This is a genomic window from [Eubacterium] eligens ATCC 27750 (genome assembly GCF_000146185.1).
In the GTDB taxonomy this organism is placed as follows: domain Bacteria; phylum Bacillota; class Clostridia; order Lachnospirales; family Lachnospiraceae; genus Lachnospira; species Lachnospira eligens.
Map to the genome: position 1 here is coordinate 1624726 of NC_012778.1, position 57671 is coordinate 1682396.

Below are 57671 nucleotides of genomic sequence, written 5' to 3' on the forward strand. Positions count from 1 at the left end.
GTGATAACCTGATACTGAATCATCTGGACGCCACGCTTAATCTCATCTCTTACACGAAGTTCAGCGACCTCTTTAATCTTCTCTTCTGATGCTTCTATTCCTGTTCTCTCAAATTCATCCCTTACCTGACCAATAAATTTCTCACGGCTCACCTGAACAAACGGAGCAAGATGTGCAAGTGATATACTCTGTCCGCCATACTGTGAACTTGCAATCTGTGCAATTGCCTGAGTTGCAATATTACATGCTGTAGAAAAGCTGTGTGGCTTCTCAATCATAGTCTCGCTTATTACAGTTCCATTCTGTAACATATCCTCAAGATTGACAAGACAGCAGTTATGCATATGCTGTGCAAAATAATCTGCATCATGGAAATGTATAAGTCCCTGCTCATGTGCATCAACAATATCTGCTGGGAGAAGAAGTCTTTTAGTAATGTCCTTACTTACCTCTCCTGCCATATAATCTCTCTGCACACTGTTAACAGTAGGATTCTTATTAGAATTTTCCTGCTTTACTTCCTCATTATTACACTCAAGAAGGCTTAATATCTGCTCATCTGTTGAATTAGACTTACGCACAAGCGCTCTCTTATAACGATATGTAATATACTTTCTTGCAACTGCAAATGCTCTTAAATTCATAATCTGGTTTTCTACAAGATCCTGAATTTCCTCAACACTTAATGAACGGTTCATTTCTTTACAGATGCTCTCAACATTATTAGATATTGTTTCAATCTGTTCTTCTGACAGTCTTTCGCTATGGACAACTTCCATATTAGCTTTTGATACGGCGGCCATGATTTTACTTATATCAAATGTAACCTCCGACCCACTTCTTTTAATAATTTTCATACTTCAAACCCTCACATAAACACTTTCATGTCCCCATGAATAATCATTAATAACACCATGTGAAATCATACACATGAAAAAAATCTGCTGGGAACCCAGTATCCATGCGGTTTCCCAAGCAGATTTGATTATACAACATATAGGCTTGCAAGTCAATCAAAAACACAATATCTTGTAATAAAATATATTAATTAATTATTTTCAGACTCAGCAATAATATTAATAAGAGAAGCTGCTACCACAGCCATTTCTATTTCATACTCAGCCCACTGTGACGATTCCTTACAACGGTCTATTGTAAATATTCCCTTAACATTGTTCTGTGTTCCGACTATGCAATGTATAGTAGAAAAAACTCTCTTTTCTCTCATTGCCATACCAAATTCCGGTGCAATATCTGTCTGTCTTCCAACAAATCCAATAGCAACATGATTCTTCCCGCCAAGGAGCTTCCTGAATTCTTCTGTATTAACATAGTCTGCACTCATTGGACCACCCAGTTCTACCCCGATATAATATGTCCTGTTAAGGTTAGGCCCCCAATACAGATTAATACTGTCAAGCTTAAAAGAATCATACATATGATGAAGCAGTTCATCAACAGCTTTTCTTCCATCCTGTGCAAATTCTTCCATTATTCCTGACAGAAAACGAAGTTCTTTCATCTCTCTGCCATCATTAACATTCTTATCCTTTGTATTAAGCGAATTCTCATACGATTCCTTATGAAGATCATCTCTGAAAAATACATATCTGTCTCTTCCCTTTTCCTTAGCAACATACAGACAATAATCAGCTTTTTTGAAAAGCTCTTCGTATTCTGTGCCATTATTTGGACTATATGATGCTCCGATAGAACATGTTATCATCAGGTCTTCAAAATCATCAACAAATTCCCATTTAATCTGCGTTCTTATTGCTCTTAACATTCCTCGCAACGCATGCTCATCATTAATTCCATTAAACACAATGATAAATTCATCGCCACCTATTCTTCCGACGACTCCATCCTCACCGACTACTTCCTTAAGCTTTCGTCCTACTCTTGCAAGAATCTTATCTCCATACATATGGCCATACACATCATTGACCTTCTTAAAATGATCCACATCAAGAACAGCTATTGTGACCCTGTTATTCTTTTCTTCTTTAAGGCACTTTACAGCATAAGCAGTTATTGTTTTCTTATTATATACATGCGTAAGAGAATCAAACTGTAATTCTTCTATCATATCTGAAATCTGGTTATAACTACGGTTATCTGCCTCTGGAATAACCCTGCCAACAACAATCTTTCTTCCATCGCTCTTGGTCATAACAGTTCCGATGAATCTCAATGTTTCCATAACCTTGTTATATGTACGCATGCTGGTCTTAAACTTTGTTGAGAATGTCTGTGTATATGAACGCACCTCAGATATAAAATTAGTGAACATTTCCTTATCACTTTTCTCTATATATCCTTCTGTAAGCATCTGTCTCTTCCAGTCATCAATATCAGCCTTGTATATAATATCTCGTGAATCAACATCATATCTGTACATACTGAAAATATTATTATCCCTATTATATGTAAATGTGTATTCACGGTCTAATCCAAGAAGCATCTTATGCTTTGATACATCATCCCTGAGACTCTTATTAGCTTCTTCTATTGATTCAACATCGACAATCTCAATATCTCTCATATGTCCATTGCCAGCACCGCGCTGCTGATACACAAAAAGATGATTATACCTTTCCTCTCCCTGTGCATTAATAAACTTAAACATTCCACTCTTGGCGGTACCATCATAATTTTCTATGAAATCTATCAGCCTTTCTTTATCCTGTGGTGCTACCACTTCAAGAAGTGTATCTACAATGCGTCCGAAATATTCTTCAAATGCTTTATTAGAAACACTTACTACACAATATTTGTCAACAGATGCAATTCTCCTGCTCATCTTGTGTACAATTTCAAATTTTTCTTTTTCTGTCGCTTTATTATCCATGTTGGTACCTCATGCTATTTACTATTAATTCTTAATAACTAATTCCGAATTTTGATAATAAAATTATATTATATACATGACGATTTTACAAGTGTTCTAAAGTACATCCCTTAATTTTTTTGGTACTTTAGTACCAATACAAAATATTGTATTTTCTTTTGCATAACAACATGTTATAATACAATATATTGTTGGTTTTAGCTTGAAAGCATTATTATTAAATATGAGGAGGGTTTCTAATGGAACGAGTAAAGTACAACAAAGTTGAGGTCAGCCACGGAAATATTGCAAAAAAATTCCCTGTCTATGAAATTTATCTTGATGGCGTTATTGTGACTAAGGTATCATCTGAGAACGAAGCTTTAGAGATGGTATCCCGCTGGCAGGAAATTTACAAATAATTCTTAAAAGCAAAAGGCATGTACACCCTGCAATGTACATGCCTTTTTTATAACATTTTCTTCTTCTTTAATACCCACAAAACTATTATACATATCAGAAGTATTATTCCACTTATTATCTCAAATCCAAAAGGTGTCTTTGCAAATGGCATCCATTCTCCGCCAACATTCATTCCATATATGCCGGATATTATTGTTGGAATAGCCATCACAATTGTAATTGAAGTAAGATATTTCATTACATTGTTCAGTTTACTGTCAATTACTGATGACATCAGCTCCCTTGTACCATCAATGACATCCCTGTATATTGTTGTCATCTCTATGGCCTGCTGGTACTCAACCATTACATCCTCAAGAAGCTCCATATCTTCAGGATACTGTTCAAGCCTTTTATATCTTCTGAGTCTTTCTAACACAATACTGTTAGCTCGAAGAGATGTTGCAAAATAGACAAGCGTAGATTCCAACTCGTGAAGTTCGATAAGGTCTGTATCTGATGTGTCTCCATCAACTCTCTCCTCTATCTCAATTCTTTTCTTATCAATCAGACGAAGATTTGCCTGATACACAAATGCTGAACGGAAAAGCATCTGGTATATAAAACGCATTTTTTTCTTAGTGCTGAATTCTCTGACTTTATTCCTTATGAAATAATTAATAATAGGTGTATCTACTTTGCATACAGTTATTATTGCATCACTTTTAAGAATTATGCCAAGTGGAATTGTTGTATACATTTTCTTTTCATGTCTTACCTCTGGGGTTGGAATATCCACAAGTATTAATGTATATCCATCCTCAAGACTTATTCGCGAACTTTCTTCTTCATCAAGCGCAGATGCAATATCCTCCGGTTCTATTTCAAAACGCTCCGCTATCTGCTCAAGTTCTTTACTTGTAGGATCTACCATATTAATCCAGCATCCATCCTGAATATCATCCAGCGTGCTTAACACCTGCTGGTCCGTTCTATATATCTCTACCATAAGTCCGGCCTTTCATAATTATTATTTCATCAAAATCGTCCCTGATGCGTCTCATAATAAAATCTCTTAAAGGCTCATCGAAACTTCTATATATATTGCTTACGGCTTCACATTCTAATGGATTGCGCGTAAGAAAATATCGTGTATTAAAACTATACATCGTATACATTATATGAAGCACTCTAACATCTGGCTTTGACAAGCCATTCTCCAATGCACAGTAGCTTCTATGAGACATTCCCAATATATGTGCCATATTGGTTTTATCCATATCCTGTATCCGTCTTATTTCTGTAAGAGTATATCCGGTCCGCACATTATCAGGCACATCAAGTTCCATTCCATTGACAATTTCAAGTATCATTCTGTGATAATATATCACTTCCCTTTCTTCTTTATACCCGAATTGCAGCATGCTGTCAAATAGACAAAGCAAATTTCTTATAAAAACTTTTTTCCTGAATTCAGGGCATTCCTTATACATCTGCATAAACGGGTTATCATTTCGTATTCCATGCAATATGTAGTCAGAATTCCAATCCGTATATTTCTCCATTCTTTCTATCATTCTGTATGTAACAGGCTGCGTTCCAGTTTCTATACGTGCCAGATAATCAGGCGTGATATGAAGTATTTCTGCCACTTCTATTCTTGACAGTTCCTTACATATCCGATATTCTTTCAGTCTGTCCCCTATTTTGTACATTCATTCCTCCAAGCATCACATTTTTGACAATGCGACTATAATATACGATTAATGATGCACAATTAGTACGACAGCCTGTAATATTTATAATATTAATCTATAAAGCATTATTTCTTGTCAGTTTTACAGCTTCTTAATCCACATGAGCCGCAATTACCATCACAGCCCTTCCCAAGACCGCTTTTTTCATGCTTATATGAAACTGCAATATATATGGCAACAACCACAACTAACAATATTCCTGCTGATATAACCTGTCCCATTCTTTATCTCCTTATTAATTGCTCTTATAAGCTTTTCCAATCTCACCTGTAAGTAAAGCAAATATCTTAAGTATCATTGCACGCTCTGATTTGTCAAGTTCCCTGAAAGACTTAAGAACGGCATTAATATTCTTAAACCTGGCTGTACTTATCTCTGAAAGGTTCTTTGCACCACTTGCAGTTACCAGTGAGAATAATGTATCTACGAATTCTGCCCTCTGTTCTCTTGTAAGCCCGTCTATCCATGCGCTCAGTGCTGCATTTAACCTTTTACTCTTAGGACTTAACTCCTGCTCAGTCTCAAAATCTGGTCCTATAACCTGCCATGACATAGAATCATGCTGCATAAGACCTGACTGGCTGCTCTTTACAACCTCATAATCCCCATCATGATTAAGAAGCATTCCAACAACTGAGCCATAAGGAACAATACTCTTAATCCTAGGCAGAATTGCCAGATAATCCGGATGCTTTACAAAATCACTGTCAAATCCCGGACCATCATTATTATAAACAGTAATAATTCTTTTCTTCACTGATGGTCTTGCAAATACTGATGCATATACTGCCAGATTACCACCTTTGGAATGTCCGCCAAGAATCAGCTTTCCTTCTGAACGCTGCACGGTTGTGTCAATATATCTTACCGCATCCTTCTGCGATGGAACAGGGGATAAGAAGCTCATGTTAAAATCCTCTTTCCAACCCACAAGTGTATCATCAGTTCCCCTGAAAGCAATATACGTAAGTCTGTTATCAATTCTTACATGAAATGCCGCAAACTGTTCTTCTTTGCCGCCATCGACATAATCAACATAATTAGTAAGTATAAGTGAGCCAAATCTTTTTGTTGCTGCTGCCTCCCTTAAAAGATACGGGGCTTTTCCTATGAAAGATTTGCATTTCTTAATCTCCTTCTCATCATGGGTATCAAAAAATGTGTCTGCCGCTTCCGCAATTGTAATAGTCTCGATACTTCCAGGTGCCGGTACAATATCAGTAAAATCAACATATGCAATCTGCGCAAGTATTAAATTGTCCACGTCATTAAATGGTGCCTGGCTAAAATCAAGGTCACCTCTCCATTTCAAATAATCAGATACATTACTCATATTTAACCCCTTCTTATTCTACGCATTTTCCTTTCAGAAACCTTCTTAGTTACAAGATCCTTCCATACTGAAGGTGTGAACAGAATTATCAGTGGAAATAACTCCAGTCGTCCGGCAAGCATGTCAAACATCAGGACATATTTGCTGAAATCAGAATAACTTCCAAAATTCTGTGTTGGTCCGACAGCCGAAAGCCCAGGACCTATATTATTAATAGTCGCTGCTACTGCAGTGAAATTCGTCACAATATCCTTTCCTTCAATAGATATTAGCAGTAAAGACGCTGTGAATATCATCATAAATGTTATGAAATATATACTCACCGACCTGCATGTTTCACTATCAACAGGCTTTCCTTCTGTCTTAATCACCTTAACACTCTTAGGATGAATATATGACTGAATCTCTCTGAATATTGTCTTTATCACTATTATAAACCTGGAAACCTTAATTCCGCCACCTGTACTTCCGGCACATGCTCCCACAAACATCAGCACAACAAGCACCGACTTTGACAATGACGGCCACATATCGAAATCCACTGATGAAAATCCGGTTGTCGTTATAATAGATGCAACCTGAAACATTGACTGTCTCAGTGTAAGTTCAACAGTACCTACACTTCTGTATATATTAACAAATATAATTGCTGTTGCTGCAAGGATAATTCCAAAATAACATCTTACCTCTTCTACTTTAACAGCCTTCTTAAACTGTCTTAGAACAATAAGATAATATGCGTTGAAATTAACTCCAAACAATATCATAAATATGGTTACAACCCACTGGATATAAGGTGAAAAGCTTGTAAAGCTGTCATTTCTGATACCAAATCCACCTGTTCCGGCTGTTCCCATTGCTGTATTAAGTGCATCAAGGAATGTCATTCCTCCAAAAAGAAGAAGAATTGTCTGAAGTACAGTCATCCCAAAATATATAATATACAGTATTCTTGCTGTATATCTGATCTTAGGAACAAGTTTACCCACTGATGGTCCCGGACTCTCTGCTTTCATAAGATTGATATTGGAGCCACCTGTAAGAGGTATTACTGCAAGCAGAAATACCAGAACTCCCATACCACCAATCCAGTGAGTAAAGCATCTCCAGAACATAATGCTCTGTGACAGTCCTTCAACTTCACTTAATATACTTGCTCCTGTCGTTGTAAATCCTGATATTGTCTCAAAAAGCGCATCTGTGAATGAAGGTATTTCCCTGCTTATAAAAAAAGGCAGACAGCCAAATATACTCATAAGAATCCAGCTGAGTGCAGTTGTAATGCAACCCTCCTTCAGATAAAAAACTGTATTGGCAGGCTTTTTAATTGTCATAAGAATCCCACATACAGCACATAGTGCAATTGTTATCAAGAATGCAGATATTGCCTTCTCCCTGTATATAACGCCAACAATCACAGGAATGACCATAAGAGCCGCTTCTATCTTTAAAACATGTCCAAGAATATATCTTACTATAGAACTGTTCATATCAATGTTCCCAGCCTTTCCTATCTAAGAATATCAGTTATAGCATCAAACCCTGTATGAGTTGTTACAATAACCACAGTATCTCCAACCATAAGGCTGTCAGTACCACTTGGAATAATAATCTTACCATTACGGTTAATAAGTGCTATAAGCAGATTATCCTTCAGCTTAAGTTCCATAAACTGCTTGCCTGTAACTCCTGATTCTTTATCAACATTAAACTCTATAGCTTCTGCCTTCTGGTCAAACAAATGATACAAGGTCTGTATGTTATTGCTTCCCATAGACTCCTTCTTAGCTCTTACATAAGCAATGATAGCTTCTGATGTTATATATCTTGGATAAATCACACTGCCAAGATCAAGGCTGTTAATAACACTGCTGAATCCCATTCTTGTTATTTTCGTAATACATTTGGCTTCAGATACTTTTCTTGCATACAGAGTAAGCATTACATTCTCTTCATCAATCCCTGTAAGAGGAACAAAGCTCTCAACATACTCAATCCCCTCTTCTCTTAAAAGGCTCTCGTCAGTACCATCACCATTGATAATAACAGCTCCCGGCAGCTCCTCGCTTAACTTTAACGCGCGTTCCTTGTCATTCTCAATAATCTTTACATCAATTCCCATATTAAGGAGCTGTTTTGCAAGATAATATGCAACTCTTCCACCTCCGACAATCATGGTACTCTTGACCTGATGTGTCTGAAAACCTACACTTGCAAGAAATGTCCTTGCATTCTTTCTTGATGCAATGAAAGATAACTTATCATCTGCCCTTATAATAAAATGTCCCGATGGAATGAACACCTCACCATCCCTCTCAACTGCACATATAAGAACCTTAGATGATGAAGCCTTAGATATCTCCGCAAGGGTATGGTCACACATCTGGTTACCCTCAGGGACTTTTATCTTAATCATCTCTGCCTGTCCATGTGCAAATGTTCCAATCTCAAGTGCTGTAGGCATATAAAGCACACGTGCTATCTCACTTGCAGCCTCGAATTCCGGATTAATAATCATTGCCAGACCTAATCTGTCTCTTAAAAATGCAGCTTCCTGACTGTATTCAGGTGTTCTTACTCTTGCAATTGCCTCACATCTGCCAGCTCTCTTTGCAAGTGTACAGCATAAAAGATTCAACTCATCAGAATCTGTTACTGAAATAAGAAGGTCAGCTGAGTCAATACCTGCCTCCTTCTGAACTGCAAAACTGGCTCCATTGCCCTCAACTCCCATAACATCATATGCACTTGTTATGGCATCAAGCTTAACCCTGTTCTTATCAATAAGAGTAATGTCATGGTTCTCCCTGCTGAGTCTCTCAACAAGAGTGGCACCAACCTTACCGCCACCTACAACTATAATATTAAGTCCGTTCTTTCTGGACTTGACATTCCCAAACATTCCAATCCCCCTTTTGCCACATTGTTTTGCGAAGCAAACTATCTACCCATTTCTTTTAATTCTTCAAGCAGTTCCAAATCAGACTGCTGTACCTTTATATTAGATGTTATAGGTGCCTCTCCAGGATTGGTAACTGTAATTTCAATTATGGTTCCTTCCTTAAGTCCACCTGCAAAACATCTGTTAAGAAATGCCACGAACTTCGGATGATTCTTCTGAAACTTATTCTTGGCACTCATAAGCTTCATAATTGATGCTGGATTCATAATAATCTCCATTCTTTCTAATTCTGCTACTCAGCATGCAAAGTATACCATATTATCAAAAAAATAGAAATCCCTGACATCTCTTGCATATATTAATTTTTCAAAAATTTACTTTAAAATAAATTTAAAATAATTTTTCTAAAAAAGTATTGACAAATTATCATTTTCCCATTATTATCTTAATTGTCTTTGCGCGAGTGGCTCAGTGGTGGAGCACCTCCTTGCCAAGGAGGGGGTCGCGGGTTCGATCCCCGTCTCGCGCTCTTTTATTTTGTAAGGAAGTCAGTATTTATCTGACTTCCTTTATTTATGCAAAAAGACATGGCGCCACCTGGTACCATGTCTTTCTCTAAGTTTAATAAGTGATGCGCTATCACCTGTCACTTCACATAAACAGCCGCTTTATCTGATACTTTTCCTGAATTGTCGCCACCACCGACTTCCTTAAATCCCACATCAACAATCTCTGTTGTTCCGTCTCCATATGTCACAGTTATACTTAATGTAAGTCCTTCATACATATTTTTAACCATCTCATTGTATACCTGACGTTCCTGATACAAAGATTCTTTTTCTAACTGCTTTGAAAACTTTACAATCTGTATGCCCCCGCTCTGACTGTTGCCGCTCTCCTCATACTCTTTCCCGATATCTTCAATAATGTAATAAGCATAGCCGTTCTCCGTCTGTTTTCTGAATTTTTCAGAAGATGTCTGATATTCAGGACTGTCCTTGTCAACCTCTTTCATTCTCGCCAGATTATATGTCACATCTGAATCATTTCCCGTTATAGAATACTTAATCTTTGAGATATCTTCACCCATTACATTTATACCAGCCATAACCTGTCCCATCACAGATGAATCTCCAGCCTGGCTTGAAATTCCAGCCACAACTCCTGATACACCAGCATTTTTCTCATCATTAGAAAAAATACATTCCGATGTATCATCAAGCCCGGCTGCATACACATTCATTACATGAGCAATTTTAAATCCTGTCTGCTCTGATGCTGGCTGATTACTGCTCTGGTTTCCGTTTCCTGTCACAGAAGTCTTCAATCCTCTGACTCCCAATACAGCAGTAACAGCCGCTGCTGCCACAAGACCTGCTGCAATTATCTTCTTTACATTATTGCTCTTTTTATACCTGATATTCACACTGGCAGTTTTCTTGTAATTTCCCGCTTCTTCAATCATTTGCGGACTAATTTCATTAAGTCCTTCATATAAATCCATTGCCTCTGATTTTTTCATAGATATAAACCCTCGCTTTCCAGATATTTTCTTAATTCTTTTCTCGTTCTGTGAAGAGTAACTTTCACTGCTGATTCGCTCATCTGCATCCTTTCTGAAATATCTTTAATTGAGTCCGAGTACCAGTACCGCCTGAGAAATATAATTCTTTTATTTTTATCAACTGTTTCAAGAAAATGCGATAACATCTCTCCAATATCTTCCTTGTCCAGATGTGTCTGCAATCCGCCATCACCTATGCATTCTTCCAGCTCTTTTGTCAGCTCAACCACTTTTGCCTGCCTCTTACCAGCATTGTTTTTCCTTATCATATCAATCGCAATATTTCTTGCAGATGTTGCAAGAAATGCGAATAAATACTCTGGTCTTGCAGGCGGTATGCTGTTCCATGCCTTCATATACATGTCATTGACACATTCCAGCCCATCCTCTCTTGATTGCAATATATTGGCTGCCAGTGCATTTAACTTAGAACCATATTTTTCATCAACTGCATTAATTGCATCTTCATTCCTTTGAAAAAATAAATTAATTATCTGATTATCATCCATTACTGTCTGTACTCCCTGTTTTTTAAAAGCGTTAACCCTTTCATAATTAGAGACGGATTATTCCTGCAACGGTTACATTTATCCCATAAAAAAATTCTGGAAGACGCATTATCTCCCAGAATCATATTTATATTCACAACACATTAAGCATTACCACTGTTTTAGTAATTTCCCAAACACATCCAGTGCTTCCTGCACAACATCCGGTCTTGTCATATCTATTCCGCACAGCTTAAGAAGCTCAATAGGGTGCATTGAAGAGCCGCCTGACAAGAACTTTCTGTAGCCTGCTATAACCTGCTCATCACCTGCAAGTATCTTGGTTGATATTGCAATTGCAGCGGAATAGCCTGTTGCATACTGGTATACATAGAATGGTGTGTAAAAATGTGGTATTCTTGCCCACTCAAGTGCTATCTCATCATCAATAACCATATCCGGGCCGAAATACTTCTCATTCAGTTTCTTGTACATGGCACAAAGGCTCTCTGCTGATAAAACCTCACCCTGTTCAGCCTTTGCATGCGCTTCCATCTCAAACTCTGCAAACATCGTCTGTCTGTAAAGAGTTCCCTTAAACTGCTCAAAGAAATGATTGAGCAGATATCTTTTCTTCTTCTCATCATCAGTATTCTTTAACATATACTGCATAAGAATCGCTTCATTACAGGTTGACGCAACCTCCGCAACAAAGATCTTATATCCTGCATAAATATAAGGCTGGTTTGCATTAGAATAATAAGTGTGCATTGCATGTCCCATCTCATGAATAACCGTAAAAACATCATTGAGTGTATCTGAGTAATTAAGAAATACATATGGGTGTGTGCCATAAGCGCCCCATGAAAATGCTCCCGAACGCTTTCCGGTATTCTCATACACATCTACCCAGCCATTATTAAAGCCTTCTTTAATGTGTGAAACATACTCCTCACCCATTGGTGCAAGTGCCTTCACAACAATGTCCTTAGCCTCATCATAGCTTATCTTCCAGTCAATATCCTCTACCATCGGTGCATATATATCATAAAAATGCAGCTCGTCAACACCAAGTGCCTTCTTTCTTATATCAACATAGCAGTACATTTTGTCAAGATTGTCATTGACAGTCTTAATAAGATTCTTATATACATTTTCCGGAATAAATGAACCATCAAGATACATGTTCAGTGTTGACTTGTAACCCCTTGCGTCTGCATAGAACATTGCCTGCTTGACATTGCCATAAAACGCTGCCGCAATTGTGTTGATATACGCCCCATACTGCTTATACAACGCCTCAAATGCCGCCTTTCTTACAGCTCTGTCATGACTTTCCATAAATGTGGCAAAATTGCCGTTAGTCAGCTCATCTTCCTGTCCATTCTCTCTTTTCACCTTGCCAAACTTAACATCAGCATTGTTAAACTTAGAGAATACCTCATCAGGCACAGTTGACATCTGTGATGCCTTTGCAAGCAGTGCTTCCTCCTTTTCAGAAAGCGTATGCTCTTTCCCTGCGAGGCAGTCATCAATAAAATGCTTATACATTCCCAGCCTTTCATCCTCGCTGATATATTTATCAAGCACATCAGCATCTATTGATATAAGCTCAGGCTCTAAAAATGCATACTTCTCTGACACCTTCATCGCAGCCATCTGGGCTTTCCCAGATATTTCCTGATACTTTGAATTGCCTGTATCCTCATAATATTTCATAAATGCATACACATACACTCTTTCAGTAATGTATTCTACCTGTTCATACTCCTTAAGCGCCTTGTAAAGCATGCCGGCAGACTCGCCCATCCTGCCCTTAAGCTCACTTGGCTGGTCAGTCAGTTCAAGTATACTGTTATAATCCTTCTCCCATGCTTCATCAGAGCTGTATAAATCACTCACAGCCCATTTAAACTTATCATCAATCTCACTTCTTGCTGGCATAACAATCCTCCATTCATATTAACCTGCGGTAATATCCGCATTTATAAACAAAAGCCTGCAACAACTCATGCGCTGTCACAGGCTTATCATTCGTATTAATCAAGTTCTGGCAGATAAGCAGATGTCGCTATCGCAAGTGCACCATGTCCTATGTGGCAGGCAACTGAAAGTGAAAGCGGATCCATGTGGAAATCAAACTGTGGGAAAGTCTCTTTAACTAACGCAGCCCATTCCTCTACCTCCTCAGGATTACCTGAATAAGCAACCTCCATATGCATCTTTCCATCCTTTGCAAATTCTGCAAATCTTGTATCTAAATCATCCTGCATTGCCTTAAGCATAATCTTCTTCGCAGAAGCCTTACCTCTTGCCTTGGCAAATGCATCTAACTTCTCACCCTGAATCTGAAGCACAGGATTAAGCTTTAACATAGTTCCAATAGCAGCTGCCGCAGGAGTTATTCTTCCGCCCTTCTTTAAGTACTTAAGAGTATCAAGTGTAATATATATGCTTGATTCCATCTTATGCTTCTCAAGAATCTCCTTAATCTCTGCCGCAGACTTACCTCTCTTAGCAAGCTCCTTCGCATCAAGAACAGACTGTCTCATGGTTACAGAAATTCTCTGGTTATTGACAACCTGAACCTTTCCATCATAATCATCAGCAACCATAGCCGCTGTCTGACATGTTCCGCTGAGCCCGCTTGACATAGGAATATATACAAGCTCATCATATTCCTTAAGAAGCTCATCAAATGCGTCCTGCATCTCACCAATAGAAGGCTGTGAAGTAGATATATCAGCATCCTGCTTTAACTTCTCGTAAAACTCTTCCTGTGTAAGATTAATATCTTCAAAATACTGTTCTCCATCTATAAAGAACGGCATTGGTATAACTTTAACTCCAAGCTCCTTAGACTGAGCCTGTGTAATTCCACTGTTACTGTCTGTAAGTATGGCAACTTTACCCATGTAAATCCTCCCAATAACCTATTGCTGGTAAATCATATTTTTTGTTATACTTCCGTATATACCCTTATATAGTAAGGCATTTTGACACTTTTGTAAACAAATGTTTCTTATTTCAAAGTAATATTTTTATAAACTTTTATTGGAGAACCACTATGAAATATATTGAGATTGACTATCTGGACAGCATTTTAATGAATGCTCTTGAAGAACTTATTAACAAATGTGACGGCTACGAGCCTTATTACTGTGATTCCCATAACGACAGCTTTATCCAGTGTGCGCTTGTTGATGAAGATGCAGATTCACCTGTAATGTATGGCTTTATTGGACTGCTTATCAATGATGAATGCAGGTATGTTGAAGTTTCAGGTCTTATAGCTCCTGATTTTCGCCATAGAGGACATTTTCATAATATGCTATCCATCTGTTACAGGAAGCTTAAAAGCAGCTCTGCTGGCAATTTAGAGCTTATTGCGCCTATAAGCGGAGAACTTCTTAATTGTTCTTTATGTGGTGATGTATGTTTCTACGAATATCTGTACCAGCTTGATAAAGCACATTTTAACTTAGAATCAATACAGGCTGCAGAGCCTGACAATGCCGAATATTATCTTGAGGGTGAGGATTATCTTATGTATCTGCCGGAATATGAAGAACCTGTGGCGCTTCTTTATCTTGATACACAGAACACATTTGTCAATGTATACGGAGTATTCGTTGATGAGAAGCTTCGTGGGAAAGGCATTGGTACATGCCTTATGAAGCATTTTCTTAAAGACTACTTTAACATTGCTTCACTTCCACTCGTACTTAATGTAACAAGCAATAACAGGGCAGCTGTGGCATTATATAAAAAATGCGGCTTCGCCGAAGCAAGCCGCATTGAATATCATTATATTAACTGTTCTGACAACTAGTTCTTAGCTGCAATAACATCTCTCATATCGTACATTCCAGCCGGCTTTCCTGCAAGGAACTTGGCAGCCTCAACTGCACCCTTTGCAAATACAGCCTTAGAATGTGCGGTATGCTTGAATTCTATAACCTCGTCTTCTCCAGCAAAGATTACTTCATGCTCTCCAACAATAGTTCCGCCTCTTACGGCACTGATTCCGATTTCCTTAGGATCACGCTTCTGTCTTAACTGGCTTCTGTCATATCTGTAGAAATAATCATCATCAAGCACTTCCTTCATTGAATCTGCAAGTGCAAGAGCTGTTCCACTTGGCGCATCAAGCTTCTGGTTGTGGTGCTTTTCAACTATCTCAATATCAAAGCCTGCTGACGCAAACACTTTGGCAGCATCCTGTAAAAGCTTGAATAATGTATTGATTCCAAGTGACATATTAGCTGAACGTAATATTGCAACACTCTTTGATGCTTCATTGATTGATGCAATCTGCCCATCGCTTAATCCTGTTGTACATATTACAGCAGGAATCTTAGTTTTCTTAATATAGTCAACAAGTGTATCCTCTGCCTTAGCTGATGCGAAATCAATAATAACATCTGCTTCAACATTACATTCTTCTAATGAAGCAAATACCGGATATGAGTTATGTCCGTCATCGCGAAGGTCAATTCCTGCTACTATCTGTGCATTAGCATCATTAGCAACTATTCCTGTAATAACCTGTCCCATATGGCCGTTACAGCCATGCATAATTATTCTTGTCATGTTCATTCTCCTGTCAATTAAAGTATTCCGTAGTTAACCATTGCTTTCTTTAATCTCTCAAGGTTAGCCTCTTCCATCTCGCATAATGGGCTTCTGAGTGGTCCCATATCCCATCCCATAAGGTTAAGTGCATGCTTAACAGGAATTGGATTAACCTCGCAGAATAATGCATCTACAAGTTCTAATGCCTTAAACTGTAACTGTGCAGCCTTAGCAACATCTCCTGCTGCAAATGTAGCGCAGATATCATGTGTCTGCTTAGGAGCAACATTAGATAATACTGAAATTACACCCTTTGCTCCAATTGACATAAGAGGAACAATAAGTCCGTCTTCACCTGAGTACATATCAAGTCTTCCCTCAGCTAATGCCATTGTCTTGCTCTCCTGTGCAAGATTACCTGTTGCAGCTTTGATAGCAACGATATTGTCAACATCCTTAGCAAGCTTGGCTGCTGTCTCTGGCTGGATATTGCAGCCTGTTCTTCCAGGAACATTATACATAATGATAGGAAGGTCTACTGACTTCGCAACCGCTGTATAGTGCTGGATAAGGCCCTTCTGTGTTGCTTTATTATAATATGGTGTAACTACAAGACATCCATCAACTCCTGCCTTCTGTGCTTCCTGTGAAAGCCATACAGCTGTTTCTGTGCAGTTAGAACCTGTTCCTGCAATAACAGGAACTCTTTTCTTTACATAATCAGCAGCAAATCTAATTGTTTCTACATGCTCCTCATGTGTAAGTGTTGATGCCTCTCCTGTTGTTCCACAGATAATAATTGCATCTGTTGAGTTATTAATCTGGTAATCAAGGAATTCTCCAAGCTTATCATAATTAACTTCTCCATTAGCTTTCATTGGTGTAATAATCGCTACACCGGCTCCGGTAAATACTGACATACCATCCTTCTTTCCGCTGTTAACAGCTATTATTATGTACATGATTCCTGTCTATTCTCATCGCTACCTATGTGGGTAGCTCAACAACATAGAAGAGCCAATCTGCTCAAACAGACTGGCTCTTAAAGAAATCATAGTAATAGTCCTTTAAGTAGCTCTCCATCTATTCGATGACAGTCGTAAAACTATTAATCCTACGCCCAGTAAGACTGCTCCGGAAACAATCCTCTTCGGCACTTTCCCCTTTTACTATCCTTCATATGTCTTCCGGGACATCAGGATAATTACTCTTGAATCGTGCGACCTCTACCTGCTGTAGGGGAAACCCTTACAGTTAATGTGACTATATCACTCTGATAATGTTATGTCAATATATATCCTTAAACTAAAGAACATAAATGTTGTCTTAATTATTCCTCATCTTCAACAAGGTCAATCTTGCTTACTGATACCTCATAAGCAACTCTTCTCTCAACCTCTTCTTCTCCTATTTTCTTAGTGTACTCTCTGCTCTGTACACGTCCGCTAACCTGAAGATGTGCACCTACTTCAAGACCTCCTGCAAATCTTGCATTTCTTCCCCATGCTATACATGGTATGTAATCCGACTTGCCATATGGTCTGTTTACAGCCACTAAGATATCTGCAATTTCTCTTCCTAATGGAGTTTTTCTATAAATAGGAGGCTTGCATACATATCCGTCAAGGAATATCTGGTTAGACTTTGACTGCTCTTCAGGCATCTCGTCATCTTCTAAAAATCTTAATTCTCTTACAAATATTGAGAGAACAAGCTTATTCTTAGTTCCTTCATGTCTGTTATATGAGCGGAACTGTCCTGCAACCTCAATCTTCATTCCTCTATAATCCTTAGTAACATCAATAAGTCTTTCAGATATCATAAGTGGTATGACATCCACCATATCACTTAATCTGTTCACTGATACATTAGCAATATAGAAGCCCTCTCCAAAGACCTCATGGCTGAAAGTGAACTCTGAGACAATCTCTCCAATGATACACACTCTGTTGTTTTCAATTACTTTATCAAGCATTCTGTATTTCTCCCTTCTTTGCCACCTTATTATTAATGTGTTGTGGCATGTGCTTTGTTTTCTCTAATATGTATATGTTGTCGTTTTCGCAAATATTACAAAAACTTTTTGAATAATCTGTGTTCAAAAAATGAAAAAATTTTTATATATTTAGTATTGTTTTTTAAGAATATTGTGATAGAATATAAAAGTTGCTAATCATAGAAGATATTTTGAGTTTAATTCAGGAAGGACATTATTAATGAAAACAAAGCGTGATGATATTCGTAATATTGCAATTATTGCCCACGTTGATCATGGTAAGACAACCCTTGTTGATGAGCTGTTGAAGCAGAGCGGAACTTTCAGAGCTAATCAGGAAGTCGCTGAACGAGTTATGGATTCCAATGATATCGAAAGAGAAAGAGGAATCACTATTCTTTCTAAGAATACAGCTATCACATATAAGGATACTAAGATTAACATTATTGATACTCCTGGCCATGCCGATTTTGGCGGTGAGGTTGAACGAGTACTTAAAATGGTTAACGGCGTTATTCTTGTTGTTGACGCATTCGAAGGTGTTATGCCTCAGACTAAGTTCGTATTACAGAAAGCCCTTGATATGAATCTTTCTGTTATAGTATGTATTAACAAGATAGACAGACCAGAAGCAAGACCAGAAGAAGTTATCGATGAGATCTTAGAGCTTTTCATTGACCTTGATGCTAATGAAGATCAGCTTGATTGTCCATTCATTTTTGCTTCAGCTAAGTCAGGCTATGCTATGGCAGACCTTAATGATGAAAAGAAAGACATGCAGCCACTCTTCGACTGTATCGTCAATAACATTCCTGCACCAGAGGGTGACCCTGATGCAGATACACAGATGCTTATCTCTACTATTGACTACAACGAATTCGTTGGTAGAATTGGTGTAGGTAAGATTGATAATGGAAGCCTTAAGGTTAATCAAGAGGTTATGATTGTTAACCACCATGATCCAAGCGTTAAGAAGCGTGTAAGAATTACTAAGCTTTATACATTTAACGGACTTAATAAGGTAGAAGTTAATGAAGCAGGAATCGGTGAAATTGTTGCTGTATCAGGTATTGCTGATATTCATATCGGTGATACAATCTGTTCACTTAACAACCCTGTTGCCATTCCTTTCCAGAAGATTTCAGAGCCTACTCTTTCTATGGACTTCATGGTTAATGACAGTCCTCTTGCAGGTAAAGAAGGTAAATTCGTTACTTCAAGACATTTAAGAGACAGACTTTTCAAGGAACTTAATACAGATGTTAGTTTAAGAGTTGAGGAAACACCTGGCGTTGAGAACTCATTTAAGGTTTCAGGACGTGGTGAGCTTCATCTTTCAGTTCTTATTGAGAATATGAGAAGAGAAGGTTATGAATTTGCAGTAAGTAAAGCCGAGGTACTCTACCACACAGATGAGAGAGGTAAGAAGCTTGAGCCTATGGAACTTGCTTATATCGATGTCCCAGATGACTGCACAGGATCTGTTATCCAGAAGTTAAGCCAGAGAAAAGGCGAACTCCTTGGTATGTCACCAATTAACGGCGGATACACAAGACTTCAATTCTCTATTCCTTCAAGAGGTCTTATCGGATACAGAGGCGAATTCCTTACTGATACTAAGGGTAACGGTATTATCAATTCTTCTTTTGAAGGATATGAAGAATACAAAGGAGACATTTCTTACAGAAAGAATGGTTCTCTTATCGCTTACGAAAGCGGTGATGCTATCACTTATGGTCTTTTCAATGCGCAGGAAAGAGGTACTCTTTTCATTGGACCAGGTGAGAAAGTATATGCCGGAATGATCGTTGGCGAGAATCCTCGTACTGAGGATATTGAGGTTAATGTATGCAAGACAAAGCATCTTACCAACACTCGTTCTTCAAGTGCTGATGAGGCCCTCCGTCTTGTTCCGCCTAAGATTCTTAGCTTGGAGCAGGCACTGGATTATATTGACACAGACGAATTACTTGAAGTAACACCTAAGAGTCTTAGAATCCGTAAGAAGATTCTTGATCACACAGCTCGTTACAGAGCAAACAAAAAGTAATTATTTTTAGGAGGTTTGAATTATGGATAGCGATTTAGGAGCTAAAGTTAAGAAGTTAAGAATTGCACACGGTCTTACACAGGAAGACGTTGCTAAAGCATTAGAGGTTACACCTGGTTACATAAGTAATGTTGAGAATGGCCGTAACCTTATGACATTAAGAATGCTTTCATATTATGCAGAGCTTACAGGAGTTTCTCTTGATTATCTTGCAGGAAGCGTTGACAAGTCATACCAGAATACAGCTCTTGACAATGAAATCATGCAGATTGTACAGAAGTTAGATGTTGATTCTAAGGAAAAGCTTATCTCTACACTCAGAATCTGGTTTGCTGAGAATAAGTAATTAAAGCCGGCAGGCATCTAAATAAGGAGACGGGTTATATTCCCGCCTCCTTTTATTTTTAACTCTGTATTGATTTCATCTGATAGAACTCGCCTTTAAGTTCCATAAGCTCATCATATGTTCCATATTCAACACAATGGCCATCCGCTATTACTGCTATTCTGTCTGCACCCTTTATAGTTGATAATCTGTGTGCAACTATAAATGTTGTCCTGTCTTTAGTAAGATTATTAAGTGCCTCCTGAATAAGCTTCTCGGATATACTGTCTAATGCCGATGTTGCCTCATCAAGAACTATTACCTTAGGATTTCTCATAAGTGCCCTTGCGATTGATACACGCTGTCTCTGGCCTCCTGAAAGCTTTCCTCCATGTTCTCCGACAACTGTGTCTAATCCATCCGGAAGTGAATCTATAAGATCTCTTAAATTAGCTGCGTCAACAACTTTGTTAAGTGTATCTTCATCAACATCATCTATTCCATATGTTATATTATCTCTTATAGTACCTGAGAATAATATTGATGTCTGCGGTACAACCGCCAGATGCTTTCTATAACTTCTAAGATCAATATCTCTGATATCATGTCCATCAATTGTAACAACTCCGTCTGTGGCGAAATTAAAGCCTATAACAAGGTTAAGAATTGTAGATTTACCGGCTCCTGATTCTCCCACAAGTGCAATCGTCTGTCCCTTATCAACATGAAGATTAAGTTCATGAAGTACCGGTTTATCTGTATTATTATAGGCAAATCTGACATTTTTAAAATCAAACTCACCTTCTACACTATCAAGTGCTTCTTTTCCGTCATTACATTCAATATCTTCTTCAAGAAGTACTTCTCCAATAGAATTAACCGACTCAACGCCCTTGGCAATTACTGGTATAAGTGACATAAGTGATGATACCTGGCTTACTATTGTTGCAAAATAACTTTGGTAAAGTGTAATATCTCCAGGACCAACACTTCCCTTTAAAGCAAGAAATCCTGTGAATCCCAGACACACAACCTGAAAAATCTGGAATATTGCCCATCCAACCGAGCCAAATAATGCCTGTATAACATCAAGCTTATAGCCTTTCTCAGCAACTGCAAAAAGCTGTCCGCTCATCTTGGTTACCTCTTCCTCTTCAAGTGCATGTGCCCTTGTAACCGGAATAAGCTCAACCATCTCCATAACCCTTGCAGATGTCTCTTCCATCTCTTTACGGAACTCGGTATTTCTCTTCTTCATAATATTTCTGAAAAATACCATAGTTGCCGCCGCAAGAGGTGTAGTAAGAAGAAAGAATAAGAATACTATAAGACTCTTTGATACCGTAACAAAAAGTGCAACTCCAATATTAAGTGCAATATTTAATATACTTAAAAACATCTGTGTTGATAGTGTCTCAACCGCCTCCACATCTCGCATTATCTTTGATTGCAGTCTGCCTGACTGTGTCTCTTTGTGATACGAAATTGAAAGCTGTTGCAGTTTCCTTACAAGTGCTTTTCTAAGTCCTGTTTCTGCATATCTCGTTGCTAATGATTTATATCTTGTATACAGATAATTCATTGGCACATTAAGAGCAACTAATGCAACCATAATTATTGCCTGAATAATAATATTCTGTATAGTATCTGGCGAACCGCTTGTAATATCATTGATAATATTAGCCGTTACAATTGGCAGAACCCACACAGGGGCATGCTTTATAAAGAAAAATAATACCGCAAGAAAGAACTTATTATAATTTCCCTTATAAAGCCCTATAAGTATCTTTAACGGATGCCCCTTATGTTTCCTATAGCACTCAATGAACCAATTCTCAACATCAATTCCCTTTGGTGCATGTAAATTCATGATTGTTCCTCATATTTCTATATATTTATACTAATCTCTTTCAATCTTATCAACATTATCTGCCACAATTGCTTCTCCATCACAGCCTTCAATATTGACATTCTTTAATATAAGTTTTTCTACATTACTTACAATAAGTCCCTGTCTGCTTGCTTCATCACAGCCAAGCATCATTGCTGCTACACCCGGCTTTGCATCTTTAGCATAGCTGAAGTTAATATTCTCAAATGTAAGCTTCTCAACTTTACTCTCTGGCAGACCGAATATATATGCACCTGCAACATGGCAGTTTTTCGCATTGATATCCTTAAATGTAAGACTCTTAATTGAAGGTGTTCTGTCATCAACAGGAAGCGGCTTTCTAGAGCCAACATACTCTGTCTTTCCATCCGGATCACAGAAATAGAAACTGTTAACAACAAATGGTGTCATAACATTATCCATATCAATATTCTCAAACGAAATATCATCAAGTACAGATAATTTACCACGACCTCTTCTTGTCTTAACTCTTAAACCTCTGTCTGTATTCATGAACATACAGTCTCTGATATGAACATCTTTAACTCCAGCTGCAATCTCGCTTCCTACTGTTACTGCACCGTGTCCGTCTCTCATACAGCACTGGCGTACTGTCATATCCTCTGTAGGAGTCTTTTCCTTCTGAGCCATATATATCTTGCCTGACTTGATTGCTATACAGTCATCGCCAACTGATATGTATGTTCCAAGTACAAGAACATCCTGACAGCTTTCCGGGTCAAGACCATCTGTGTTGTGTGAATTAGCAGGATTAAGAATCTTAACATCAATAAACTTAAGATGTTTACTAAAATATGGGTGGATTGTCCATGATGGTGAATTCTGAACTGTAATTCCATGCATAGTAACATTACTACAGTTATTGATAAAGAATAATCTTGGTCTCCACGCAGTATTTCTTATCTTACAATTCTTCCACCAGTTATCGTGAGTTGTACATCCATCAATAGTTCCTTCACCTGTAATTGTAACATTTGAACAGTTAATACCACATACAATTGCTGAAAACATATCCAGAGGATTGCCTTCCCATGTACCAAGATTGTAATAATCTTTCTCATCGTATGTCTCAATCTGTCCCGGTAATATAGGGAACTTTTCTCTTTCTGTAAATGCTGAAAGTACTGCTCCTTTAGCAAGCTCAAGGTTAAGATTATCTTTTAAAAATATGCTTGATATCTTATAAACACCCTCTGGAACTAATACTCTGGAATCCTTAGGAGCTGCCATAATCGCACACTGGATTGCATTAGTATCATCATGTTCTCCATCACCATACGCACCAAATTCTCTGACATTAAGTGTTACATATTCATAATCTGTCTTAAATTCAACAGGTCCATATTCTTTTCCTGCATACAAAGCTGAAATCTTATATTCTGTATCTGGCTTAAGACCATATATTGTTGTAACAACCTTTTCTGTCTTGCCATATTCTTCTCCATTAACCAGGAGTGTGTATTCTTCCTTTGAATAATACTTTCCACCGTCATCAAATTCTACTACAGCACTTCTTCCTGTTTTGATAACTAACTTTAACTCCATAATACACCTCCATTGCTGCGTCCGTAATCCTGATAATCCCTGTTTCTTATATACTCACTGTAAGCTGTTATGTATGCTGCTGATACAGCTACACTGCTCTTATCCGCAACATGCTTATCAGTTGCTTTTTCAAAGATTTCCTCAGCCTTGGTTGCATATTTTTCAGTCTGTATAAGTTTCATACGGCATCCTTTCAATACTGCATATGCATATATAAGCTTTATAAACTGCGAATCTGTATTATCAATTGTATCATTAAGAACTGAAACTGCTGCTTTATACATTTCTCTTATTCTTGCAAATATCTCATACAACGCCTGGTCCATAACTTCAAGTGTATCAACTGCTCCTGCTGCAAATAAAGCAAGTGCTTTTACAGCCTTAGCATCACCATCATGTGCTGCCTTTCCTGCGTTCTCAAAGCATTCTGTATATATTGCATTATACTGCGCGATTATATCATTATAATGTTCTTTACCACCATCTTTTGTCTCATAATTCATATAGAAGCTTAAAGCCTTAAATGCAGTGCATAAGCATCTGCCACCTTCCGCTCCTGTAAAATATCCTGATTCTGTTCTTGGCTGTCTCTCTGTCTGCTTAGCAATATTAACAGCAATATCATTCTTTCCAACACTGTAGCATGCATTACCATACATGTAATTAACAAGGTCATTCTCACCCATATTAATAGTATTTTCCTGTATAAGCTTATCTAATTCACCTATAATAACATCCTTATATTCATCACTATGCTCTGCTGCTTCAAGTTTACCTAAAGCATTAAGAAGAAGTGCCTTATCAAATGCATCTGCTCCTTCAAGCCCGGTTTCTTTTAATACATTATTAATGTATCCTTTAATTTCAAAACTTTTATCCAAGCCTTTTTCCTCCTAACCAATATTTGTTTTATTGTATCATGTTAAACAGTATTATTCCACTATTTGACTGGTAATGACGAATAAAAATACAGTTTTTTCGCTTCTCGCGCTCGTAGCTCATACTCCAGAACTTCGTTCTGTCGTTGTCGCGGTGCTCCTCGAATATACAATCAAAAACACCAGCATATGCGAGCATAGCTGGTGCATTTGATTGTACATTCTCATCGCTACTCGCGCAAAAAGGCGAGTCCATATGGACCCGCCTTAAATAAATTCAAAATATTAACATTACTCCTTAACGGCACCTACGTTAACACCCTGTACGAAGTACTTCTGACAGAATGGGTAGATAATCATGAAAGGAAGAATAGCAATGATTGTAGCTGCATTACCAATTGTTTCCTGATTAACTGCGTCATCAACTGGAATATCACTATCAATAACCATGTTTCTTAACTGAATCTGGAAGTTGAACAGCTTATTCTTAGTAATATATAACTTGAAGTTTGTATAATCATTCCAGAAACTAACTGCGAACATCAAACCAATTGATGCAAGAGCTGCCTTTGAAAGAGGAAGAACAATCTTAAAGAAAATTCCCATTGGAGAGCATCCATCAATCTGAGCTGCCTCAAAAAGAGACTCTGGGATACCTTCAAAGAAGTTTCTCATAAGAACTAAGTTATATACATTGATTGACATTGGTAAAATAACTGCCCAAAGTGTATTCATTAATCCCAACTGCTTGATAACAAGGTACTTAGGAATCATACCACCATCGAAAATCATTGTGAAGAGAAGCATATAAGCGAAGAAGTTTCTTCCTGGCATCTCCCACTGAATTAATACATAACCACCAAGTGTTACAACTAAAAGTCCAACAAATGTACCAATAATTGTTGTAACAACTGAAATCAAGAATGGTGTATATAAGCTTGATCTGGTTAATACGGCTGTATATCCACCCCATGTAAACTTAGATGGTAACCATACAAAGTTGTATGAAGTATTAGCATCAATAGAACTGATAATTACTCGATAAATTGGTATCATAATCAAGCATGCAACAATAATAAAGAATATTGCATTAACTAATGGGAATATTTTAAATTTTTTCTTTTTCTTTTTGTAAACTAATGTTGTACTATCACTCATTATTTATTCCCTCCTATACAATACCACGTCCACGTACTTTCTTACTTGCCCAGTTACAACCGAGAACTAAGATCATACCAACGAACGACTTAAATAAACCTACAGCAGTTGTATAACCATAATCTGAGTTACCACCACCGAATGTCTTAACATATACATATGTCTGTAATACCTGTGACTTAGTATAAGTAATAGGTGACTGTAATACGAATACTGACTCAAACAGGTTCATAACCTTAGCAAGGTTAAGGATAAATACTGTAATAATAGTATTAGCAAGAGCTGGTAATGTAATATATATCAGTCTCTTAAATCTATTAGCACCATCAATCTGTGCAGCCTCATAAAGGTCTGGGCTGATACCTGATAATGTAGCTAAGAATAAGATTGTTCCCCATCCTGTATCTTTCCAAACATTCATTACATAGAATGTTCCACGCCAGTACTGAGCAGAATTCATGAAATCAATAGGTGTATCAATAAGACCCATGTTCATAAGAATTGAGTTTACTGGAGCGATATCATACGGTGCAAGCATCATCTTGAAAACTGAAGCAACAACTACCCATGACATGAAATGTGGAAGGTAAATAATTGTCTGTACTGTCTTCTTGAAAATCATGTTTGTAATTTCATTTAAAAGAAGTGAAATTATAACAGCTGCGCCTGTATTTAAGAACAACTTAATAATTGACAAAATTAATGTATTTCTAAATGCCTGCCAGAAATATACATCGTTAGTAAACATTGTTACAAAATGGTAAAGTCCCATGTAATAAGGGTTACCAATGATATAACATGTAAATGCATAACGGCATCCAAGCATTGGCCAGTAGTTGAACAACATAATCATTACAAATACTGGTAAGAACATAAGGTAGAAACCTCTATAATAATAAATCTTATTAGAAAGGCTCTGATTTAATGAATTAGAAAGATACTTAGTATCAACATGAAGATCTTTCTTAAATGGCTTCACAACATCAATGAAGCAACCTGCAATTGCAATAACAACACCAATTGCAAGAACAATTAATCCACATCCGATATGATATGAATTACCATTATAACCATTGCTGAGAAGATCTGTAAGTGAATGAGGGACAAATTTAAGACCACCACCCATTACTTTTCCTTCAACACTGTTAAAGTCGAATGCAAGGAATGAAACAATTGTAATAACAACTGAAACTGCTACCGGAATAATAGACAGAATTTCTTTTCTTGCTACTACAAGAATAATTGCAACAACTATACATGCAATAAATAAATACCACATAACCGGCATACTGATATTCATGTAGCCGAAAGCATAAGCTTTAGGATATAATCCCAGTTTAATCTTCTCGCCTGACTGTACCATTGGTAAAAGACTTGCAATAAGCATTACAACAAATCCAATGATAGCCATTACTCTTAAGTTTCCCTTTGGTTTTCCTATTGCTGTACCACACTTAGGGCAAACCTTTGCTTTCTTAGGAAGCTCTGTGTTACAAGATGGACACTGCATTTTTTTACCTTCTTTCCTAATAATTTATCGTATGCCTACCAAATAAATACAAAAAATACAAATTTCATAAGCAAATCTTTTCTCAATATAAGCGGCGCGGATTTCTCTGCGCCGCCATATTGAATATCTGATGCATCCGCATCTTAAATTCTTAACATTAAGTTAAATTACTTAATTGTCTCATTTAATGACTCGATAACAGCTGTAACCTTAGCACCTACCTGGCTATTGTAATCAGCCATAGCCTCGTCATATGACTTAGTTCCAAGAACTACCTGTGAAAGAACTTCTACTCTCTTAGTATTGATATCTGTGATATTGTTACTAAGAACTTCTGTTGTAGGAAGAGCTTCAACCATTTCGCAGTTAGCATTGAACATCTTGTAGCATTCAGTAATAATTGGATCTTGAGCCTTGTGACCTGGATCTTCCTTATCTCCAAATCCAGCAATTGCAAGATCTGGATCAATATGGTTCTTAGTTGTAAGTGTTGATGGTGTTTCTGGAGATGGAAGATTATGGAATTCTCCTTCTGCTGCTGTATAAGTCTTACCTTCTTTTCCATCCTTACCAGCTACTGTATATGTCTCTGCCTTATCATCCCAGTGTGTTCCCTTAGCGCCGTATTCCCAAGCTACCTGGATATCTCCACCATCAAGCATTGTATCGATGAAGTACTTAAAGATTCCCTCAGCCTTTCCATTCTCATATGCCTTATATGTAATAGCCCAAGCTGGAGCAAGACGCTCTACATACTTGCCAACTTCCTTGATAGGCTTGATAGCTACAAGGCTGTCTGTCTGATCTGGAAGTAATTTAGTAAGGTTCTTATCCCATGTACCAGCCCAGTATGTAAATACTGAAGATGCAAGGTTAGCGTCCTTATTAGTAAACTTGTTACGAGCTTCCTTTGTTGAAGCATTCTGTGTAGCAGGATCAAGAATCTTGTCATCAATTGCTGTCTTAAGTCTGTCCATAGCCTTCTTCATTGCTTCTTCTGAGAATCCATCTACATACTTTCCATCCTTAAGATAGAATGTGAACTGAGCATCCTGATAGAATTCTGGAAGGTAGTTAGTATATGGAGCTTCTGGCTTGTTACCACCAGCAACAAAACCTGATGTAGAGATTACATAGTTCTTGTTAGATGATGCTGCCTGAATCTTCTTAAGCATATCATAGTACTGATCATATGTCATTGTCTCATTAGCAACCTTATCTGGGTCTAATCCAGCTGCCTTTAATGCAGAAGCCTTTACATATGTACAGCATCCGTTACCACGTGTTGGTGAGAAGCCGTAAAGAGCCTTTGTTCCGTCTGGACCAGCAAGTACATTACCTGCCATAACAGCATCAGCCATATCAGTAAGTCTTCCTGAATTCTTAGTAGCTGACTGCTCCCAAGCATCTGTCATATCCCAAAGATATCCGTTTGATGCGAAGTTTGCAAGATAATCTGAGTTCAGAAGAACTACATCTGGAAGGTCTCCTGATGCGAATGTGTTCTTTACAGAGTCAGCGTAGCTTGAGTGATCTGGACGAATCCACTCAATATCAAGTCCTGTAAGTTCCTTATAATACTTATAGAACTCAGCAGCTCCGTTAGTTTCCTTAACAATAGTTCCGTCTACCATAACTGTAAACTTACCTGGCTTTTCAACTGAAGCCCAGTCAACTGTTTCCTTTTTGCTGTCTGTAGTGTTGTTCTTAGAACCACAAGCAACAAGTCCTACTACTGATGTAAGTGTTAAACCTACAGCAGCAAACTTCTTTAATGTCTTTTCATAAACCTTAAAACCCTCCTTATTTGGTTTTCGGGGCTTAACCCCCATTTCGTTTTTTAGACATTGATATATTATCATTTTTGTACTATTTTAACAAGACTAATTTTAATAAATATTGTATTTTTTTTGTGTTTTGTGTGAAACTCCAGTATTTATGCGGTTTGCCATGTTCACATTTTTTTAATTTTTCTTAATTTTTTGTCTGAATTATTTCGTAAGAATACTTTTTCTTTCAATAACTATCATATTTTTATGTAAAAAATGCACTAGCACACTCGCATTTTTTATGTTTTTTTACATCACTTTTACATATTATTCTTTTAGATTCACAAAAGTTGACCATTGTATTGTTATTTTTTACTACTGTTAATTTTTTATTCATATTTTACAGGCTCAATATTCCTCTGCCATCTCTGTACATTTTAACTTCCTTAATGTCTCTTAGTCCTATCCTGCCTGATGACATTTCTGTCAGTGCTTTCTCAAACCTCTGCCGAACCTGCTTCTCCATCATCAATTCAAATATTACATTATCTGAATATTCTGTATTAACAATTGTAATGTCATACTGTGTACATAAATGCTGTATTTTCCCCACATAATTATAATCAGCATCAAGATATGCATGCACTCCTTCAACAAGCTCTCCTGTCAGACAATCATCCAGTGCCTCCTTTGATGCACTTGTATACGCCCTTATAAGACCGCCTGTTCCAAGCAATACTCCTCCAAAATATCTTGTTACAATGCACAGGCAATTACTGCATTCATTGCCCGATAATACTTCCAGTATTGGTTTTCCTGCTGTCCCAGACGGCTCTCCATCATCTGAAAACCTCTGTATCTCCCCTTTATCCCCAAGTATATAGGCATAACAGTTATGTCTGGCATCCCAGTATTTCTTTTTTGCTTCTGCTATTATGGCTGCTGCCTGTTGTTCGCTTTCAACATTAAAAATATGCGCTATAAATTTTGATTTTTTCTCTATATATTCTCCCTGTCCGTTTTTAATTATTTTTTTCATATTTTTTCCTTTTCCAAATCACTCGGCACAACTCCAATTATTTGCCTGTGCCTTCTTTTTATGATATAATATCATGACTTTATTAAGGAGGACAATATATGAATTATGGTGATAAAGGCATAAAACAAAAGAAAAAGCTGCTCAATTCAGCTACTACCAAGCTTGGCACCAAATTAGGTATATTTTTTATAAAGCTGGCTCTGGTCGGAATAATAGCATTAGTTGTAGCAGGTTCATGCCTTGTATTCGGTTCATTTCAGGGAATTATAGAAAACGCTCCTGATATAGCTTCTATTAATGTTTCGCCCGAAGGATTTGCGACCAAAATATATGATACTGATAATAATGAAATACAGACACTTTCATCTGCTGGAGCTAACAGGACTTATGTTACCATTGACCAGATTCCTTTAAATCTTCAGCATGCATTTATTGCTATTGAGGATGAACGTTTTTATGAGCATAACGGCATAGACATGAAAGGTATTTTAAGAGCTGCATCTATCACTCTTTCTTCAGGACACATGTCGCAGGGTGCCAGTACAATTACACAGCAGCTGATTAAGAATAATGTATTTAATGCCTACAACGAATCTGACATTGAAAAGATAAAACGAAAAGTACAGGAACAGTATCTTGCCATAAAGCTTGAAACTGTAATGTCAAAGAAATCAATACTTGAGAACTATCTTAATACTATTAATCTTGGAAACGGCTATTATGGTGTCCAGGCTGCTGCGAAAGGTTACTTTAATAAAGATGTATCTGAGCTTTCATTAAGCGAGTGCGCAGTTATTGCCTCTATCACTAAAAGTCCTACCGGTCTTAATCCAATAAGACACGCTGACAGAAACAGAGACAGACAAAGCCAGGTTCTTCTTAATATGAAAGATCAGGGATATATTTCACAGGCTGAATATGATGATGCTCTTACAGATGATGTATATGCAAGACTTGAAGGCATTGAACTTGCCGGAACATCTACAACTACCTATTCATATTTTGTAGATGAACTTATTAACCAGCTTACCTCAGATCTTATGTCACAGAAAGGCTATACAGAATCTCAGGCAACAAGCCTTATATACCGCGGAGGACTTCAGGTTTATTCAACGCAGGATACAATGATGCAGCAGGTTGCTGATGATGTGATTAATGACCCTGATAATTACAATGATAATACACATTTTTCAATTAACTATGCTTTAACTGTCAAGCAGACAGATGGGACATTTTCGTATTATTCACATAACTCAATGGCTAACTGGTATACCAAAAAACTCGGTGACACAAGTTTCAGCCTCACATTGACTGATGAGGATGCTGCCAGAGCATATGTTGAAGCATATAAAGAAGAACTCCTTAAGGAAGGGGGAGAAGTTTATTCAGAAACGCTTACCTTTACATTACAGCCACAGATTTCATTTACAATAATGGATCAGACCAATGGACATGTTAAAGTAATGGTTGGTGGGCGCGGCGATAAAACTCTTAACCGAAGCTTAAACCGTGCTTCTAATGATATTGCAAGACAACCGGGCTCAAGTATTAAACCACTTGTGGCATATGGCCCCGCTCTTGATACAGGAACATATACACTTGCTTCTGCCATTGATGATGCACCTTATTATTACTCTGGCACAGATGCCAAGCTTGTAACTAATTTCACAAAAGGAGAATATCGTGGTCTGATTACATTAAGACAGGCACTTACAATTTCACAGAATGTACCTGCTGTTAAGATTCTTACAAAGCTGACTCCTCAGGTCGGATACAATTATCTTGAGAAATTCGGTATATCAACACTTGTTTCTCCTAAGAATGCAATTAACGGTGCACATGATGTTGTCCAGTCACTTGCACTTGGTGGTATGACCCGTGGTGTTTCCAATATCGATATGTGTGCTGCTTATGCTGCTATCGCTAACAAGGGAACCTATACAAAACCAGTTTATTACACAAAGGTACTTGATTCAGATGGCAATATTATCATTGATAATACCATTCCAGAAACGCATAAGGTTCTTAATGAGAACTCAGACTGGCTCCTTATACAGGGTCTCCGTTCAGTTGCAACTGATGGTACAGCACGTTCAGCAAACTTTTCAAGCCAGCCTGTAGCAGGTAAGACAGGTACAACACAGTATGACAGCGACAGATGGTTCTGTGGCTTCACTCCATATTATACAGCCACAATATGGGTTGGATATGATGACAATTCAAGAGAGCTTGGAAATGTTGTAAATCATAATATTATTTGGCGTTCAATTATGCAGACAATCCATGAAAACCTTAATCTTCCAACCGGAACATATGAACAGCCTTCTGGTATTGTAGAAGCATCTGTCTGCTCTAAATCAGGCCTTCTTCCTGTTGAAGGATTATGTGATCAGGATTCTGAAGGAAACTGCATAATAACTGAATATTTTACAGAAGACACAGTTCCAACAGAATACTGTACAACACATACCAAAGTAACTTTCTGTAATGTATCAGGAGATATTGCTACATCAGGTTGTCCAAGCACAACAACCAAAATTATGAGAAAGAAATCTTCTGCTGATAAGCTTGGTGATGATAAGGAAGGCTCGGAATTCAAGACATGGGATGCTGATATTTCAATAACAGACACTGAATTATCTAAGCTATGTACTCTTCACAGTGCCACAACAAAGCCAACCAAAGCAACAAATACTAATAAAAGTACTGAGGAAACTTCATCTGCAACGCAGTCGGAAACTAAAACAGATAAAAGTACATCCTCATCGTCTTCATCAACCAGACGGCCATAATTAATTTAAAATCACAAAAAAGAGATGTCAGATGATTTCTATTCTGGCATCTCTTTTCATATCTACTCTTTTTTCATCTTAGGTTCAAATATAAGCGACGCAATAAATCCAAATATAAGTGCTGCTGACACTCCGACTGCACATGAGGTAAATCCACCTGTAAACAATCCTAAAAATCCCTGCTCATCTATTGCTTTCTTCATACCTTTCCATAAGACATTGCCAAATCCCGTAAGAGGAACTGTTGCTCCCGCTCCTGCAAATTTAACAAACGGCTCGTATATCCCAACTGCTCCAAGTACAACTCCTGTTGTTACAAGAATGACCATTATCCTTCCCGGCATAAGCTTTGTCTTTTCCATAAGAATCTGTGTAAGAACACATATTAATCCCCCACATACAAATGCTTTAACAAAATCCATGGCTTTAACTCTCCTTTCCTTCAAGAATTACACCATGGGCTATGCCCGGCACACTTTTTCCTTCATTGTAACTTACGGTAGATAACAAAGCTCCTGTAGGAACAAAAAGAACCCTTTTATATTCTCCTCTTATAAGCCTGTCCATAATACAGCTTCCAAGAACAACTGCACTGCAGCCACAGCCGCTTCCGCCTGAACACTTAGTTTCCCCCTCGTATATAAGCATTCCACAATCATACAGCTTATCAGCAATATCAATACTTTTTTCTTTTAGAAGCTCAGACAATATTCTGTTGCCAATCTCTCCTAAGTCGCCTGTAAATATTGCATCGTAATAATCCTTATCAACATCAAGGTCTTTGAAATTAGCTTCTATAAGCTCTGCTGCTGCTGGAGCCATACATGCTCCCATATTCATTGAATCCTTAACGCCGTAATCAACAATCTTTCCCGTTGTAATACCCTTTATGAGAACACATTTTTTCTTATCCAGAGGCTTATCGCCGACGATATACGCCCCTGCTCCTGTAACTGTCCATGTAGATGCAACTGGTCTCTGGTTTCCATACTCGAGCGGATAACGGAACTGCTTTTCAGCACTTGCAAAATGGCTTGACGCGATGGCAATTACATTTTGCGCATATCCGGCATTAACACACATTGCACCAAGTGATAATGCCTCGCCCATCGTTGAACATGCTCCGTACAGACCAAACATCGGTATTTCATATCTCATAAGACCGAAAGATGTTGCTATAAGCTGTCCAAGAAGGTCTCCGGCATAGATATAATCTATGTCTGACGCAGCCATGCCGCTTTTAATAAGCAGCTTGTCAACCGCCATCTCCTGAATGTGGCTCTCAGCCTCCTCCCAGCTTTTCTTTCCAAACATATCATCTTCTACTGCCACATCAAACATTTCACCAAGCGGACCATCAGCCTCTTTCTTTCCAACCACTGTTGCAGCACATCTCACATATACATCTTTGTCAAATAACAGACTCTGTTTTCCAGTCATAATCCTCGTTTCCGCACATACTCATGTGCCATTAGTCTTTATAAGTAGTCTGTCCAAAAATGTATTAATTATGTATTATTTTCGTATTATGTCAAGCGTATGTGCAGCAGCACCAAGCAGATCAGCTCTTTCACAGGTTGCAAGATGATACCTGTAAAACATCTCGTATTCCTCCTCGTCAAGCTGGTTCACGAACTGTCTTATGTAATTAGCCGGTCCATCCGGTGTCACAATCTTCACACGTTCACATCCTGCTGCTTCATTAACCTTCTCAATATCTTCAAGACGCACATAATCATACAGATCCTGTTCTGAAGATATCGTGTGGAAATCCTCTGTCAGCCTGCCCTGTTCCATACACTCCTTAATATGTCTTTCCTTAAATGCATATGTAATAACACCATACTCGTTCATAACATAAGCGACAAGAATAAAGCCACCCTTCCTTGTAATACGGGCCGCCTCCTTTAATGCCTTAACCTTATCCTCCTGTCCGAACAGATGATACATCGGCCCGAACAGCAGGGTTATGTCAAATGTTTCATCCTCGAAACGCTTTAACTTAAGTGCATTGCCCTGATAAGCCTTAACTGATGAATTCTTGGATTTCAATATTCCAAGATTGTGCTTTACCAGTTCAACTGCAGTTACATCAAAGCCTTCCTCAGCCAGTGCAACGCTGTATCTGCCTGTCCCGGCACCTATATCCATAATCTTTATATTCTCTCTGCCTTCTCTCTTTAATTCTTCAATACACTCATGTATATAATGAATCGATGTACGGAATTCAATCTGTCCGTGTCTTGAAGTCAGTCTTTTTTCTTCATTAAATTTATTATAATAATCTTCTAAAAAAGTTCCCATATTATCCTCGTATCCTGCGCATTTCTTTAAAACAGTTCCTATGATTCTACCATACAGATGTTTCTTAATCAAGAATCACAGTACATGTATAAGCTTTAAAGCCAGATATATAAGTCCTGCACACCAGCTAAAAAATATTCCATATAGAATAACAGGACCGGCAATCGTGAATATCTTGCAGCCAATACCGAACACCCGTCCCTCCTTCTTATACTCAATCGCAGGTGCAGCAACGCTGTTTGCAAATCCTGTAATCGGAACAAGACTTCCTGCTCCGCCAAATGTGGTTATAGACGGATAAATATTAAGTCCGGTAAGAATTACACTTAAAAATACCAGTATCAGTGTTGTGTAAGATGCTGCATCCGTGTCGGGCACTTTCATCCACTTGCATACATTTAAAATAATCTGTCCTGCAACACATATACAGCCACCAACAATGAATGCCTTAAAGCATTTTGCCACACAGCTTCCTTTAGGCGTAACATTTTTTACATAAGCATTATAGCTTTCATTTCTTTTTTCAATATCAGCTTTGGTACCGCTTTCAGAATTAATATCGTGCATAAATCCTCCCTTTTTGCAATGCAAAATCAATACATATATAAGTAATATACAAGCTGTCCTAGTGCTTTTCCTGCCGCTGTCGCCGCCACAATAAAGCCAAGACCTGTGCCCGCCTTTGCCCTGTGAACAAATATTGGCAATGCTTTAACTGTCTCTGCAAGGCTTATTAAAAATGTGCCTATAAATATCCCGGATATCAACCCGAATATAATACAGCCCGTCATTCCTATTCTAACCGTGATTCCAAGAACATATACAGCATTGGCTGCCGTCGCACCGATTATTATACATTCCTCATACAGAGACACATGTCTGCTCGTCCCGCTGACATCAGCATATCTGTTAATAACACCAACACTGGTTATAAGTGCAAAAAGTCCTGCTGCAGTAAACACTCCCGACATAGCCCCTATAAGAATAATAACCGCTATCATTTTCCACCTTCCCTATCAATAACAGATTCTGATATATCTTTGTCATATTTATCCATTTCAATCTCAAGCGGTGTTGGTGCTTTTGACAGCTTTTGTCCTGCAAAATGATCATAAAATATAACAATTCCAATAAACAATCCCACAGCATAGGCAATCTCCATTGCATTTGTTGCCTTATATGCAGAAGCTCCAAGAAGCTCGTACACCCGGTCAAATATATCCGTCGTACTTACGTCATTGTTGTACGCAATAATTCCATATCCGCTTCCAACCATTGTTATAAAACATATAACAGCTACCTTAATCCAATGCACTGTGCCTTCCTTCTCCGGCTTCTTGTACTCAACAACAAAATCACATTCCCCAAGACATTCAATATCTGCATCCGGATACTCCTTCTGAATAATCCCCACAACATCAAGTGCGTCAAACACCTTCCTGTCGTACTTGCCCAGCGTAAACTCCGCAAGCGTTATATGTCCGATTTTTTCAATCATATCCTTATCACTGCAATAAACAGTCATCACATCCCCAATAGTGACCCTAGGCTTCTTAACATACCTTTGCTGGTCAATCTTCAAATAAATCTTCTCTGACATAACAAACCCTCCGTTGCTAGTATTAGTATTGTACATACCCAAAAATTTATTCATACAACCAGCCGCTTGCGCATGCCACTTAAAATCTTCTTCTCCATCCGCGACACCTGCACCTGCGATATTCCGAACTCCTTAGCAACCTGCATCTGTGTGTAATCATCATAATAACGCATCCTGATAAGCTCTTTTTCACGCTGTGAAAGTGTTTCCATAAGTTGTACAAGTGCCACTTTACTTGACGCAGTTTCCCCAATGTCTGCCTTATCTTCTAACTTATCCATCAGCATGACCTCACTTCCATCCCCCTGATAGATTGTCTTATATATTGACTCAACCTCCATTGATGCAGACATCGACAGTGTTATGTCTTCAACTGACAACTCACAGGCAGCTGCTATCTGTTCTACTGTCGGTTCGCAGCCTAATGTGTCACGGAGCTGTCCCGCCGCTTTCATGCTTTTTACTGCATTTTCTTTGATAGAACGGCTGACCTTTACCATTCCATCATCCCGCAGAAATCTTCTTATCTCACCTGTTATCATTGGAACTGCATATGTTGAAAATGCAACATCCATATCCAGATTGAAATTATCAATTGCCTTTATAAGTCCTATACATCCTATCTGAAACAGATCCTCCTGTTCTGTTCCTCTTCCCTTAAATCTTTTAATTATGTTCCATATAAGCCCTAGATTATCTGTTACCAGCTTCTCTCTGGCCTCTTTGTCATTATTGTGTGCTTTAGCGATCAATTCCCTGGTACAATCCTTAGTCTGATCCATAGCATCACATCCTATCAATTACTCCCCTATTTTCTTTCTCATAAGCACTGTTGTTCCTTTGCCTGGTGCTGACGCAACTCTTAAATCATCCATGAATGCCTCCATGAACGAAAATCCCATTCCTGAACGTTCCTGTTCAGGCTTGGTTGTATACAGAGGTTCCATTGCTTTTGCAACATTTTCCATGCCAAGACCATCATCATGTACTTCTATTATTACCTGATTCTGTATGCCTTTAAGTCTCATTCTCACCTTTCCCGGACCATTATCATAGCCGTGGACTATTGCATTGGTTACTGCCTCGGAAACTGCTGTTTTTATGTCCTGCAATTCTTCCATTGTAGGATCTAAGTATGTAACAAAGGCTGCCGCCACAACCCTTGCAAATGCTTCATTTTCTGATTTTGCTTCAAATAATAATTCAACATTGTTATTCTCTATCATGCTTATACCTCCTGTCCTTTAAGTTCATATATATTAACTATCTTATGAAGTCCTGATATAAGAAGTATCCTCTTAACACTTTCACGGACTCCAACGATTGTTATGTCACCTTTATCCATAACCTTCTTGTAACGCCCCATAATAAGTCCTATTCCTGCGCTGTCCATGAAATCAACCTTTGTAAAATCAAACACTATATGCATTACGCCTCTCTTATCTATGACATCATCTATAACCTGCCTCATTTCTTCTGCAAGATGGTGATCCAGCTCTGCATTCATTCGTATTATCAGCTTATCTCCATTAACCATGTATATATAATCCATATGTCTGGTCTCTTCCTCTTGTATTTCCTGTGATATATCAAAGTTTTTTTCTTCAGCTTCATTATAATTTTTCTTGATTTCCTGTCTTGACATACTAAACTCCTCTTTCCTCCGGTTCCTACAACTCCTTGTTTTACGGCAAAGCCCCCGGCAAAGAAATAATTCTTTGCCGGGGGCTTATCTTTTAGTACCTCATCAATGTGAATTAACATAATCGCTGGCTTCTTTATAATATCCGCTAGTCGAATAATCATCCACAATATACTTATAGTATTTCTTTGCATCATCAGTCTTTGCTAATGCTACATATGACTTAGCCGCATAATAAGCTGAATCTGCACTGTTATTACATTTGTATGCTTTGACAAGATTCTCTGCCGCAACTTCATAGTTGGACTTATAATACTCTGTCATTCCTGTGTTATAGAAATTCTGTGCTGCTGATGGAAGTGTAGCCGTAGCAATTGTATTATACAATGCCTTAGCCGAATCACTTGGAAGCGCACTGACATCTATATCAACAAGCTTGTCTGCAGCATCAGCAGGCTTGTTAGCAATATAAGCACTCGCAGCCTCTATTACTGCTACCAGCAGCTTGTTGCTTCCTTCTGTTCCATTAACTACACCAAGCTGCTGCTCAAGAGCATCTCTTTGTGATTTTACATCTTCAAGCTCCTTCTGCATTGAATTAAGTTCAACATTGCCAGATGACAACTGCTCGCTATACTCCTGAAGGCTCTTCTTGTAATCCTGTGTAAGTCCCTTATTTCTTGCCGGGACAATAAGGAACCATATAAGTGCTGCACCAATAACAACACCAACAAGCACATTTATTATTGTAATTGCACCATTGCTTGGCTCTTTATAAGATGATCTTGGAAGAATAACATCATTACCACTAAGAGGCTTTTTATCGATGTCTTTTTCCTTTCTCTTTGGCAGAAATGCTGATGAACTCTCTGCTTTCTTTATTGCAATTTTCTCATCTATTTCCTTCTTATACAGCTGTGCAAGCGTATTGTTCTTATCTATTGCAAGAACCGCATTGAGAAGTTTTCTTGCTCTTGCCAGTTCATCCTGCTTGATATATATAAGTGCCAGTAACAAATGTGCTTTTATAAGCTGAGGATTATTAGCCACAACCTTTTTTAACTGTATAACAGCCATATCAAGATTGCCATCTTTTGCGTATTTCAAAGAAAGGTTATATTTCTTTATTGTGCCTGTTATCATCTCAAATCTGTTCTGGTTAGTCTGTATCTTCTTAATATATGCACCCGCAACATTATCCTCTGGTGCAAAATTCTTGCTCACAACCCACTGACTGAGTGCTTCTACAACATCTCCCATTTCACAGTAAACAAGACCTAAAAGATTTCTTGCATTTGTATTATATTTATTAACCATAAGACTTATTTTAAGGCTCTCTACAGCACCTGTTAAGTCTCTTACGCGTGCCTTATACAATCCTGAATTATAATATGCATCTGATACTCTTGCTGTCTTTTTATAGACTCTTACATCCTCACCACATTTAGGGCATGTATCATTCTCAGAAAGAAGGCTTCCACATTTAAAGCATCTCATAATGTCCACCCCTCACTATTTATCCGAATTCTTTCCACCAAGTATCTGCGATATCAAATCCGTAATATCCGGAACATCATTGTTATATATTGCATCCTCTGCGTCTTCTACTTCAAGACTTGGCTGAAACTTCTGTATCTCTTCATCAAAATTAATCATGATTATTTTCCTTTCTTTCTAATGCACGGACAACATCACCCACAAGATACAATGAACCTGTTGCAAACATAAGTCCATTATCCCATTCATGTATGACTCTGTCCACACTGTCAGATATTTCTATAGAAATCCCCGATAAATACACTTCAAATGTCTGTTTTATAATCTCCGAAGAAAGCCTTCTCGCACCTCCTGTCATCGTAACATATATATGTTTGAAGTGTTTACATTCACACAATATCTTTATCATCTGTTCATAATTCTTATCACTTACCACTGAAAAAAGCAATGTGGCATCAGATAATTCTTCGCTTTCATAAAGGCTGTTCACAGAATCCACAAAGCTCCTTATCCCCTGCGGATTATGTGCCCCATCAACATACAAATTCTCCTTAACCGGTTCCATTCTTCCTGCCCAGTGAGTTTTGCTGACAGCTTCTTTTGTTAGTCTGTCATCCAGTTTCACACCTGAATCTTTAAGAACTGCACATACAGTAAGTGCAATACTTGCATTCTCAATCTGGTATAAGGCATTAGTAGCCAGTCTGAAGCAATCATTCTTATAATACTCATTATGAATTAAAAAATCAATATTACCATATGTATTTTGCTTAAGTTCATAAGAATTCTCATCCAAAACAATGCATGCACTTGAATTATCAGATGCAATTTCTTTTATTACATTTGCAGCATGCTTGTCCACACCGCTGCACACTACCGGTATTCCAGGCTTTATTATTCCTGCTTTCTCTGTTGCAATCTTTTCTATTGTATCTCCTAATATTGCAGTATGTTCAAGTGATATTGTTGATATAACAGATATAAGTGGCTGTTTTACTGCATTAGTGGCATCCAGTCTTCCTCCAAGTCCTGTTTCCATAACAACATAATCAACATTCTGCCTGTTATAATAATATACTGCCATTCCAAAAAGATAATCAAAATATGCCAGTTCACCACTATGATGTTCTTCAACATATTCATATGCTTCTACAAAATCTTCTTTAGAAATCATTTCATTGTTAATTCGTATTCTCTCCCGGACATCTACAAGATGAGGAGATGTAAAAAGGCCTGTCTTATAACCGTTTTCCTGAAGAATCTGCGCTATATATGCACAAACAGATCCCTTTCCGTTAGTTCCTGCAACATGTATGATATTAAGCTTTTCTTCCGGATTATTCATATCCCTCAACAGTATTTCTGCGCGCTGTACACCTGAAGATGAAGCGAACTGTCCTATACTGTTAAGTCTGTCTATAATTTCATCATACATTGTTTCATCCTTCCTATGTGCAGTCTATGGCAGTAATTCTATGTTCTTTATAGCTTATCACTGCTATCCTTCTGCCACCTGTATATGCTTTTATCTGCTCTGCATCTCCTACCGCAAGCATTGTATCCGAATCATGTGCTTCCTTAAGAATTTCTTCAATATTTCTTAATTCTTCTCTGCTAAATTTTCTGACAGCAGTCTCAAACACAGCATCCTCAAATGTAAACTTAAAGAAAAAAGCACTCCATTTTAATTTAAGTGCTTGTGCTCTTCTTAATGTCTGTTCTTTAACTATATTCTTAAAATTTGCTGTATTTTCACGCTTTTCTTCAGTCCTTCTTTTTGATTCCTCATATTCTCTTTCTATATCACGCAGCTTCTTTTTCTTTTTTTCACAATCCTCCTGGTTTCTGTCAAGCTCTCTCTTAGTTTCATTGACATCTGCGTAATACCGTCTGGATTCTTCCTCTGTCTTTCTATTTTTTATATAATCATCCTTAACAACTTCGAGCTTCTGGAATTCACTCCGGATTTCATCATACTTTAACATTGCAGTCTCGTATTTCTCTGTCATATCATTAAGCCTTGACAGCTTATTTTCTTCATCCCTGATGCATCTGTCCAGTTCCTTCTCTGCCTTGTCCATCTGCTGGCACATAAGCATATACTCTTTCTCAGTCTCATCAGTTACTGTTTTTTCATCCGCTGGGATATATGATGGCATCAGATCGACAGGTACATAAAATTTCTTATCACCTGATTTGCTTATCTTCCACACATATCTGACAGCCTGCATTTTGGAAATCCTGGTCATACTCTTTAGTGCCTGATAAAATGTTTTTATCTCTGCTTCTGGCGTTTTAAATGCCTCAAAGCCAAGAAGCTTTATAACTGCCTCTAACTTCGCTGTGCTTCTCTGTTTTTTTAGCGCATCAATAATACCCTCACCATTGAATTTCTCTGGCATAAGAGTTTTCTGAACCTGTCTCTTGACATCCATAGATGCCATGCCAAGCCTTCTCCCTATCTGCTCTGCATACTCCTTTTTCTGTAATGCATCAAGATTCCTTAACTGACTCATGATATTACTTAAAAAGGCATTGTTATATCTTATGCTTATTTCCTCTATTTTATGAGCCGGTGACATATATTTGTTAATCATATACACAGATGCCGCCTCATCAATTATTGACTTTGACACTATTTCAAATGTACTTTTCTGATTATCTTCTTCTTTAGGTATAACCGGAGTCATAAGGCACAGCCTGTCCCATAACATTTTTTTTAGCTGTATCCTGTCTACTGCCTTATATTTTAATGTATCGTCTCTTACAAGGTCAGAAACTTTCTTTATCTCATAATCTATAGAATTCTTTATTCCTATGCTCTCCGTGAATGCATTGGCAACATCAGCAAGCACATTTATAAGTCTGTGCCCTGTCTCTTTAACTGCATTAGGAATGTTGACATTATCAATAAGTGCTATCTGCATACGAATTTCATCATCCGTCATATTGTCCATTTCTGAGATTATATCTGCCATATATTTCTCCTTACCATACTGGTTTTATTACATAAGCCAGCAGTCAGAATTATACCACAGGAATAAAAGATAAATTTCAATTATCACAAGTATGCCTGTAATCACCCATCTTACAACTTTATTGAATCTTGAAAGAATATCATACATACCGACAAATACCACATAAGTTCCAAATGTAAACCTGCATGTACTCATAACATGTGATGTAAGCGGAACAAGTAATGAGATTATCCCAAATACTGCCATCGCATAATATTTTCTAAAGAACATATATCCGTACAAAATAAGTATTGCTACACAAAACCATCCCATATATGTATATCTTGGTTCTATCTGCCCTGTACACGATTTCCAAAGCACTCCCACAACAGGAAAATACTCATCATCTCTCCATGCAATCTGTACATTTTTATAAGCCCATGCATCTCCACAGAAGAAATTAAGGAATGTCATATAGCTGAACGCCCCAAACGGACATATTAGTACTGCAAATATTTTACCGGGATTCTTAAACATGGTTACAACAAAGTCTTTTATGCGGCCCAGACTTATCTTATCGCCTTCAATATCTATATACAACTGCACAACCAGTGCAAATACCAGTATACATCCCACTATTCTTGTTGCACTTGAACACGCTGCCATTACTCCTGCCAGAACATATTTCTTTTCTGACAGAAAGTAGAAAAACAGCACAATAAACATTATAAACATAGCTTCTGTATATACAGACGCTCCGTAAAATGTATATGGCGCCATAAACATAAGCACCGGCATAAGAAACTCATATCCATCCTTAATATCTGTCTGCTTCTTAAGTCCCTTTACTGCAAAAAATGCAGCTATAATACTACATACATTTGAAACAATCATTCCAATAACATATGTGTTAATCAATCCACCTGTTATTGTCTTAAAGATCATGCATGCAATCACATACAATGGAAAAAATGCCCAGTTAGCCTGAGGATCCGTATCAGTAGGGTAAGTATATCCATTATTGATAATATATGCGTATTTCTTGGCATCCCATTCATTCATAAGAAAGATAAATGACCTGTTTGTACCCATTATGCCATTATATACTGGCACCATTACTAACATAATCAGTCGTGATATCGCAAATATTATTAATATTTTAAGCAACAGCTTAAAATTATCATTATCCTTTAGTCTGCTCATTTAATGCCTCATTTCACTATTATGTGGTAAATAGCAGATGGAATAGTTGTTACTGCCGGAACAGCAAACATTGCAACTACTATTACTGCAAATAAACCAATATATATATATTCCGCACACTTTTTAGCCCATACCGGAACATTTATTTTTCTGAAACGATTAATTACAAGGCAGGCAATTATTGTTATAAGGGTGAACATTGTAATCATCATTCCTGTATTCTTTCCCTTTGGAACAAATGTAAAGGCAACCGTATTCTCTCCTGTCTGAAGCTGCACTCCCGTAAATAATCCGGCAACCTCTTTTGTCTTTACTATCCTACCGTTCACAGTAACTTTCCAGTTATCACTGTGAATTACAGGAATAAGGGCATAATTATTAGTTCCATCTCCATTTATATTAACAGTCAGTGTATTATCAGTATATGAAACCTCTGTCTGTTTATCCGGCTCTGAAAATTTTGCACAAAGGCTTTCCATTTTATTCATATTAAGACATCCTACTGTTATCCTGCTCTGCTTCATATATTTCGTCTTGTCATACTCTACCTTTATCTCAACTTCTTCATTTTCAAATATGCCAAGATATAAAAGATTGTTATTATAATCTGTAAAATATGCAGTGTTTTTAACATCTCCAAGCGTTGGTACAAGTACAGCTTCTCCATTAACATAAACATGCATGCTGCTGTCTAAAGCTGATGCATTAGCATCTGCATTTGGCTTTTTAATATCAGCTATACTCATATACAATGCACTTCTGTCACCAACAGAAATTGTCATTGTATTAATATTACCTGTATTGGCACTCTCTGGATATATCCTTGTAACAAGTGATTCACTATCGCCTGTCATTGCTTTATAAAATCTGTTATGATAAGTTATCCAGTCAACATTAGTCATATCCAGCTTGCTGAAACTGTCATCAATGCAGAATCCAAATGGCAGAGTATAGTTATTACTATACAGGCTGTAATCGCCTTCCTTTTTTTTCAGTGTAAAAAGATTACTGTCAAGCTCATTGATATTGACTGCCTCTGTCACATGGAGGATAGAATTAGTAAACACGGTTCCACCCGAATCTAACAGCCAGAGGAAATACTTTGAATATCCCCATTTTTTAGCATAGCTTTGTGTGTCATTCTGGAGAGCAGCTGTAAAACTTGATAATGCACCCCTTCTTAATATAAGCGGATAATTAGCATTAAGACTTATATCAGGATTTACGATTCTGTCAGTTGCAGACTCATCTATATCAAGACTGTCTGATACATTATTGGCATACTGCACATAATCTCCAATCTGGTAATCTTCATATGTATAAAATTTCGGAGGTCCTATAAGAGCATAAGCGCCAATAAAAAGTTCCACAATCATTATTGATATTAAAGACTTAGGATTAAATTTATGTTTCTTCCCTGTAATCATTAACATATAAATAATGAACATAGCCACAAATACTATTGTAAAAAATGCAAGCGCTTTCATCTCATTATTAACCGGAAGAATATTATATATCATCACATATACGGCACTTGCAATAACTGCAAATATCCCCTGTCTGATATAAGCAACTGTTTTCAACGGCTCATTAATAAACATTCTTTCAGAATATCCTGCTGCAATGCATATGAGTGTAAATGCTATTATAAAGCCATTCCTTAATGTATATCCGTTATATGAACCAAAATGCCACATAAGATTAGCAGCTTCCATAATAACAGGTCCCAACGCTACAACCAGCATTGCCACAACATATATTAATTCTTTCCTGTCTTTTCTGTATTTCCTGATTCCTGTTACTATAACAGCAATTACAAATGCCAGTCCATATAACATCATCCATCTCTGAAGTGCCGCCATTGCTCCATCTGTCACTACTGAGCTTGTCACCCACCCAATATACTGTGACAGAATGCCTTTCCCGGCACCACCTCTTTGTGATGATGACAGCTGTGCAAATACAGGCACTAACACAAAAGCCGACAGACCTATTCCGCCAAATGTTCCTATCCCGGCATTCCATGCAGTTTCCTTCCACCTGTTCTTTTCCTGCATAAGAATCATTCTGATGCCACATATAAGGAAAATATATATAACTGCCATCGCACTTAAGTAATAATTAATTATAAAACTTAACGCAATCATACATATATAAAACATTTTTTTACCTGTTTCAACCATGTGGTCATATGCCATTATAACAATTGGAAATATTGCAACTATATCCATCCACGGTGTAAAACATGAGCCATATAATATTACATATCCGCAGAATGCATACATACACGAATATGCAACCTTTAAACCGTATATAAGATTATTATATTTCTTATTAATCAGAGAATACATGGCAATTGACATAAACACCATTTTTACTATTGTAAGTATGGATATACTCTCTAATATGTAATTTCTTGGAATAACATATAATAACAGATTAAATGGTGTCAGCATACTGAATGCAGATATACTCATTGACACATTTGTTCCAAGTCCTGTATACCAGTCAAACCACAACGATGCTTTTCCATGCATCCAGTCCCATAAATGCGCATATAAAGGTGCAACCTGCTGCATATTGTCAAAATAATCTATACGTTCATTTCCAAACGGCCATATACCTTTAAGAATAAGAATAACAACCATAACAAGACATGTAATAATCCCTGGCATGGCATATGGTTTGATTTTCCCTAAAATTGTTTTAAATTTTGACTTCTTCATACAAAATCTGCCTTTCCTTACTATTTAATAAAATCTGTCATTTCCAGATTACTCTTCATCCAGACTTATGCTATAAAGTATATATGTCATGTTATCGGACTTAAACTTTACTGTTAAAAGTTCCCCTCCATCAACATGCCCTATCTTAAGCTCTGTCTTTCCTGCTTTATCTATACTTCCTATCAGCATATCATTCACATATACCTTAATATCTTCTGCGTCATAATCAGCATTATTATACTCAGTAATATCACATACCAGTTTTACACTATCAGAAGATTTTTGGGGTATATAGTACAGATATGAATCATTTGCTGTATTTTTCGTTCCATCATATCTCTTACTTTTCTGCCAGCCCTGTCCCTTACGGCTGCATACATTACTTAATTCATTTCCATTACGGTCTTTATGTTCCGTACAATATTCTGTTGTTCCATAACTATATGATAATTTCCCATATCCAGGCCAGTCTGTAAGTTCATGTGTTAAATAATACATCCTGTATTCTGTTCCAACCTTTGGATTCTTCCCCCACCATAACACTGTAATATAAAAAACAACAAGCACTACACATACCATGTACAGTAAAACTCCTGCTATATTCTTTCTCATACAGACCTCCATTTTTATACTTCTACAATCATATAATATAAATCATTTTTCGCAATCTGCCAAGTAAAAAAAGGTTCTACAGACATATTGTCTGCAGAACCTTACAATTAAATCATATTATAAGACAATTATTACATTAAAGCCTGTAATTAGCAAACTCCCTGAGCAAGCATAGCGTCAACAACCTTCTCGAAACCAGCGATATTAGCACCAGCAACATAGTCTGTCTTTCCACCAACTGTCATATCATATCTCTTAGCAGCATCTGAAATGTTAGCGTAGATTGTTTCCATGATTCCCTTAAGCTTTCCATCAACTTCTTCGAATGTCCATGAAAGTCTCTCTGAATTCTGGCTCATCTCAAGAGCAGATGTAGCAACACCACCAGCGTTAGCAGCCTTACCACCTACGAAGAGAACACCATTCTCCTGGAGATACTTAGTAGCTTCTAATGTTGTAGGCATGTTAGCACCCTCTGTTACAGATACAACACCGTTAGCAACAAGCATCTTAGCATCCTCGATGTCTAACTCATTCTGTGTAGCACATGGAAGAGCAAGATCTACCTTGTACTGCCATACTCCGTGTTCACCATTCTGCTTAGCAAAATACTGAGCTGATGGCTTAGCAGCAGCATATTCTGTAAGACGTGCTCTCTTAACTTCCTTAACTTCCTTAAGAAGTGCAACATCAATTCCTTCTGGATCATAAATCCAGCCTGTTGAGTCTGAGCATGTAACAACCTTAACACCTAACTGCTGTGCCTTCTGGATAGCGTAGATAGCAACATTACCTGAACCAGATACAGCTGCTGTCTTGCCCTCAAGTGACATTCCATTATCTTTCCATAAAGCATTAGTAAGGTATAATAAACCATAACCTGTAGCTTCTGTTCTTGCAAGTGATCCACCGTATGTAAGTCCCTTACCTGTAAGTACGCCTTCGAACATTCCACGGATTCTCTTATACTGACCGAACATGAATCCGATTTCTCTTGCGCCTGTTCCGATATCACCAGCTGGAACATCGACATCAGCACCGATATATTTGCAAAGTTCTGTCATAAAGCTCTGGCAGAATGCCATGATTTCTCTGTCTGACTTGCCCTTAGGATCAAAATCAGAACCACCCTTACCACCACCGATTGGAAGAGTTGTAAGTGAGTTCTTGAATACCTGTTCGAAACCTAAGAACTTGATGATGCCTAAGTTTACTGAAGGATGTAATCTTAAACCACCCTTGTATGGTCCAATAGCGTTATTGAACTGTACACGGAAACCTCTGTTTACCTGTACCTGTCCCTTGTCATCTACCCAAGGAACTCTGAACATAATCTGACGATCTGGCTCTGTAATTCTTTCAAGAATAGCGTTCTTTCTGTAAACTTCCTCGTTAGCCTCAACGACTGGTCTTAAAGACTCAAGAACCTCTGTTACTGCCTGTAAAAATTCAGGCTGATCTGCATTCTTCTTAGACACGATGTCTAATACTTCATCAACATACCCCATAACCTTAAAACACTCCTTTAAATTATTATTTAAGATTGTACATTACTGCACATCGATTCTAGCGTTATTATATCTGTTCTGGTTAATTTCCGCAAGTTTTTTATAGCGTTTGCCTATTAACTTTAAGTTATTTGTAATAATATTAATTAAAATAAGCCTATATCTAAGATATGTTGTTTTTCTTGCTTAAGATAATTAAGTTTTACTTTTTGATAAAATCATGGTAGAATGTATTCGTTATTTTTTTATTATCCTAGTGTAATTAAGGAGTGAATTATGTCTAATTTTTTTACAAGAAGTAAAGACGATATGAAATATTTATTTAAGAATAAAGAAGAGCTTTCTAAGAAAGAACGAAAAAGAAAAAGGCGTGGCTGGGGTACACTTATTGGTCTTATATTAGTTCTGATACAGCTTATTGTATCGGGATTACTTTTATTTAATATATTTAAGTTAGATATTCTTCCATTGAAGTATTTAATTGCGGTCAACGCATTTTTACTGCTGATATTCCTGTACGATTTCACATCACAGTTTACGAAGGCTCATATTATAGGTAAGATTCTTGCAGTACTTATGTCAGGAGTGATTGTTTTCATATACCTTGTATCATCTAAGCTTGATTCTGTCCTTAATAAACTTAATCTTCCTGAGATTAACACTGACATCGTTGATGTAGTTGTACTGGCAGATGACAAGGCTTCCTCTTTAAATGATCTTGCCAATTACAAGTTTGCTTATAATTCAACTGCAAGCAACGCTAATGTCAAGACAGCATTTGATTCTGTTAAATCAGAGCTTAACAAGAGCAGCCTGGAACTTGCAGAATACAAATCATGGGATGACCTTGTAACTGCCTTTTATGATAATACAGAGGTTCAGGCAATTGTTATGAATGATTCCATGCTTAAGGTTGTTGCCTCACAGTATGAAGACTTTGATACCAAGGTTAAGATTATTAAGCAATACGAATATAAGAAGCTTGTTACTGTCCAGAAATCCAACGTCAATGTAAAGAAAAATCCTTTTATTATATATGTATCAGGTATTTCAAGTGATGATGGTGATGACTTCCAGCTTCAGAACAATGCACTTAGTGATGTCAATATAGTTGCTGTTATTAATCCTGAAACCAAGCAGATTCTTCTTGTTACAACCCCAAGAGATTCTTACATTAAGATTACCGGTCCTGACGGAAGAAAGGGTTACGACAAGCTTACACATGCCGGCAATTACGGTGTAGAAGCTTCAATGGATACTCTTCAGAATCTGTATGGAATCGATATTGATTATTATGTAAAGATTAACTTCTCTGGATGCATTGCTGTAGTAGATGCACTTGGTGGAATCACAATTGACTCAGAAGTAGAATTTACCTGTGGCGAAGATGCTTCTCCTATTCCATATCATTTTGTCAAAGGACCTAATGAATGTGACGGCGAGATGGCAGTTGCATTCTCAAGAGAAAGACATGCATTTGCCGCCGGAGACTTCCAGCGTGGACGTAACCAGACAGCAGCTATAAAGGGTATCTTACAGAAAGCTACTTCTCCTGCAATACTTACCAAGTACTCAGCCGTACTTGATGCTGTAAGCGATATGTTCCTTACTAATATACCGACAAGTACAATATCTGATCTTGTTAAGCTTCAGTTAAGTGACAGCACAGCATGGAATATTCAGACATATAGTATCGAAGGATCAACCCAGCCACCTGCTGGACAGGGTCCTGCTTATCTCGAGATAACCGGCCTTAGAGGAGCTTCTGTTGTATATCCTTATGCGGATAGTATCAACACAGCAATCCAGCTTATGAGTAAGATTCAGAACGGCGATATATTCGATGTAGATGAATATGTTGACAGCCTTAACAACAATTCTAATTAATCAATAAAACATAACCCCGGCAGTCCATAAGACCGCCGGGGTTATATTTTTATAATCCATCATTACAATATATAATTATCTATAACATATGCCACACCACAGTCATCGTTAGATGGTGCGTTGACATTTGCGTATTTCTTAACTTCAGGATATGCATTCTCCATAACCGCTGCAAGCCCCGCATACTTTAACATTGGAATATCATTCATTCCATCGCCGCATGCAACGAGTTCTTCACTTGTTATATCAAGCATTGTGAGCAGCTTATCCAAAGATGCATCCTTTGCAACTCCTGCAGGTACTACCTCTAAGAAATAGCTCTCTGAAAAAAATGCATTGATTACTCCCTCATGCTTATCTAACAAGGCTTTCTGCACAGGAAGAAGCTTTTCATGCTCTCCTACAACCAGAAATTTCTCTACAGGATAATCCACAAATTTACGCAAATCATCTACTTTCTTGATTGTAGTACTGTTGCATATTGCTTCTTTCTTTACATATTCATCAGAATCACTCTCAGCAGCTATCTGCGTATCAGCATATGTCAGGGCATACACACCGTTGGCTCTTGCAAGACTGCATATATCTGCTATACAGTCCTGTGGCATTATTGTCGCAGACATCTGCTTTCCCGTCTTGCAGTCAACTATACAACCGCCATTATATGCCAGTATATAACCGCCTTTCTTGTCAAGCTCAAGCTCTCTGGCTATTGGTGTTATTCCAAAAAGCGGTCTTCCTGAAGCAAGAATAACCTTAACGCCTGCATCTATTGCTTTCGCAATCGCTTCTTTGTTGCCCGCTGGAACTTTCTTCTCTCTATTAGTTAATGTTCCGTCCAAATCCAGTGCCAATGCCTTATATTTCATACTTCTCTATCTCCTCTTTTAGTCATGTATGAACAATTTAGCATATAACACCAGTGATTTCAACCTAAGATATTCTCATCATGTTAAATGTTGTATATATATTCAGTTTTCCATAACCAGCTACAGGGTTAGGATATACCATATATTCTGAGCGTACTGCACCTCTTATAAGCTGTGCTTTAATATCGTTATGATTAATCATCTGACTATTCTTTACATTTACCTGATATGAATATAAAAGTGCAACACAGCCCCCGGCATAAGCCGCTGCATAGCTTGTTCCAGTAACCTTAACACCTCCAGATGGAGCAATTCCATATACCCCCGCACCCGGTGCAACAAAATCAGGTTTAATCCTTCCGTCAGCGCTATATCCACGCCCACTTTCATAATAAGCAGCCCCTGTATAATGATTATATGCTCCTACACTTATAACACCATCAGCTGCCGCTGGAACTGTAAGTGTTGTATCCGGGTCGGATTTTAAAAAATATATATCCTGTCCGGAAAACTGCTTTAATGGAAGCCATGCATTATAACTTCCTTTTATATTAGTGAGACTATATATATAGAATTTCCATGTACCCTCAACTGGTGTCTTAAGTCTTACGAATATAACCTCCATTCCAGCAACATTTTCAGTTATCTGATAATCTACCGTAACTGTACTTCCCTCATAAAGAAATGTATACTCCATACTTGCACCCATTCTTGCAGGTATTCTTGGAACATATTCCCCTGACGGTGATTCAATCGACACGGATAATATATCAAGACTATCCGCCCATATTTCCATCGTAAAACCCTTTCCTGTTCCATCAACATTAATTTCCATAACATCAGGTACCAGGGCTGACATTACTGTCCCTTTATAATGACATTTATTATTAGCTTCATTGCCCATACATGTTATAACTGATATATTGGGTTTTTTAGTAAGATTCTCCATCATTTCTGCCAGAGGAGATGCGCCTGTTCTTGAACCATTAGCACTTCCCAGACCAAATATTATTATCAATGGTTTTCCAAGTCGTATAGCGTAATCTTCAAGAAATCTTAAAGCCAGCATAATATCACTTTCCTCAAAAGCTGGAACGTCATCCTTTATCAAAAAAAAATCTCTCAGATACTGTTTACTTTGTTTTAATTTAACCACTAAAAGTTCTGCTCCTGGTGCAACGCCAACATATCCGTCTGCATATGAACCTGCTGATATTGAAGCCAGCAGCGTTCCATGTCCTGACGTGTCTCTTTGTGCAACATAAGAATATGGATTTTCTCCGTTATTGTCAGCCTCTATTGCCCTGTCTATTTCATCCTTTTCATATACTCTGCCAAAATGTGCATATGTATTTGTAGCATCAGTACCTGTTTTATCTGTCTGATCCCATATAGCCTGAATCCTTGTATTTCCAAGTCTGTCCTTGAAAACATCATTAAGATAATCTATTCCGGTATCCACATACCCTATAAGAACATTACTCCCGTCTGCTTTCAGATTATCCTGTCCAAGTACCCGTAAAGCTCCTATTTCATCAAGCGCACTTATATCTGCATCGCCTTCCATAAGCCCATATAACTTTGGAATAGTAAAATACCCCAGAGAGCTTATATTAAGCTGGCGGTTATCAGGCAGTTCTCCATGAGCTATAATCCATTGCGAATCAGCTCTCTGCGAACATATCCCTGATAATGCCTTAATAGCTTCATCAGCCCCTGGGGTATCTTCTATTATGTAATCATATATATTCTCTTTAGTTATATCAAAATCACACGCCATAACATCTCCTTAACATAAAACAATCACTGTACATGCTATATGTATTCAGAAATGTATTGTATTATTCTGCTATAACTATTATGCTCTCATAGTTATTACCGGAGCACCTTTCTTTTCAACAACATCTTCTGTAATTGTAACTGAACCTATATTGCTGTCTTTAGGTATCTCATACATTATATCAAGCATAAAATCCTCAATAATAGAACGGAGTGCTCTTGCACCTGTATCTTTTTCCATTGCCTTTCTTGCTATGCTTCTTAATGCATCATCTGTAAATTCAAGCTTCACCTCATCAAGCTCTAACAGCTTCTGATACTGCTTAAGAATTGCATTCTTAGGCTCTTTCAGAATATTGACAAGCATATCCTCATCCAGTCTGTCAAGTGAATATATGATAGGCAGTCTTCCTAAAAATTCTGGAATCATTCCGTATTCTCTAAGATCATCAACCGTCACATAAGACATGATGTTCTTCTCATCATCATATTTATCTTTAAGGTCAGCATTAAATCCCATTGAGGATGACTTATTAAGCCTTGTCTTGATAATATCCTCAAGATCTGGAAATGCACCACCACATATAAACAGAATATCCTTCGTGTTAACAGTTACCTGTGGAACCATTGCATTCTTACTTGTCGCACCAACAGGAACTTCAATCTCACTGCCTTCTAACAGCTTTAACATTCCCTGCTGTACAGACTCACCACTTACATCTCTGCTTCTGGTCTCTTTCTTCTTGGCAATCTTGTCTATCTCATCAATAAATATAATTCCATGTTCAGCTTTCTCTACATCATTGTCTGCTGCCAGTAAAAGCTTAGAAACAACTGACTCTATATCATCTCCGATATATCCTGCCTCTGTAAGTGTTGTTGCATCTGTAATAGCAAGTGGCACCTGTAATATCCTTGCAAGCGTCTTAACAAGATATGTCTTACCACTTCCTGTAGGTCCAATCATAAGCATATTAGACTTCTCAATCTCAACGTCACCCAGAATCCTGGCATCTGCTGAAACTCTTTTATAATGATTATATACAGCCACCGACATTACCTTCTTAGCATAGTCCTGACCTATAACATACTCATCTAACTTTCTCTTAATCTCATGTGGTGCAGGCAGCTTAGAAACATCAAGAGCAGGTAACTCTTTCTTATCTTCTTTCTTTTTCTTAAGCTTCTGCTTTTCTGGAACCGGGTCTGAATCCATAACGCCAAAATTGCCAAACATGCCCATTCCAGGCATGTTTGACATCTTCATCATATCTTCATAATTAATTCCGCTGCTGTTAATTGAATCGAATGTTCTTTGCATACAATCCTGACAGATGTATATATTGTTAGGCATAACAATCATCTTACCAGCTCTTGATTCTGGTCTTCTGCACACAAAACATATCTTCTCATAATCATCGGAATTCCCATTGTTATTCTTATTAATATCCTTATCTTCTGTCATATTCTCATTGGTATTATCCATAAATATCTACTTGGAATATATCCTTAAGATGCCTTCTTAGAGCCAAGCGTTACCTCCGTGCTCTTAAGAACATACTCGCTTCCTTCCATATGATAATAATCTATAGTTACTTTTTCACCTGCCTCATAATACTGAAGCATGTTAGTAAGTCCTGACATAGTAGTAACTGTCTGGTCATCAAATCCGACAATTATGTCGTATGTCTCTAATCCTGCCTTGTCTGCTGCTGAATCATCAGCTACAGTTCTTATAAGAATACCTACAGGATATCCATAATATGATGCATAATTACTTGTAATATCTACTGCTGCAATTCCAAGGTATGCTGCCTTATCTGACGAAACCTTGTTTCTTGTCTGCTTAGTCATTAATGAATCGATAATATCCTTAACATTAGAAACAGGGATTGAATAAGCCATACCTTCTACACCATCACTGCTGGTCTTTGCAAAGTTAATAGCAATAACCTTTCCTTCAGAATTAAGAAGAGCTCCACCACTGTTACCAGAGTTAATTGCTGCATCTGTCATAAGAAGTCCTGTAAATGTTACATTGTTGACTGTAATTGAACGGTCCTTTGCACTAATTATACCAGTTGTAACTGACTGTCCTTCACCTAATGCATTACCAATGGCAACAACCTGCTGTCCAACTTTAATATCTGATGAATCTTCAAGTTCTGCAATTGCAATATTAGACGCTGTATCAGATGAAATATCACTTAATGATACTGCGGCTACTGCAATATCCTGATCTGACTTAGAACCCTTAACAGAACAGCTTGCACTTGTGCCATCAGAGAATACGCATTTAAGATTATCAATATTATCAACAACATGTGCATTAGTTACAATAAGTAATTCAGTATCACTCTTGCCTACAATAATACCTGTACCACTTGATGTTGCCTCATAACTCTGTCCATATCCAAAATAACTTGAACTTTTAACTGTTGTTGTACCATTAAGCTGAACCATTGCAGGAAGGGCTGCTGTAGCAACTGCCTCAGCATCCATCTTACCTGATGCTGAAAGATTAGTATCTTCTGTAAGCGAAGAATCTGTCTTAGCGACATTAGAAATATTATTACTTACTGTTGGTATATTAACACCTGTAGCATCAGACTTATTACTGCCAGCAATCTTTCCACCTGCATAATTAACACCAAACATAACCGAACCGGCTATTGCGCCAAAAAGTACTGCTGAAAGAACAAAGCATGCTGCTTTCCTTGCAAATCCTCTTTTGTGTTTCTTGTGCTTCTTAGCTTCATAAGGTGCACTTGAAAATGCTGTGTTATTATTAGATGTACTGCCATTGTTAGTATTGTTATATGGTATATCACTGCCACTGTAACGGTACTGTGAATCATTCTCATTATTCTCATTATTGTCGTTATACATAATCATTCTCTCCTTTTACCATTGTATTATGACAATGAAGATTCCATACATAACAAATGAACACATCTCACTGTCAATACATGTAATATAACAACGAAATGTGTTCATATTGTGTTTTAGTTGTTAATTAAATTTGAACTGATTATAATCCGACAATTTCTGATACTGCATCAGTAAGTTCTTCTAACTTCTTATCAGCATCTTCAAGACCTGTTCCCTTAACACCCATATAGAACTTAATCTTAGGCTCTGTTCCTGAAGGTCTTGCACAGCACCATGCATGGTCATTAAGTTCAAAATAAAGTACGTTAGATTCAGGAAGTCCTGTAGGCTTCTTCTCGCCTGTAGCAATAACTGTACACTCATCCTTCTTATAATCTCTGAACTCAACAACATTCCATGCTCCGAACTTCTTAGGTGGATTATTTCTTAAATCATCCATCATCTTAGCAATCTGGACAGCACCTTCTGCACCCTTCATAGTTACAGCCTTCTGTCCTTCCTTGAAGTAGCCGTACTTATCAAAGATATTAATCATCTGATCCCATAAAGTAATGCCTTTAGACTTATAGTAAGCTGCTGCTTCACATAATGCCATAACAGCCACGATGGCATCCTTGTCTCTTGCATGAGTTCCAACCAAGCAGCCGTAACTCTCTTCAAAACCGAATTCATATTCGTATGTATTATTCTGCTCAAAGAACTTAATCTGCTCACCAATATACTTAAATCCTGTAAGAACTTCAATAAGCTTTAAGTTATATTCCTTAGCGATAAGATCAGCTAAGTTAGTAGATACGATAGTCTTTACAAATGCACCATTCTCATGAAGAAGTCCCTTCTCCTTTCTCTGTGAAAGAAGGTATTCTGCAATAAGCATACCAGACATATTACCTGTGAATGACTTGTACTCACCTGATTTAGTGTCCTTAGAATATACGCCAAGTCTGTCCGCATCAGGGTCAGTTGCAAGAATAATATCTGCATCAACTTCCTTAGCAAGTCTTAATGCATATGTGAATGCCTTAGGGTCTTCAGGATTAGGGTACTCGAGTGTTGTAAAGTTAGGATCTGGTTTTTCCTGTTCTGGAACAACATATACATTCTTGAAACCTAACTCTCTTAAAATTCTTCTTACAGGAACATTACCTGTACCATTGAATGGAGAGTATACAATCTTAATATCATCAGCAACCTGCTTAATGATATCTCCGTTAAGGCTCTGCTTCTTTAATGCTGCAATAAATGCATCATCCATATCATATCCAATAATGTTATACAGGCCTCTTACTCTAGCCTCTTCTTCATCAATAGTCTTAACATCATTAAAATCAGTAACAGCCTTAACTTCATTGATAATCTGTGTATCCTTA

51 protein-coding genes, 1 tRNA gene and 1 riboswitch (2 of these 53 only partly in view) are annotated in these 57671 nt (G+C 37.6%); of the genes, 7 read left to right on the forward strand and 45 right to left on the reverse strand.

Annotated features, from left to right (window positions below; translation table 11 throughout):
• Positions 1-857 carry the beginning of an anaerobic ribonucleoside-triphosphate reductase gene (nrdD, locus tag EUBELI_RS07560; RefSeq protein ID WP_012739798.1) on the reverse strand. Its footprint begins 1324 nt before the window's first position, so the window shows 857 of its 2181 coding nt (coding positions 1-857); its start codon is at positions 855-857; its stop codon lies beyond the left edge, outside the window.
• Positions 858-1048: 191 nt separating this feature from the next.
• Positions 1049-2851, reverse strand: coding sequence for a GGDEF domain-containing protein (locus tag EUBELI_RS07565; RefSeq protein ID WP_012739799.1), 1803 nt, complete (start codon positions 2849-2851; stop codon positions 1049-1051).
• A gap of 239 nt (positions 2852-3090) precedes the next feature.
• Between EUBELI_RS07565 and EUBELI_RS14370 the strand changes: the two genes are divergently transcribed.
• Positions 3091-3252 carry a hypothetical protein gene (locus EUBELI_RS14370; protein ID WP_012739800.1) on the forward strand — a complete coding sequence of 54 codons (162 nt, stop codon included), beginning with the start codon at positions 3091-3093 and terminating at the stop codon, positions 3250-3252.
• A 47-nt stretch (positions 3253-3299) separates the two neighbouring features.
• Here the strand turns inward: EUBELI_RS14370 and EUBELI_RS07570 are convergent, their stop codons facing one another.
• From EUBELI_RS07570 to EUBELI_RS07595, 7 genes are all read right to left on the reverse strand, one after another.
• Complete coding sequence (locus tag EUBELI_RS07570; protein ID WP_012739801.1) at positions 3300-4241, reverse strand: magnesium transporter CorA family protein; 942 nt, start codon at positions 4239-4241, stop codon at positions 3300-3302.
• Positions 4225-4947 carry a helix-turn-helix domain-containing protein gene (locus EUBELI_RS07575; RefSeq protein WP_012739802.1) on the reverse strand — a complete coding sequence of 241 codons (723 nt, stop codon included), beginning with the start codon at positions 4945-4947 and terminating at the stop codon, positions 4225-4227. Before EUBELI_RS07575 ends, EUBELI_RS07570 begins: the two co-directional genes overlap by 17 nt.
• 107 nt (positions 4948-5054) lie before the next feature.
• Positions 5055-5210 carry a FeoB-associated Cys-rich membrane protein gene (locus tag EUBELI_RS14225; RefSeq protein ID WP_012739803.1) on the reverse strand — a complete coding sequence of 52 codons (156 nt, stop codon included), beginning with the start codon at positions 5208-5210 and terminating at the stop codon, positions 5055-5057.
• Between the two features lie 14 nt (positions 5211-5224).
• The gene (locus EUBELI_RS07580) at positions 5225-6322 is read right to left on the reverse strand and encodes a DUF2974 domain-containing protein (RefSeq protein ID WP_012739804.1); all 1098 of its coding nucleotides are present in this window, start codon (positions 6320-6322) and stop codon (positions 5225-5227) included.
• Positions 6323-6324: 2 nt separating this feature from the next.
• Complete coding sequence (locus EUBELI_RS07585; protein ID WP_012739805.1) at positions 6325-7812, reverse strand: TrkH family potassium uptake protein; 1488 nt, start codon at positions 7810-7812, stop codon at positions 6325-6327.
• A gap of 20 nt (positions 7813-7832) precedes the next feature.
• The gene (gene trkA / locus EUBELI_RS07590; RefSeq protein WP_012739806.1) at positions 7833-9224 is read right to left on the reverse strand and encodes a Trk system potassium transporter TrkA; all 1392 of its coding nucleotides are present in this window, start codon (positions 9222-9224) and stop codon (positions 7833-7835) included.
• Positions 9225-9262: 38 nt separating this feature from the next.
• On the reverse strand, positions 9263-9490 hold the full coding sequence (locus tag EUBELI_RS07595; RefSeq protein ID WP_022098424.1) for a hypothetical protein: 228 nt from the start codon (positions 9488-9490) through the stop codon (positions 9263-9265).
• A gap of 191 nt (positions 9491-9681) precedes the next feature.
• On the opposite strand from EUBELI_RS07595, the gene EUBELI_RS07600 reads away from it, so the two are divergent.
• A tRNA-Gly gene (locus EUBELI_RS07600) sits at positions 9682-9753 on the forward strand.
• A 117-nt stretch (positions 9754-9870) separates the two neighbouring features.
• Here EUBELI_RS07600 and EUBELI_RS07605 read toward each other — a convergent pair.
• From EUBELI_RS07605 to EUBELI_RS07620, 4 genes are all read right to left on the reverse strand, one after another.
• Positions 9871-10746, reverse strand: a complete 876-nt coding sequence (locus EUBELI_RS07605) for a hypothetical protein (protein WP_012739808.1) — start codon at positions 10744-10746, stop codon at positions 9871-9873.
• Positions 10743-11297, reverse strand: coding sequence for an RNA polymerase sigma factor (locus tag EUBELI_RS07610; RefSeq protein WP_012739809.1), 555 nt, complete (start codon positions 11295-11297; stop codon positions 10743-10745). Before EUBELI_RS07610 ends, EUBELI_RS07605 begins: the two co-directional genes overlap by 4 nt.
• 150 nt (positions 11298-11447) lie before the next feature.
• Complete coding sequence (gene pepF, locus EUBELI_RS07615; RefSeq protein WP_012739811.1) at positions 11448-13220, reverse strand: oligoendopeptidase F; 1773 nt, start codon at positions 13218-13220, stop codon at positions 11448-11450.
• A gap of 95 nt (positions 13221-13315) precedes the next feature.
• Positions 13316-14191: a DegV family protein gene (locus EUBELI_RS07620; RefSeq protein ID WP_012739812.1), complete on the reverse strand. Its 876-nt coding sequence runs from the start codon at positions 14189-14191 to the stop codon at positions 13316-13318.
• Positions 14192-14343: 152 nt separating this feature from the next.
• Here EUBELI_RS07620 and EUBELI_RS13670 point away from each other — a divergent pair, with 152 nt between their 5' ends.
• Positions 14344-15108: a GNAT family N-acetyltransferase gene (locus EUBELI_RS13670; RefSeq protein WP_012739813.1), complete on the forward strand. Its 765-nt coding sequence runs from the start codon at positions 14344-14346 to the stop codon at positions 15106-15108.
• On the opposite strand, the gene dapB is transcribed toward EUBELI_RS13670, so the two are convergent.
• The 3 genes from dapB to EUBELI_RS07640 form a co-directional block, all read right to left on the reverse strand.
• Positions 15105-15869 carry a 4-hydroxy-tetrahydrodipicolinate reductase gene (gene dapB, locus EUBELI_RS07630; protein WP_041688219.1) on the reverse strand — a complete coding sequence of 255 codons (765 nt, stop codon included), beginning with the start codon at positions 15867-15869 and terminating at the stop codon, positions 15105-15107. The two genes, EUBELI_RS13670 and dapB, sit on opposite strands and share 4 nt — an antisense overlap.
• Positions 15870-15886: 17 nt before the next feature.
• Entirely contained in the window at positions 15887-16771 is an 885-nt protein-coding gene (gene dapA, locus EUBELI_RS07635) for a 4-hydroxy-tetrahydrodipicolinate synthase (protein WP_041688721.1), read from the reverse strand.
• Between the two features lie 144 nt (positions 16772-16915).
• Positions 16916-17088, reverse strand: a riboswitch (Lysine riboswitch).
• Between the two features lie 93 nt (positions 17089-17181).
• Positions 17182-17826 (reverse strand): single-stranded DNA-binding protein, encoded by a 645-nt coding sequence (locus EUBELI_RS07640; RefSeq protein WP_012739816.1) that lies wholly within the window; start codon positions 17824-17826, stop codon positions 17182-17184.
• 241 nt (positions 17827-18067) lie between these two features.
• On the opposite strand from EUBELI_RS07640, the gene typA reads away from it, so the two are divergent.
• Both typA and EUBELI_RS07650 read left to right on the forward strand, forming a co-directional pair.
• Complete coding sequence (gene typA, locus EUBELI_RS07645; protein WP_012739817.1) at positions 18068-19897, forward strand: translational GTPase TypA; 1830 nt, start codon at positions 18068-18070, stop codon at positions 19895-19897.
• Positions 19898-19919: 22 nt separating this feature from the next.
• Positions 19920-20243 carry a helix-turn-helix domain-containing protein gene (locus EUBELI_RS07650; RefSeq protein ID WP_012739818.1) on the forward strand — a complete coding sequence of 108 codons (324 nt, stop codon included), beginning with the start codon at positions 19920-19922 and terminating at the stop codon, positions 20241-20243.
• Positions 20244-20301: 58 nt separating this feature from the next.
• Here EUBELI_RS07650 and EUBELI_RS07655 read toward each other — a convergent pair whose 3' ends face one another.
• From EUBELI_RS07655 to EUBELI_RS07690, 7 genes are all read right to left on the reverse strand, one after another.
• The gene (locus EUBELI_RS07655) at positions 20302-22092 is read right to left on the reverse strand and encodes an ABC transporter ATP-binding protein (protein ID WP_012739819.1); all 1791 of its coding nucleotides are present in this window, start codon (positions 22090-22092) and stop codon (positions 20302-20304) included.
• 30 nt (positions 22093-22122) lie between these two features.
• Entirely contained in the window at positions 22123-23679 is a 1557-nt protein-coding gene (locus tag EUBELI_RS07660) for a glycoside hydrolase family 28 protein (protein WP_012739820.1), read from the reverse strand.
• The gene (locus EUBELI_RS07665; protein ID WP_012739821.1) at positions 23670-24560 is read right to left on the reverse strand and encodes a hypothetical protein; all 891 of its coding nucleotides are present in this window, start codon (positions 24558-24560) and stop codon (positions 23670-23672) included. Before EUBELI_RS07665 ends, EUBELI_RS07660 begins: the two co-directional genes overlap by 10 nt.
• 288 nt (positions 24561-24848) lie before the next feature.
• Positions 24849-25715 carry a carbohydrate ABC transporter permease gene (locus EUBELI_RS07675; RefSeq protein WP_012739822.1) on the reverse strand — a complete coding sequence of 289 codons (867 nt, stop codon included), beginning with the start codon at positions 25713-25715 and terminating at the stop codon, positions 24849-24851.
• Between the two features lie 13 nt (positions 25716-25728).
• Positions 25729-27225, reverse strand: a complete 1497-nt coding sequence (locus EUBELI_RS13675; RefSeq protein WP_012739823.1) for an ABC transporter permease subunit — start codon at positions 27223-27225, stop codon at positions 25729-25731.
• Between the two features lie 167 nt (positions 27226-27392).
• On the reverse strand, positions 27393-29057 hold the full coding sequence (locus EUBELI_RS07685; protein ID WP_049777945.1) for a type 2 periplasmic-binding domain-containing protein: 1665 nt from the start codon (positions 29055-29057) through the stop codon (positions 27393-27395).
• A 337-nt stretch (positions 29058-29394) separates the two neighbouring features.
• Positions 29395-30033 carry a YigZ family protein gene (locus EUBELI_RS07690; protein ID WP_012739825.1) on the reverse strand — a complete coding sequence of 213 codons (639 nt, stop codon included), beginning with the start codon at positions 30031-30033 and terminating at the stop codon, positions 29395-29397.
• A 98-nt stretch (positions 30034-30131) separates the two neighbouring features.
• Here EUBELI_RS07690 and EUBELI_RS07695 point away from each other — a divergent pair, with 98 nt between their 5' ends.
• The gene (locus tag EUBELI_RS07695; protein WP_012739826.1) at positions 30132-32825 is read left to right on the forward strand and encodes a transglycosylase domain-containing protein; all 2694 of its coding nucleotides are present in this window, start codon (positions 30132-30134) and stop codon (positions 32823-32825) included.
• 62 nt (positions 32826-32887) lie between these two features.
• Here EUBELI_RS07695 and spoVAE read toward each other — a convergent pair whose 3' ends face one another.
• The 17 genes from spoVAE to gdhA form a co-directional block, all read right to left on the reverse strand.
• A complete protein-coding gene (gene spoVAE / locus EUBELI_RS07700) occupies positions 32888-33247 on the reverse strand; it encodes a stage V sporulation protein AE (protein WP_041688222.1) in 360 nt (119 codons plus the stop codon).
• 4 nt (positions 33248-33251) lie between these two features.
• A complete protein-coding gene (locus EUBELI_RS07705) occupies positions 33252-34265 on the reverse strand; it encodes a stage V sporulation protein AD (RefSeq protein ID WP_012739828.1) in 1014 nt (337 codons plus the stop codon).
• Positions 34266-34340: 75 nt separating this feature from the next.
• Positions 34341-35129, reverse strand: a complete 789-nt coding sequence (locus EUBELI_RS07710; protein ID WP_049777947.1) for a class I SAM-dependent methyltransferase — start codon at positions 35127-35129, stop codon at positions 34341-34343.
• 75 nt (positions 35130-35204) lie between these two features.
• Positions 35205-35696 carry a SpoVA/SpoVAEb family sporulation membrane protein gene (locus tag EUBELI_RS07715; RefSeq protein ID WP_012739830.1) on the reverse strand — a complete coding sequence of 164 codons (492 nt, stop codon included), beginning with the start codon at positions 35694-35696 and terminating at the stop codon, positions 35205-35207.
• 26 nt (positions 35697-35722) lie between these two features.
• Positions 35723-36130 (reverse strand): stage V sporulation protein AB, encoded by a 408-nt coding sequence (locus EUBELI_RS07720; RefSeq protein ID WP_012739831.1) that lies wholly within the window; start codon positions 36128-36130, stop codon positions 35723-35725.
• A complete protein-coding gene (locus EUBELI_RS07725; protein ID WP_041688223.1) occupies positions 36127-36729 on the reverse strand; it encodes a stage V sporulation protein AA in 603 nt (200 codons plus the stop codon). The genes EUBELI_RS07720 and EUBELI_RS07725 overlap by 4 nt, the downstream gene beginning before the upstream one ends.
• A 50-nt stretch (positions 36730-36779) precedes the next feature.
• Complete coding sequence (locus EUBELI_RS07730) at positions 36780-37511, reverse strand: SigB/SigF/SigG family RNA polymerase sigma factor (RefSeq protein ID WP_041688731.1); 732 nt, start codon at positions 37509-37511, stop codon at positions 36780-36782.
• 18 nt (positions 37512-37529) lie between these two features.
• Positions 37530-37955: an anti-sigma F factor gene (gene spoIIAB, locus EUBELI_RS07735; protein WP_012739834.1), complete on the reverse strand. Its 426-nt coding sequence runs from the start codon at positions 37953-37955 to the stop codon at positions 37530-37532.
• A gap of 2 nt (positions 37956-37957) precedes the next feature.
• Complete coding sequence (locus EUBELI_RS07740; protein WP_012739835.1) at positions 37958-38374, reverse strand: STAS domain-containing protein; 417 nt, start codon at positions 38372-38374, stop codon at positions 37958-37960.
• Between the two features lie 102 nt (positions 38375-38476).
• Positions 38477-39868, reverse strand: coding sequence for a tetratricopeptide repeat protein (locus EUBELI_RS07745; RefSeq protein WP_012739836.1), 1392 nt, complete (start codon positions 39866-39868; stop codon positions 38477-38479).
• A gap of 15 nt (positions 39869-39883) precedes the next feature.
• A complete protein-coding gene (locus EUBELI_RS14380; protein ID WP_012739837.1) occupies positions 39884-40027 on the reverse strand; it encodes a hypothetical protein in 144 nt (47 codons plus the stop codon).
• Entirely contained in the window at positions 40020-41303 is a 1284-nt protein-coding gene (locus EUBELI_RS07750; protein ID WP_012739838.1) for a bifunctional folylpolyglutamate synthase/dihydrofolate synthase, read from the reverse strand. Before EUBELI_RS07750 ends, EUBELI_RS14380 begins: the two co-directional genes overlap by 8 nt.
• 13 nt (positions 41304-41316) lie before the next feature.
• Positions 41317-42846, reverse strand: a complete 1530-nt coding sequence (locus EUBELI_RS07755; RefSeq protein ID WP_012739839.1) for a hypothetical protein — start codon at positions 42844-42846, stop codon at positions 41317-41319.
• 27 nt (positions 42847-42873) lie between these two features.
• Entirely contained in the window at positions 42874-44028 is a 1155-nt protein-coding gene (locus EUBELI_RS07760; protein ID WP_012739840.1) for a hypothetical protein, read from the reverse strand.
• A gap of 8 nt (positions 44029-44036) precedes the next feature.
• A complete protein-coding gene (locus EUBELI_RS07765) occupies positions 44037-46754 on the reverse strand; it encodes a YfhO family protein (RefSeq protein WP_012739841.1) in 2718 nt (905 codons plus the stop codon).
• 48 nt (positions 46755-46802) lie between these two features.
• The gene (locus tag EUBELI_RS07770; RefSeq protein WP_041688224.1) at positions 46803-47366 is read right to left on the reverse strand and encodes a hypothetical protein; all 564 of its coding nucleotides are present in this window, start codon (positions 47364-47366) and stop codon (positions 46803-46805) included.
• A 149-nt stretch (positions 47367-47515) separates the two neighbouring features.
• Positions 47516-48874, reverse strand: coding sequence for an NADP-specific glutamate dehydrogenase (gene gdhA, locus EUBELI_RS07775; protein WP_012739843.1), 1359 nt, complete (start codon positions 48872-48874; stop codon positions 47516-47518).
• 276 nt (positions 48875-49150) lie between these two features.
• On the opposite strand from gdhA, the gene EUBELI_RS07780 reads away from it, so the two are divergent.
• Positions 49151-50761, forward strand: a complete 1611-nt coding sequence (locus tag EUBELI_RS07780) for an LCP family protein (RefSeq protein WP_012739844.1) — start codon at positions 49151-49153, stop codon at positions 50759-50761.
• 62 nt (positions 50762-50823) lie between these two features.
• On the opposite strand, the gene EUBELI_RS07785 is transcribed toward EUBELI_RS07780, so the two are convergent.
• The 5 genes from EUBELI_RS07785 to EUBELI_RS07805 form a co-directional block, all read right to left on the reverse strand.
• Positions 50824-51630: a Cof-type HAD-IIB family hydrolase gene (locus tag EUBELI_RS07785; protein WP_012739845.1), complete on the reverse strand. Its 807-nt coding sequence runs from the start codon at positions 51628-51630 to the stop codon at positions 50824-50826.
• Between the two features lie 64 nt (positions 51631-51694).
• Positions 51695-53410: a S8 family peptidase gene (locus EUBELI_RS07790; protein ID WP_012739846.1), complete on the reverse strand. Its 1716-nt coding sequence runs from the start codon at positions 53408-53410 to the stop codon at positions 51695-51697.
• Between the two features lie 78 nt (positions 53411-53488).
• The gene (gene clpX / locus EUBELI_RS07795; protein WP_012739847.1) at positions 53489-54895 is read right to left on the reverse strand and encodes an ATP-dependent Clp protease ATP-binding subunit ClpX; all 1407 of its coding nucleotides are present in this window, start codon (positions 54893-54895) and stop codon (positions 53489-53491) included.
• 23 nt (positions 54896-54918) lie between these two features.
• Positions 54919-56298, reverse strand: coding sequence for a S1C family serine protease (locus tag EUBELI_RS07800; RefSeq protein ID WP_165437541.1), 1380 nt, complete (start codon positions 56296-56298; stop codon positions 54919-54921).
• 142 nt (positions 56299-56440) lie between these two features.
• Positions 56441-57671 carry the 3' portion of a phospho-sugar mutase gene (locus EUBELI_RS07805; RefSeq protein ID WP_012739849.1) on the reverse strand. 497 nt of this gene lie beyond the right edge of the window, so only the last 1231 of its 1728 coding nucleotides appear in the window; the start codon falls outside the window, past its right edge; the stop codon is at positions 56441-56443.

Coding starts and splice junctions, on each gene's coding strand:
- EUBELI_RS07565 (WP_012739799.1), bottom strand. CDS start 2,851: ATGGATAATAAAGCGACAGAAAAAGAAAAATTTGAAATTGTACACAAG.
- EUBELI_RS14370 (WP_012739800.1), top strand. CDS start 3,091: ATGGAACGAGTAAAGTACAACAAAGTTGAGGTCAGCCACGGAAATATT.
- EUBELI_RS07570 (WP_012739801.1), bottom strand. CDS start 4,241: ATGGTAGAGATATATAGAACGGACCAGCAGGTGTTAAGCACGCTGGAT.
- EUBELI_RS07575 (WP_012739802.1), bottom strand. CDS start 4,947: ATGTACAAAATAGGGGACAGACTGAAAGAATATCGGATATGTAAGGAA.
- EUBELI_RS14225 (WP_012739803.1), bottom strand. CDS start 5,210: ATGGGACAGGTTATATCAGCAGGAATATTGTTAGTTGTGGTTGTTGCC.
- EUBELI_RS07580 (WP_012739804.1), bottom strand. CDS start 6,322: ATGAGTAATGTATCTGATTATTTGAAATGGAGAGGTGACCTTGATTTT.
- EUBELI_RS07585 (WP_012739805.1), bottom strand. CDS start 7,812: ATGAACAGTTCTATAGTAAGATATATTCTTGGACATGTTTTAAAGATA.
- trkA (WP_012739806.1), bottom strand. CDS start 9,224: ATGTTTGGGAATGTCAAGTCCAGAAAGAACGGACTTAATATTATAGTT.
- EUBELI_RS07595 (WP_022098424.1), bottom strand. CDS start 9,490: ATGAATCCAGCATCAATTATGAAGCTTATGAGTGCCAAGAATAAGTTT.
- EUBELI_RS07605 (WP_012739808.1), bottom strand. CDS start 10,746: ATGAAAAAATCAGAGGCAATGGATTTATATGAAGGACTTAATGAAATT.
- EUBELI_RS07610 (WP_012739809.1), bottom strand. CDS start 11,297: ATGGATGATAATCAGATAATTAATTTATTTTTTCAAAGGAATGAAGAT.
- pepF (WP_012739811.1), bottom strand. CDS start 13,220: ATGCCAGCAAGAAGTGAGATTGATGATAAGTTTAAATGGGCTGTGAGT.
- EUBELI_RS07620 (WP_012739812.1), bottom strand. CDS start 14,191: ATGGGTAAAGTTGCCATACTTACAGACAGTAACAGTGGAATTACACAG.
- EUBELI_RS13670 (WP_012739813.1), top strand. CDS start 14,344: ATGAAATATATTGAGATTGACTATCTGGACAGCATTTTAATGAATGCT.
- dapB (WP_041688219.1), bottom strand. CDS start 15,869: ATGACAAGAATAATTATGCATGGCTGTAACGGCCATATGGGACAGGTT.
- dapA (WP_041688721.1), bottom strand. CDS start 16,771: ATGTCAGTATTTACCGGAGCCGGTGTAGCGATTATTACACCAATGAAA.
- EUBELI_RS07640 (WP_012739816.1), bottom strand. CDS start 17,826: ATGCTTGATAAAGTAATTGAAAACAACAGAGTGTGTATCATTGGAGAG.
- typA (WP_012739817.1), top strand. CDS start 18,068: ATGAAAACAAAGCGTGATGATATTCGTAATATTGCAATTATTGCCCAC.
- EUBELI_RS07650 (WP_012739818.1), top strand. CDS start 19,920: ATGGATAGCGATTTAGGAGCTAAAGTTAAGAAGTTAAGAATTGCACAC.
- EUBELI_RS07655 (WP_012739819.1), bottom strand. CDS start 22,092: ATGAATTTACATGCACCAAAGGGAATTGATGTTGAGAATTGGTTCATT.
- EUBELI_RS07660 (WP_012739820.1), bottom strand. CDS start 23,679: ATGGAGTTAAAGTTAGTTATCAAAACAGGAAGAAGTGCTGTAGTAGAA.
- EUBELI_RS07675 (WP_012739822.1), bottom strand. CDS start 25,715: ATGAGTGATAGTACAACATTAGTTTACAAAAAGAAAAAGAAAAAATTT.
- EUBELI_RS13675 (WP_012739823.1), bottom strand. CDS start 27,225: ATGCAGTGTCCATCTTGTAACACAGAGCTTCCTAAGAAAGCAAAGGTT.
- EUBELI_RS07685 (WP_049777945.1), bottom strand. CDS start 29,057: ATGGGGGTTAAGCCCCGAAAACCAAATAAGGAGGGTTTTAAGGTTTAT.
- EUBELI_RS07690 (WP_012739825.1), bottom strand. CDS start 30,033: ATGAAAAAAATAATTAAAAACGGACAGGGAGAATATATAGAGAAAAAA.
- EUBELI_RS07695 (WP_012739826.1), top strand. CDS start 30,132: ATGAATTATGGTGATAAAGGCATAAAACAAAAGAAAAAGCTGCTCAAT.
- spoVAE (WP_041688222.1), bottom strand. CDS start 33,247: ATGGATTTTGTTAAAGCATTTGTATGTGGGGGATTAATATGTGTTCTT.
- EUBELI_RS07705 (WP_012739828.1), bottom strand. CDS start 34,265: ATGACTGGAAAACAGAGTCTGTTATTTGACAAAGATGTATATGTGAGA.
- EUBELI_RS07710 (WP_049777947.1), bottom strand. CDS start 35,129: ATGGGAACTTTTTTAGAAGATTATTATAATAAATTTAATGAAGAAAAA.
- EUBELI_RS07715 (WP_012739830.1), bottom strand. CDS start 35,696: ATGCACGATATTAATTCTGAAAGCGGTACCAAAGCTGATATTGAAAAA.
- EUBELI_RS07720 (WP_012739831.1), bottom strand. CDS start 36,130: ATGATAGCGGTTATTATTCTTATAGGGGCTATGTCGGGAGTGTTTACT.
- EUBELI_RS07725 (WP_041688223.1), bottom strand. CDS start 36,729: ATGTCAGAGAAGATTTATTTGAAGATTGACCAGCAAAGGTATGTTAAG.
- EUBELI_RS07730 (WP_041688731.1), bottom strand. CDS start 37,511: ATGGATCAGACTAAGGATTGTACCAGGGAATTGATCGCTAAAGCACAC.
- spoIIAB (WP_012739834.1), bottom strand. CDS start 37,955: ATGATAGAGAATAACAATGTTGAATTATTATTTGAAGCAAAATCAGAA.
- EUBELI_RS07740 (WP_012739835.1), bottom strand. CDS start 38,374: ATGTCAAGACAGGAAATCAAGAAAAATTATAATGAAGCTGAAGAAAAA.
- EUBELI_RS07745 (WP_012739836.1), bottom strand. CDS start 39,868: ATGAGATGCTTTAAATGTGGAAGCCTTCTTTCTGAGAATGATACATGC.
- EUBELI_RS14380 (WP_012739837.1), bottom strand. CDS start 40,027: ATGATTAATTTTGATGAAGAGATACAGAAGTTTCAGCCAAGTCTTGAA.
- EUBELI_RS07750 (WP_012739838.1), bottom strand. CDS start 41,303: ATGTATGATGAAATTATAGACAGACTTAACAGTATAGGACAGTTCGCT.
- EUBELI_RS07755 (WP_012739839.1), bottom strand. CDS start 42,846: ATGGCAGATATAATCTCAGAAATGGACAATATGACGGATGATGAAATT.
- EUBELI_RS07760 (WP_012739840.1), bottom strand. CDS start 44,028: ATGAGCAGACTAAAGGATAATGATAATTTTAAGCTGTTGCTTAAAATA.
- EUBELI_RS07765 (WP_012739841.1), bottom strand. CDS start 46,754: ATGAAGAAGTCAAAATTTAAAACAATTTTAGGGAAAATCAAACCATAT.
- EUBELI_RS07770 (WP_041688224.1), bottom strand. CDS start 47,366: ATGAGAAAGAATATAGCAGGAGTTTTACTGTACATGGTATGTGTAGTG.
- gdhA (WP_012739843.1), bottom strand. CDS start 48,874: ATGGGGTATGTTGATGAAGTATTAGACATCGTGTCTAAGAAGAATGCA.
- EUBELI_RS07780 (WP_012739844.1), top strand. CDS start 49,151: ATGTCTAATTTTTTTACAAGAAGTAAAGACGATATGAAATATTTATTT.
- EUBELI_RS07785 (WP_012739845.1), bottom strand. CDS start 51,630: ATGAAATATAAGGCATTGGCACTGGATTTGGACGGAACATTAACTAAT.
- EUBELI_RS07790 (WP_012739846.1), bottom strand. CDS start 53,410: ATGGCGTGTGATTTTGATATAACTAAAGAGAATATATATGATTACATA.
- clpX (WP_012739847.1), bottom strand. CDS start 54,895: ATGGATAATACCAATGAGAATATGACAGAAGATAAGGATATTAATAAG.
- EUBELI_RS07800 (WP_165437541.1), bottom strand. CDS start 56,298: ATGTATAACGACAATAATGAGAATAATGAGAATGATTCACAGTACCGT.